Here is a 44,835-nt window from a genome sequence, read left to right as displayed (position 1 = left end):
GATCATGTGCGGCCACCTGCTGGTGCCCGCCCTGGACCCCGAACTGCCCGCCTCGCTGAGCCGCCGGGTGCTCACCGGCCTGCTGCGCGAGCGGCTCGGCTTCACCGGTCTGGCCGTCACCGACGCCATCGAGATGGGGGCGGTCGCCGCGATGCTCCCCCAGCCGGAGATCGCGGTGCGGGCACTGGCCGCCGGCGCGGACGCGGTGTGCGTGGGCATCACCTCTCCCGGCGGGGAGAACGTCGCGGCGCTGCGCGCGGCGATCGTCCGGGCGGTGCACGAGGGTGCCCTGGCCGAGGAGCGGCTGGCCGAGGCGACCGGGCGGGTGGACGCGCTGGCGGACTGGCATGCCGCGGCCGCGGGCCGGCGGGCGGCCGCCGCGGCGGCACCGGTCCCGCTGGACCCGGCCCATCGGGTGTCCCGGCTCGGGCTGGCGGCGGCGCGCCGGGCGCTGCGCGTCACCTGCCCCGCGGCACCGCGCCGCCCGGTGATCGCCGAGCCGCCCGTGGTCGTCGAGATGAGCGCCCGGCCGCACCGGGCGATCGAGAGCGGCGCGCCCTTCGGGCCGGGGACGGCGCTGGCGGCCCGGCTGCCCGGTACCCGGCGGGTGGCGCTGCGCCCGGACCGGCCCGCGCCGCCGGGCGCGGCCGAGCTCGCCGGGCGACCGGTGGTGGTGGTCACCCACGACGCGCACCGGCACGCCTGGATGGCGCGGGCGCTGGCCGAGATCGTCCGCGTCCGCCCGGACGCGGTGGTCGTGGAGACCGGGCTGCCCGGCCCGGCGGCGGGGGCGGTGCACCTGGCCACCGGCGGCGACTCGCGGGTCTCCGCGCTGGCCGCCGCCGAGTGGCTCACCGAGCCCTGATCCCGGCGCCGTCCGCCCTGCTGCGCCCGGCCGGACCACCGGCCTCCCCTGCCCGCGCCGGGCGGCCCCTACCAGGGAGAGCGAAGGTCCACCGAGCACCAGGAATGAGTAATCTGTCGGTAACAGATAAGGAATCGCATGACCGACCCCCAACGCCCGACCCCGGAGAACCTGGTCGCCCGGGTGCGGGGCGTCCTCCCCTCCCTCACCCCCTCGGCGCAGATCGTCGCCCGGCTCATCCTCGACGATCCCGCGACGGTGGCCCGCAGCACGATCACCGAGCTGAGCGCCGCCTCCGGCACCAGCGAGGCCACCATCGTGCGCACCGCCCGGGTGCTCGGCTTCTCCGGCTACTCGCAGCTGCGGCTGGCGCTGGCCGCCGCGGCGGCGACCGGCCGGGGCGGCACCGACCGGCTGGTCCCCGGTGACCTGGCGCCGGACGACCCGCTGTCGGATGTGATCGCCAAGGTCACCCGGGCCGAGGCGCAGGCCATCTCCGACACCGCCGCCCAGCTGTCCCCCGAGCAACTGGGCGAGGTGGTCGGCGCGATCACCGGCGCCCGGCGGGTCGACGTCTACGGCGTGGCCGCCTCCGGGCTGGTCGCGATGGACATGGCGCAGAAACTGCTGCGCATCGGCCTGTCGGCGCACGCATTCACCGACGCGCACCTGGCGCTCACCAGCGCGGTGCTGCTGAAGCCGGGTGACGTGGCGGTCGGGGTGAGCTGCACCGGCGAGACCCCCGACGTGCTGGAGCCGATGCGCCAGGCGGGCCTGGCCGGGGCGACCACCGTGGCGATCACCAACAACCCGCGGTCGGCGCTGGCCGAGGTGTGCGGGCACGTGCTGATCTCCGCCGGGCGGGAGACCACGTTCCGGCCGGGCGCGCTGGCCAGCCGGATCAGCCAGCTGCTGATCGTGGACTACGTCTTCGTGGGGGTGGCGCAGCGCACCTCGGAGGTGTCCAACGGCGCGCTGCACGCCACCCGGGCGGCCATCGGCCGGTTCAAGGCCGACTTCCGCCCCCGCGCCCGCCGCCCGTCCTGACCGCACGGCTAGGACGGGCGGCGGGCCGGACCTCACGAGCCGGTGGAGCGGAGGATGCGGCCCAGCGCCATGACGGCGAGCACCACGATCCCGATGATCAGTGCCCACTTGAGCGCGCCGACGACGAAGCCGATCACGCTGCCCAGCAGCAGAAAGGCGACCACGACACCGGCGGCGAGGAGAAGTATGCGTCCCATGCCCCCCACGCTAGGCCGCCGCGGCGCCCGGCGGTACGGGCGCGGCGCGACTTCAGGGTCGAGTCAGGGACGGCCCTGAGCCGGTGCCGGGGTCCGGCGGTCCTGGTTCCGCCCGGGGTTCGGCCGCCAGGTCACCGGCCCGCCGGCGGGCGCCGCCGCGGCGGCGGTTCAGGCCGGGACGGCGAACAGCGCCCGGCGGCCGCGGAACTCGGTGACGCTCCAGATCCGCCCGCCGGCCCAGTGGGTCAGGTCCTCCGGCCCCACCGGGAAGCCGCGCCGTTGGACCGCCTTGCCGGGCCGGGCGACCAGCAGCGCGCCGTTGCGGGACGCCGAGGCGGCCTGGCTGAGGTACCAGGTGCCGTCCAGGCACAGCGCGCCCTGGATTTTGGCGGCCGGCATGGCCAGCGTCTCGGTGGCCGGCGCCTCCCCGCCGGCCCCGGCGAGCAGCGTCCCGCCGGCGGACAGCGGCCAGCGCGCCACCCGCCCGGTGCGGCCCGGGTCGGCGGCCGGGTCGACGTACTCCCCGGACACCAGGCTGTGCGGGGTGGTGGTCCGGTCGATCGACAGGAAGGAGAACCGGGCGTCCCCCGAGGACGTCCAGGCGTCCATCTGGGGCAGCACGTACCGGTAGCCGAAGGCGTGGTGCTTCCCGCCCTGCCGGCCGATCCGGTCGTCATCCCCGTCGACCTCCAGGATGGCGCGCAGGTCGAAGACCCGCAGGCCCCGGGCGGTGTCGGCGACGTACAGCAGGTCGCCGTACCAGGCGATGCCGCCGGCGTGCACGTTGACCGGCCGGTACGATCCCCCGGCCTCGGGGTGGACGAGCAGCACGTGCCGGTACCGGCCGCCGGCCAGGTCGACCAGGGAGATCCGCACGCCGCGCTCGCCGGCCGCGCCGACCGGCTTCCAGTACCAGCTGACCGCGAGCGCCCGCACGTCGGTCCGGCCCGCCTCGGAGCTGCCGGCGACACCCTGGGGGTACCAGTCGGCGGTGTCGTCGTCGCCGGGCTGGAAGCGGTACCAGTCGGCCGGCGGCGGGCTCATGGTGCCGAAGGCGGTGGTCTTGCCCTTGCGGGTGGTCTGCCGGTTGGCCTTGGCCAGCACCTCGGCCAGCGGGCGGGCGGGCAGCTCTCCGGTCAGCGCCGCGGCCGCGGTGGCCAGGTCGCCGGTGCCGTGCCGCAGCCGGAACGGTCCCGGATCGGCCGGGGTCATGCGGGTCGGGCTCACGGCGGCGCCCCCTCGGTCGCTGCTCGGCGGCGGCATCGGCCGGGCCCGCGGCTCGGCCGTCGATCGGCGCCGCCAGTTTTCCGTAAAGCCGACATGTCCGTCTATGTAATGACGATATTCGGCGGGGGCGAACGGCCCGGCGCGGGCGGGCCGTCCGCCCCTTCCGCCGGCCGCCGCGCGGCGCTGCCATGGAGGGTGAGACCGTACGGCGGATAGGGGGCCGGGCATGCACACCAAGGTGCGGGACGTGATGACCAGGGACGTGGTGACGGTCAACGGCGCCACCCCGTTCCGGGACGTGGCCGGCCTGCTGATGGCGCACGGCGTCAGCGCGGTGCCGGTGGTGGACGGCGAGGGCCACGTCGTCGGGGTGGTCTCCGAGGCGGACCTGCTGCGCAAGGAGGAGTTCCGCGAGCAGTACTACGGCGAGGGATACCGGCCGCCCGCCCGGGTGCGGCTGCGCCGCCTGCTGCAGCGGCAGGCCGGCACAGGCGCCGCCAAGGCGCGCGGCGAGACCGCCGCCCAGGTGATGACCGCGCCGGCGATCACCGTCCGCGAGTACTCCAGCGCCGTCAACGCCGCCCGGCTGATGGACGAGCACGGCATCCGCCGGCTGCCGGTGGTCGACGACGACGGCACGCTGGCCGGGATCGTCAGCCGGCACGACCTGATCAAGGTGTTCGTGCGCGAGGACGAGGACATCGCCCGGGAGATCCGCCAGGACATCGTCGAGGGCGCGCTGTGGCCGCAGCCCCCGGAGGTGGAGGTCTCGGTGACCGGTGGCGTGGTCACGCTGGCCGGGCGCACCGGCCGGCAGGCGGACGCTCGGACCATGGTCCGGATGACCGAGCGGGTCAACGGCGTGCTCGGCGTGGTCGACCGGCTGGAATGGCGGGTGACGACCCCGGCCGGCGGCTGACCGCCCCGCCCGGGAACGCCCGGACCGCCGGGAACGGCGGCAACGGCGGCGCCGGGCGGCGCTCGGCCTTCGCATCGCCGCCGGTGGCCCGCGGTGCCCTGCGGGTCGCCGCCGGCTCCGCGGGCCGGCCGATGCCGCCTCACCGCCCGTCTCACCGCCCGGCCCGGCGCACCCGGACCGGGGTGACCTTGTACTCCGGGCAGGAGGTGGCGGTGTCCCCGCGGGTCGCGGTCAGCCGGTTCACCCCGCTGCCGGGGAAATGGAAGGCGCAGAACACCTGGCCGGGCGCCACCTGATCGCCGACCGCGGCCCGCAGCCGGGCCCGGCCGTGCCGGCTCTCCACGGCGACCTCGTCACCGTCGCGCAGGCCGAGCCGGGCGGCGTCGTCGGGATGCACGTCCAGCTGGTCGCGCGGGTCCAGCCGGAGATTCGGGGTGCGGCGGGTCATGGTCCCGGAGTTGTAGTGCGCCCAGCGCCGCCCGGTGATCAGGATCAGCGGGTAGTCGGCGTCCGGCTCCTCGCCCGGCGGCAGGTAGGGCGCGGCGGCCAGGTGCGCCCGCCCGTCGGGGGTGGCGAACCGCTCCCGGTACAGCGACGCCGTACCGGGCCGGTCCGCCGCCGGGGCCGGCCAGCGGACGGCGCCCTCCCGGTCCAGCCGCTCGTGGCTCAGGCCCGCGAACAGCGGGGTGAGGCGGGCGCACTCGGCCAGCGCCTCGGCGGGCGTCCGGCAGCCGAGGTCGGCGCCCAGCGCCGCCGCCAGCGCGTGCACGATCGCGAAGTCGGCGCGGGCCTCGCCGGGCGCCGGCAGCGCGGGCCGCACCCGCTGCACCCGCCGGTCGAAGTTGACGAACGTGCCGTCCTTCTCCGGCCAGGCCGCCGCCGGCAGCACGACGTCCGCCCGGCGCGCGGTCTCCGACAGGAACAGCTCCTGGCAGACCACCAGCGGGCAGGCCGCCAGCGCCGCGACGACCCGGCCGGTCTCCGGGTCGGTCTGGCAGACGTCCTCGCCGATGATCCACAGCACCCGCAGCCGGCCGCCGCGCGCCGCCGCGAACATGTCCGGGATGCGCAGCCCGGGGCGGTCCGGCAGCGGGACGCCCCACACCCGCTCGGCGCGCCCGCGCGCCGCCGGGTCGGTGACCTTGCCGTAGCCGGGCAGCGCGTCCGGCAGCGCGCCCATGTCCGAGGCGCCCTGCACGTTGTTCTGCCCGCGCAGCGCGGTGACGCCGGCGCCGCGCCCGGTGCCCACCGCGCCGCGCAGGATCGCCAGGTTGGCCAGCGCGCGCACCCCGTCGGTGCCGTGCAGATGCTCGGTGACGCCCAGCCCGTAGACGATGGCCGGCCGGCGGGCCCGGCCGTAGTGGCGGGCCGCGGCCACCAGGTCCGCGGCCGGAACCCCGGTGATCTCCTGCACGGCCCGCGGCGGGTACCCGGCCAGCAGCTCCCGCAGTTCGGCCAGGCCGGTGGTCCGGTCGCGCAGGAAGTCCTCGTCGGCCAGCCCTTCGGCCAGGATCACGTGGGCGAGCCCGTGGAACAGCGCCACGTTGGTGCCCGGCCGGGGCCGCAGGTGCACGTCGGCGTACCGGGCCAGCCCCACCGCCCGCGGGTCGGCCACCACCAGCCGCGCGCCGCGCAGCGCCGCGGCCAGCAGCCGCGCGCCGGCCACCGGATGCGCCTCGGCAGGGTTGGCCCCCACCACCAGCAGGCAGTCGGCCCGCTCGACGTCCTCGAACGCGTCGGTGCCGCCGGCCAGCCCGAACGACGCGGTCAGCCCGGCCGCCGACGGCGAGTGGCACAGCCGCGAGCAGTTGTCGACGTTGTTGGTGCCGATCACCACCCGCATGAACTTCTGCACCAGGTAGTTCTCCTCGTTGGTGGCCCGGGCGGAGGAGATCGCCGCCACGGTGTCCGGCCCGGCGGCCGCGACCGCCTCGCGCATCGCGCGGGCCACGTGGCCGATCGCCTCGTCCCAGCCCACCGGCTCCAGCCGGCCGCCGCGGCGCAGCAGCGGCCGGGTGAGCCGGTCCGGCGCCCGCAGGAACCCATAGGCGAACCGGCCCTTGACGCAGGCGTGCCCGGAGTTGACCGGGCCGTCCCGGGCGGGCAGCACCGCCGCCACCTCCCCGCCGGTGACCCGGACCTGAAGGGTGCAGCCCACGCCGCAGTAGCCGCAGGTCGTCCGGGTGACGGTGCCGGCGGCGGCGGAACCGGGCGGCGCGCCGGGCTCCCACAGCGCCCCGGTCGGGCAGGTGTCCACGCAGCCGCCGCAGGCCACGCAGTCGGAGTCCACCCAGGCCCCGCCGGTGCCCGGCGCGACCACGGTGCGCGCGCCGCGGCCGGTCAGCGTCAGCGCGAAGGTGCCCTGCACGTCGGCGCACATGCGCACGCACCGGCCGCAGGCGATGCACAGGTCCGGGTCCAGCCGCACGTAGGGATGGCTGTCGTCGCGCGGCGCGCCGCCGGCCCCCCGGGCCGCCGCCGGGCCGATGTCCAGCGACCGGCAGGTCCGGGCCAGCTCCCGATCGCCGGACAGCGCGCGCGGCGGCAGCGGCGTCACGATGGTGACCACCGCGTCCCGGCGCAGCTGGCGCAGGTCGGCGGCGGCCACCTCCACGGGGGCGTCGCCGGCCGGCGTCACGCAGGCCGCCACCAGCCGCCCGCCGGCCCGGACCAGGCAGGTCCGGCAGGATCCCGCGGCGGCGAGCCGGTCGTCATGGCACAGCGCGGGGACGTCGGCGCCGGCGGCGCGCACCGCGTCCAGCACGGTGGCCCCGGCCGCCACCTCGACCGCCACCCCGTCGACCGTGACCCGCCGCCGGCCCTCCCCCGGCCCGGCCGGACCCCCGCCGTCCATCATCCGGCCATCCCCCATCTCACCCGTCCCGCCGGGCGCCCGTTCGTCCGCCCGTCGCCGTTCCCGACCGCCCGTTCCGCTCGTCGCCCGTTCCGCCCCACCTGTCCGCCCGTCCCGGCTCCCGCCCGGCGCCCGTTCGCGCCGGTTCCGCCGGCCCTCAGCCGTCCCCGCCCTGCCAGCCGGCCAGCCGGTCGCCGTACGCGCGGGCCAGCGAGCGGACGGCGGCCGGGACCCGGCGGCCGAACGCGCACAGCCCGCCGGCGGCCATCACCCGCAGCAGCCGGCCGTACTCGGCGCCGGCCGCGACCGGATCACCCGCCTGGACCAGCTCCCTCCCGCGGTGGGAGCCGACCCGGCACGGCGAGCACGCCCCGCAGCTCTCGGCGTCGGCGAACTCCCACAGGTGGCGCAGCACCGCCTCCGGGTCGGCGTCGTGGCCGAACGCCACCAGGCCGGCGTGGCCGAGGGCGGCGCCGCGCGCGGACAGCGCCGCCTCGGTGAGCGGCACGTCCAGGGCGTGCCCGGGCAGGAACCCGCCGAGCGGCCCGCCCACCTGCAGCACGGCGATCCCGCCGCCGCGCGGCCCGCCGCCGGGACCGGTGACGATGTCCAGCACCGAGGTGCCGAGCTCCACCTCGTAGCACCCCGGGCGGGCGAACCCCGCGGACAGGCAGACCAGCTTGGTCCCGGTCTCGCCGGGGGTGCCGCGCGCGGCGTACGCGGCGCCGCCGCGCCGGACGATCCACGGGACGGCGGCCAGGGTCTCCACGTTGTTGACCACGGTCGGGGCGTCCCACAGCCCCCGCTCCGCCGGGTACGGCGGCCGGGGGGCGGCCACGCCGCGGCGGCCCTCCAGCCCGGCGATGAGCGCGGTCTCCTCCCCCGCGACGTAGGACCCGGCGCCCTCGACGACCGCCACCTCCACCCCGGCCGGGCCGCCCAGGTGCCCGGCGGCGCGGGCCGCCGCGACGGCGGCCCGCATGCGGGCCAGCGCCCGCGGATACTCCGAGCGGACCAGCACCACGCCGTGCCGGGCGCCGCAGGCGTACGCCGCCAGGGCCAGGCCTTCCAGGACGCGGGCCGGGTCCTCCTCCATCAGCAGCCGGTCGGCGAAGGACCCGGGGTCGCCCTCGTCGCCGTTGGCCACCACGACGGTGCCGGGACGCCCGCCGGCCGCGGCCCACTTGGCGGCGACCGGGTACCCCGCGCCGCCGCGGCCGCGCAGCCCGCTCGCGGCCACCTGCCGGTGCACCTCCTCGGGGGTGCGCTCGCCCCGGACCGCCGGCCACGCCTGCCAGGGGGCGGCGCCGCCGGCCAGGCCGGCCAGCACGACCGGGTCGCCGGTGGTGTCCGCCATCGGGATCTCCGGCGCCGGGCGCGGCGGCCCGGCGAGCCGGCCGGCCAGATCCGCGCCGGTGAGCGGGGTCTCGCCGTCCAGACAGGCCGGTGCGGCGTAGCAGTAGCCCAGGCAGCGGACCACCTGCAGCGACACCGCGCCGCCCGGCGCCACCGCGCCGGCCGCGACGCCGAGGGCCGCCTCGACCTCGGCGAGGTGCCGGCCGCCGGTGGCGGCGAAGCAGGCGGTGCCTGCGCACACCCGGACGTGCCGCCGGCCGCGCGGTGCGGCCAGGTCGGCGTAGTAGGTGGCCGGGCCGAGCCCGGCGGCGGCGGGCAGGCCGAACCCGCGCGCCACCCCGGGCGCCCGGTCCGGTGGCCCGCCCGGCGCGGCCCGGCCGGCCGCCGCCAGCGCGGCGATCAGCCGCGGGCCGGCCCGGCCCCGCCGCGCGGCGAGCGCGCGCAGCGCGTCGAACCGCTGGTCCATTCCCTCATCATCACCGGCCACCACCCCGCCGACCGGCCACGACGCGCCCGGCCGGTCAGCCGGACGGAACCGCCGGACCGGCCCGGGCGAGCACTCCCTCGGTGGCGAGCGGGCCGGGCGGAGGCGCGACGGGCCACGGTCGCCGCGCGACGACGGGCCGGGCCGGCGGCCCGGCCCGTCGCGGCGTGTCAGGCGAGCGTCAGCCGAGCGAGCAGGCGGTGCCGTTCAGGGTGAACGAGCCAGGGTTGTTGTTCGTCGAGCCGAACGTGCCCTGGAAGCCGAACGACGCGGTGCCGCCGGGCGGTATCGACCCGTTGTGGTCGACGTTCCGCGCGGTCACCGCCGAGCCGTTCTGGCTGACGGTGGCGTTCCAGGCGTTGGTGATCCGCTGGTCGTTGGGGAAGGAGAAGCCCAGCGTCCAGCCGTTGATCGAGCCGGATCCGGTGTTGGTGATGGCCAGGTCGGCGGTGAAGCCACCGCTCCACTGGCTCTTGGTGTACTTCACCCGGCAGGCCGACGACCCGCCCGGGTTGCCGGGGTTGCTCGGGCTCGGGCTGGGGCCCGGGTTACCGCCGCCGCCGACGTTGTAGGAGAAGTTGTCCACCGCCAGGCCGGCGCCGCCCACCCACGGCTCGAACCCGGCCTGCACGCTGGTGATGTACCAGGAGTTCTGCGCGTACCCGCGGTTCACCATGTCGGAGTAGAAGGTGCCGACGTTGAAGCTGATCGAGTTGGTCGCCGAGGTGCGCACGTAGGAGACGACGTTCCAGCCGACGTTGCCGAACCACACGTCCCAGGTGCCGCCGGCCAGGTTGACCGTGGCGACCCGGGAGCCGATCGGCTGGATCGAGCCGACCCGGTTCAGCCAGATCATCAGCTCGGCGCCGGTGTTCTGCCCGTCGGTGCGCGGCGTCGGGTCGAACCAGATGTCATAGGCCGCGTCGTAGACGCCCGACGAGGGGTAGGACATGCTCACGCTGGTCTGGATGGAGGAGAACCTGCTGTCGCTCACCCGCATGGGCAGGCTGCTGCCGCTGGTGCAGGTGGCGTAGTGGCACCCGGCGTAGATGGCCGGGTAGGAGGCCGGCGCGCCGTTGGTGGCCTTGTTGTGCCCGGCCTGGGTGACCCGGAAGCCGGTGGAGGTCACGTTGATGCACTGCTGGGCGTCCGAGCCCCAGACATTGTTGATCACGTGGTACTTGCCGCCGGCGATGCTCACGCCACCGTACTTCTCGCAGATCGTGGTGTCCGCGCCCGCCGTGCCGGTGACCACCACCGACAGCAGGATCGAGCCGATGACGGCGAGGAGTGCCGTCAGCGCTCGCGATGCCCGACGTTTCATCTCGACTCCGGGGGGATGATTGATGGGAGCGCTCCCATCGACTGCGGCCGACCATAGGACGGCCGGGCGGCGCCGCCCAGCGACCGCCGGCGCGCGGCCGACGGCCGGTGCGGTGACCAGCGCGTCAGCCCGCCCACCTGCTGAAATTTTCAGCTCGGCCCGGCACCGGCCCGCCGCGCCCGCGCCCGGGCGGCCGCGGTGACGTTGCGCGGCATCCGCCCGAAGATCAGCCCGTGGAACGGGTAGACACCCCACCAATACAGGTGACCGAACAGGCCACGCGGATGGAAGATCGCCCGTTGGCCGTACACCGCGCGGCCGTCCCGCTCCCGGCAGGTGAGCTCCAGCCAGGCCAGCCCGGGCAGCCGCATCTCGGCGCGCAGCCGCAGCAGCCGGCCCGGCTCGATCTCCTCCACCCGCCAGAAGTCCACCGCGTCGCCCACCCGGAGCCTGCTCGGGTCCCGCCGGCCCCGGCGCAGCCCCACCCCGCCGACGGCCCGGTCGAACAGGCCGCGCAGCCGCCAGGCGAACGGCAGGGAGTACCAGCCCGCCTCCCCGCCGATCGCCTCGATGACCCGCCAGAGCGCCTCGGGCGGCGCGTCCGCCACCGCGGTGCGCTGGTCGACGTACAGGCTGCCGCCGGCCCAGTCCGGGTCGGTGGGCAGCGGGTCACTGGGCGCGCCCGGGGTCGAGGCCGACGACCAGCGGGTCGCCACGTCCGCCTCCTTGATCTTCTGCAGCGCGAGCCGCACCGCTTCGCGGAAGCCGACCAGCCCGCCGGGCGGATCGGCGATGTACCGGGCGATGTCGTGCTCGCGGCAGACCGCCTCGTTGCGCAGCGACTCCACCAGCGGCCGGGCCACTCCGGCCGGCACCGGGGTGACCAGGCCGACCCAGTGGCTGGACAGGCCCGGGGTGAGCAGCGGGACCTGGATGATCAGCCGCGGCGGCAGCCCGGCCACCGCGGCGTAGCCCTGCATCATCTGGGCGTAGGTGAGCACGTCCGGCCCGCCGATGTCGAAGGCCCGGTTCACCTCCCCGGGGATGGCCGCCGCCTCGACCAGGTAGCGCAGCACGTCCCTGATCGCGATCGGCTGGGTGCGGGTGCGCACCCAGCGCGGCGTGGTCATCACCGGCAGCCGCTCGGTCAGGTGGCGCAGCATCTCGAACGAGACCGACCCCGAACCGATGATCACCGAGGCGCGGAACGCGATCGTCGGGACCGCGCCGTCCAGCAGGATCCGCTCCACCTCCGCCCGGGAGCGCATGTGCGGCGAGGGCCGCTCCTTCGGGGCCAGGCCGCCGAGGTAGACGACGCGCCGTACCCCGGCCCGCTCGGCGGCGGCGGCGAAGGTGGCCGCGGCGACCCGGTCGCGTTCGGTGAAGTCGTGGCCGGACCCCATGGTGTGGATCAGGTAGTAGGCGACCTCGACGTCCCGCAGCGCCTCCCCCGTCTCCTCGGCCCGGGTGGCGTCCGCCTCGGCGACCTCCACCTCGCCGGCCCAGGTCTGGTCGCGCAGCCGGCCGGGCGAGCGGGCCATGCACCGCACCTGGTGGCCCGCCTTCAGCAGCTCGGGCACCAGCCTGCCTCCGATGTACCCCGTGGCCCCGGTCACCAGGCACCGCGCCATGCCATCACCCCCGCCGCTCCTTTCGTACCCCGCGCCCGGCCGGTTGCGCCGATCGGCCACCCATCCGCCGGTGCCTGGCCCGGGCCGGGCCGTGACATGCCGGAAAGCTGGGATCATGACCCGTGACCTGGGTAGGGCTTGGGCCAACGGGAGTGAGGAGCGTCATGCTGTACGGAAAAGAGCATGTGGACAGGTACCGGGCCACCGATGGCGCGGAGGGGCACGACTGGAACAACACCACCGTCCTGCTGCTGACCACCACCGGACGGCGGAGCGGCCAGAAGCGCACCACCCCGCTGATCTACCAGCGGCACGGCGACGACCACGTCGTGGTCGCGTCCAAGGGCGGCGACCCGGCCCACCCGGAGTGGTACCTGAACCTGGAGGCCGACCCGGAGGTGGAGGTGCAGGTCAAGGCGGACCGGTTCCGGGCCAGGGCCCGCACCGCGACCCCGCAGGAGAAGCCGGAGCTGTGGCGGCTGATGGCCGCCACCTGGCCGCAGTACGACGAGTACCAGACCAAGACCGACCGGGAGATCCCGGTGGTCGTGCTGGAACGCCTGGCGGACTGACCCGCCGGGTCAGCCGGCCCCGCACACGCCCGCCGCGGCCGCGGCGCGGGCGAGGAACGCGCCCGCCTCCTCGATCGCCTGGACCGGCCGGCCGGGCGCCGTGGCCAGGATCTCGTCCACCCGGCGCAGGCCGGCCCGGTCCAGCAGGGTCTTGTCGTTGGTGGCCCAGACCCCGCGCGCGGCCAGCACCGCGTGCGCGGTCTGGCAGGCGGCCGTGGCGATCGACCCGGCGGTCTCGGCCAGCCGGCCCGCCCGGGCGTGGGCCGCGGCGTAGTCCAGGGTGGCCCGAGCGTCGCCCCACCAGCGGGGCGGCGCCGCCGCGCGCAGCGCGGGCGGGTAGTCCGGCCGGGGCAGCTCGCCGGCGACCGCCCGCCCGAGGGCCAGCTCGGCCACCACGATGTAGGTCGGAATGCCCGCCAGGTGGAACATCAGCCGCTCGACACCGAACCGGCCGGCCCGCGCCTCGGCCAGATGATGCTCGACCTCGTCCAGGTCGCGATAGTGCACGTCGACGGCCCGGCCGGCCACCTGTAGCCAGGCGCCGCCGTTGAACACCCCGCCGCCCCAGCCGCCGATCTCCGACACCTCGCCCGGCCAGCCGAGCGCGCGCAGGTCGCCGGGCCGGAACGCGCCCCGGTAGTAGACGGCGAAGTCCCAGTCGCTGTCCGGCCGGTGGGCGCCGGACGCCCGCGAGCCGCCGAGGGTGACGGCATGCACGCCGGGCAGGGCGGCCAGCGTCCGGGTCACGTGGTCCAGCAGATCGGCGTCGCTCATGGTCATCCGGACACTCTACGAGCGCCGGGACGGTGGCCGGTCCGCGCGGGATTTGGGAGGATACCCGGGCGAGCGTCGCGGGCCTCTCCCCCGGCGCGGCGGGCGGCGCGGAGGGCGGCGCGGCAGGCGAGGGGGCAGCGGTGAGCGGACGGACGGCCGAGATCATGGTCGCGGAGGCCCGGAAGGCCTTCTGGGTGATGGTGGGGTTCCTGGCGCTGATCTGGACGGTCCAGCTGGTCAACGCGGTCTCCGGCTATGCCCTCAGCCAGTCCTTCGGCATCGTGCCGCGCGAGCCGTCCCGGCTGCCGGCGATCGTCACCTCCCCCTTCCTGCACTGGGACTGGGCGCACATCGAGGGCAACTCCGGGCCGCTGTTCGTCTTCGGCTTCCTGGCCGCCTACCGCGGGGTGTCGAGGTTCCTCGGGGTCACCGCGCTGATCGCCGTGGTGAGCGGCCTCGGCATCTGGTTCGTGTCCGGCCCGGGCAGCGTCACCGCGGGGGCGAGCGGGGTGGTGTTCGGCTACTTCGGCTACATCCTGGTGCGCGGCCTGTTCGACCGGCACGCCATCGACATCGTGGTCGGCCTGGTCATGGCCCTGTGCTTCGCCTACCAGTTCACCGGGCTGCTGCCCTCCGACGCGTTCAGCTGGCAGGGTCACCTGGCCGGGTTCGTCGGCGGCATCCTGGGCGGCTGGCTGTTCCGCGACCGCCGCGCCGCCGGCCGCCCGGACCGGGTCGCCCCGCACACCCCGCCCGCCGTGCCGGGCATGCCCGCGGTCCGGCCGCCGCACCCGGGAACGGCCGCGCCGGCGAGCGCCGACCCCTCCCGCGCCGCGCTGTACCGGGAACTGGACGATCTCGGCCTGTGATCCCCGGCGATCCGGCGGGTGGATGATGGCCCGACCACGTCCGGTCCTTCGGCAGTATTGAGGGGTGAGCCTCCTCCAGCACCTTCCCGCCCAGACCGACCCGGACGCGCTGTTCGAGGCGTTCGCCGAGTGGAACGCCGGGCGCGGGCTGACGCTCTACCCGGCGCAGGAGGAGGCGCTGATCGAGGTCGTCTCCGGCAACAACGTCATCCTCGCCACGCCGACCGGGTCGGGCAAGAGCCTGGTGGCCGCGGGCGCGCACTTCGCCGCGCTGGCCGCCGGCGAGCGCACCTTCTACACCGCGCCCATCAAGGCGCTGGTGTCGGAGAAGTTCTTCGACCTGTGCGCCGTCTTCGGCACCGACAACGTCGGCATGATGACCGGCGACGCCGCGGTGAACCCGTCGGCGCCGATCATCTGCTGCACCGCGGAGATCCTCGCCAACATCGCGCTGCGCGACGGCACCCGGGCCGACGTCGGGCAGGTCGTGATGGACGAGTTCCACTTCTACGCCGAGCCGGACCGCGGGTGGGCGTGGCAGGTGCCACTGCTGGAGCTGCCGCAGGCGCAGTTCCTGCTGATGTCGGCCACCCTGGGGGACGTCGCCCGGTTCGAGACCGACCTGACCCGGCGCACCGGGCGGCAGACCGCGGTGGTGCGCTCGGCCACCCGCCCCGTCCCGCTCTACTACAGCTACCGGGCCACCCCGCTGCACGAGACGCTGGAGGAGTTGCTGGCCACCCAGCAGGCCCCGGTCTACGTCGTGCACTTCACCCAGGCCGCCGCGATGGAACGCGCGCAGGCCCTGATGAGCGTCAACATGTCCACCAAGGCGGAGAAGGAGGCCATCGCCGCGCTCATCGGGAGCTTCCGGTTCACCACCCGGTTCGGCCGGGCGCTGTCGCGGCTGGTGCGGCACGGCATCGGCGTGCACCACGCCGGCATGCTGCCCAAGTACCGCCGGCTGGTCGAGCGGCTGGCCCAGGCCGGGCTGCTGAAGGTGATCTGCGGCACCGACACGCTCGGCGTCGGGGTCAACGTGCCGATCCGCACCGTGCTGTTCACCGCGCTCAGCAAGTACGACGGCAACCGGGTCCGGCTGCTGCGCGCCCGCGAGTTCCACCAGATCGCCGGCCGGGCCGGCCGGGCCGGGTTCGACACCCTCGGCTACGTCGTCTGCCAGGCCCCCGACCACGTGGTGGAGAACGAGAAGGCGCTGGCCAAGGCGGGCGACGACCCGAAGAAGCGCCGCAAGGTGGTGCGCAAGAAGGCCCCCGACGGCTTCGTCGGCTGGAGCGAGGAGACGTTCGAGCGGCTGCAGAAGGCCGAACCCGAGCCGCTGGCCTCCCGCTTCAAGGTCAGCAACGCCATGCTGCTCGCCGTGATCAACCGGCCGGGCGACTGCTTCGCCGCGATGAAACACCTGCTCACCGACAACCATGAGGAGCGCAAGGCGCAGCGCCGGCACATCAGCCACGCCATCGCCATCTACCGCTCGCTGCTGGCCGGCGGCGTGGTGGAGACGCTGCGCGAGCCGGACGAGCAGGGCCGGATGGCCCGGCTGACCGTGGATCTGCAGGAGGACTTCGCGCTCAACCAGGCGCTGTCCACCTTCGCGCTCGCCGCGTTCGAGCTGCTGGACACCGGGTCGCCGGCCTACCCGCTGGACGTGGTGTCCATCGTGGAGTCGACGCTGGACGACCCCCGGCAGATCCTGCACGCCCAGCTCAACAAGGCGCGCGGCGAGGCGGTGGCCCAGATGAAGGCCGACGGCGTCGAGTACGAGGAGCGGATGGAGCTGCTCACCGACGTCACCTACCCGATGCCGCTGGCCGACCTGCTGTTCGGCGCCTACGAGACCTACCGGCGCGGCCACCCGTGGGTGGGCGACTACGCGGTCAGCCCCAAGACCGTGGTGCGCGACATGTACGAGCGGGCGATGACCTTCACCGAGTACGTCCAGTTCTACGAGCTGGCCAGGTCGGAGGGCACCGTGCTGCGCTACCTGGCCGACGCCTACCGCACCCTCAGCCGCACCGTGCCCGACCACCTGAAGACCGAGGAGCTGCAGGATCTCATCGAGTGGCTCGGCGAGCTGGTCCGCCAGGTCGACTCCAGCCTGCTGGACGAGTGGGAGCAGCTGCAGAACCCCACCGGCGAGATCGAGCGGCCCGGCCTGGAGGAGAACACCCGCCCGGTCACCGGCAACCGCCGCGCCTTCCGCGTCCTGGTGCGCAACGCCATGTTCCGCATGGTGGAGCTGGCCGCGCTGGAGCGGTACGAGGAGCTGCGCGAGCTGGCCGACGTGGACTGGGAGGACGCGCTGGAGGAGTACTTCGCCGAACACGACGAGATCGGCACCGGCCCGGACGCCCGCGGGCCCTCGCTGCTGCTCATCGAGGAGGAGAAGGAGCTGTGGCGGGTCCGGCAGGTCTTCGACGACCCGGCCGGCGACCACGACTGGGGCATCACCGCCCAGGTCGACCTGGCCGCCTCCGACGAGGAGGGCCGCGCCGTCGTGCACGTCGTCTCCGTCGACCGCCTTTGACGCGCGCGGCCGATCAGCCGCCGGAGGTGGCGAGCTCGGCGTCGGCGGGGACGGCCGCGTCCCGCGGATCGTCCAGCCAGCCGTCGGGCAGCAGGACGCGCTCGCGCGCGGTGGACTTGCCGCGCGGCCCGTCGGCGGCCTCCCCCGGCCAGGGCAGGCCGGCCGGCAGCGCGGCCAGGCGTTCGCGCAGCCCGGCCAGCGTGGTGGCGGTGGCCAGCTCGCGGCGCGTCTCGGCGCCCAGCGGGAAGCCCTTGAGGTACCAGCCGACGTGCTTGCGGAAGTCCAGCACCCCGTGGGTCTCGCTGCCGAAGCACTCCACCAGCAGCCCGGCGTGCCGGGCCATGGTGGCGGCCACCTCGCCGAGCGCCGGGCGGGCCCGCTCGGCCGAGCCGCGGAAGGCGTGGTCCAGGTCGCGGAACAGCCACGGGCGGCCCAGGCAGCCGCGGCCGACCACGACGCCGTCGCAGCCGGTGCGGGCCATCATCCGCAGCGCGTCCTCGGCGGTCCAGATGTCGCCGTTGCCGAGCACCGGGATCTCCGGGACGGCGTCCTTCAGCCGGGCGATGGCGTCCCAGTCGGCGGTGCCGCCGTAGTGCTGCACCGCGGTGCGGCCGTGCAGCGCGACCGCGCTCAGCCCCTCCTCGGCGGCGATGCGCCCGGCGTCCAGGTAGGTCAGGTGGTCGTCGTCGATGCCCTTGCGCATCTTCATGGTGACCGGCAGCGCGCCGGCGCCGGCCACCGCGGCTCGCACGATGCGCCGCAGCAGGTCGCGCTTGTAGGGCAGCGCCGAGCCGCCGCCCCGGCGGGTGACCTTGGGCACCGGGCAGCCGAAGTTCAGGTCGATGTGGTCGGCCAGGCCCTCGCCCGCGACGATCTCGGCGGCCCGGCCCACCACGCCGGGGTCGACGCCGTACAGCTGCACGCTGCGCGGCCGCTCGGCCGGCCCGAAGCGGATCATCGCCATCGTCTTGGCGTTCCGCTCGACCAGCGCCCGGGTGGTGATCATCTCCGAGACGTACAGGCCGCCGCCCTGCTCGCGGCAGAGCGTGCGGAAGGGGGCGTTGGTGATGCCGGCCATCGGCGCCAGCACCACCGGCGGCCACACCTCGATCGGGCCTATCTTCACCCGCCCTTTCTACCCGAACTCCAGAGCCGCCGGACCGGCGCCCTGGCTTGGGCCCGAGGGTGCGGATCTCGGTGGCCGCGGCCGCCGGCGGGGCGGTCGGGGGGCGGCAGTGGGGTGGCCGGTAGATTTGGAGCAGGTGCACCACCCGGACGCCGGAGGTTCCGCATGCTTTTGAGACTGCGCATCTCGCTGCCGGACCGCCCGGGTTCCTTGGGGCAGGTCACCCGGGTCCTCGGGGTCGCCGGCGCCGACATCATCCAGCTCGTCGTGCTGGAGCGCGGCGAGGGGCGGGCGGTGGACGACCTGACGGTGTTCTGGCCGGACGCGGCGCCGCGCGGCACGCTGACCGAGGCGCTGGAAAGCGTCGACGGGGTGACCGTCGAGGGGGTGTGGGGCACCCGCGAGGCACCGGGCACCTACCCGGAGCTGGAGATCCTCAAGTACATCACCACGGCCGGCGACCGGGCGCTCGCCACCCTGATCGATTCGGTGCCGGTGCTGTTCAGCGCCGACTGGGCGTCGGCGGCGACCGAGACCATGCCGCGCACCGTGGTGCATTCCAGCTGGCGCGCCCCGGACGAGGTGCCGTTCCCGCCGATCACGCCGCCGCGGCCGGAGGCGCACACGCTGCCGTCCGGGCTGCACGTCATCGTCGCGCCGCTGCCGCCGCTGGCGCTGGCGTTCATGCTGGCCCGGGTGGAGGGCCCGCCGTTCCACCGCATCGAGGTGCACCGGCTCACCCGGATCCTGGAGATCTTCCTGACCCTGCCGGCGGTCGAGCGCAGCGTGGCCCGCACCTTCCGCGGATCCCCCGCCCGCTGACCGGCCTGCCCGGCGCCCGGCCCGCGAACCGGTTAGGCACCGGGCGGAAAACCCGCTAGAGTTCCGTGTCGTCGCCGCGGACGGGAAACCGGCCCGGTGGCACGCGGACGTGGCTCAGCTGGTAGAGCATCACCTTGCCAAGGTGAGGGTCGCGGGTTCGAATCCCGTCGTCCGCTCGGTTTCATCGAGGGCGATTAGCTCAGTGGGAGAGCGCTACCTTGACACGGTAGAGGCCACTGGTTCAATCCCAGTATCGCCCACCAGAACGACGCGATCCGCGTGCATTGCCGATCCGTGGCCCCACGCCACTCGGGGTGGCCTCTCCCTCCTCTCACCGCGCGGAGTCGGCGTGACTCCGTGACTCCTACCGTCCGGCCTCCGGCCGGCATGAACCCATGGCCTCTGCCGCGGGACCCGCCACCTAGAGCGATCGCCGTGCGACGAGCGGGCCCCATCAGGGGCCGAGGCTCAGGTCGTGTTGTTGGAGCGCGCTCTGGATGATCTCCAGTGCTTTGGGGCCCATGCCGTGCAGCCGGGCCAGTTCGGCGCGCGGGACCCCGGCCAGGTCGCGCAGGGTCGGGTAACCGGCGTCGCGCAGGGCCCGGGTCGCCGGTGCGCCGATCTTCGGCAGCGCGTCGAGAGGAGAGCTCACAATCCTCATCATCGCGCATCCGTCCCCGGGCTCACCGCGGGATCGCGGCGCCCGCCGCCACCGGACGGCGAACCTGAGCGCGCGGCGCGGTGCGGCACGCCGCGGTGGGAGCCGGCGTACAGCCGCGGCTCCGCGCCGCTCGGCAGGTAGACGAGCTCGCCGGCCCGGTCGCGGGTGAAACGCCCGCCGCGGCCGGTGGTGAGGCGGCCGACGAGGTCGACGAAGGCGAGCCCGGCGCCGCGGACGATCACCGGTTCCGCCGAGGGGATGCGGCCGGCCCGGGCGGCGGCGCGGTGCCCGTCGGCCAGGTGGGTGAGGCCGTGCGCCGCGGCGAAGGCGGCGTCGTCCCAGGTCTGCGCGGTGTTCCCGGTGTTCCCGGTGTTCCCGGTGTTCCCGGTGTTCCCGGTGTTCCCGGTGTTCCCGGTGTTCCCGGTGTTCCCGGCGCCTTGGCCGTTCCCAGTGTCCCAGGGGCCCGCGCCGGCCCGGCCGGGCGCCAGCACGACGGCGCCGACGTCCAGGCGGCGCCCGTCCGCCAGGGTCAGCCGCTGGCCGGCCGGCAGATCGGTGAGGTCGGCGGCCTCGATCCGGTGCACGTGCACCCGGCCGGCCGGCCCGCCCGGCTCCCCGGCGGGTTCGCCGGGATGGCAGGGGTCGATCAGGTGCACGTGCAGCATGCCGCCGGCCGGGCCGGCCGGCCAGCCCGGAACCGGCCGGGCCGCCGCCGATCACGGCGACGGTCGCTTCGATGGGCGGCTGGCGGCGGCTCATGACGTTCTCCAACGGTCGGGTGGTGGGCGGGACGTGACCGGCCCGGCGGACGGGCGGCGGCTCGCGGCGGGAGTGATCGGCGACCCCGATCAATGAAACCGATATTAACGGTAGGTATTACCGGATGCAGCGTCAACGTGCCGGGAGGGCACCGGGTGACGATCGCCGGTGACGTCCCGGTGGGTGTGGACGGCCGGCCGAGCGTCGCGCTCGCCGGGGACGCCTCGGCCTACTCCCCGGTCGCCGCCGCGGCCTGACGGCCGCCCGGCGCGACCGCGGCCCCGGGGCAGGTGCCCGCCTGCGGGGCCGCGGTCATCCGGCCTCCCCGGCGCCAGGCGATGGCGCCGGGGGGTCCGTGGCCCGCGCGGCGGCGGTGAACTCGGCCAGCGTCCGGGCCAGCGCCTCGGCGCTGGCCGCCGGCAGCCGGGACAGGACCTCGGCGATGTGCCGGCGCCGTCCGGCGCGCAGCCGCTCCAGAGAGAGCAGCCCGAGCGGGGTGACCTCGATGCTGACCTCGCGGCGGCTGCGCGGCGACAGCGCCCGGGTGAGCAGCCCGGCGCCGTCCAGCCGGGACACCACTCGCCCGGCGGCCGAGACCGATCCGCCCAGGTGCGCGGCGAGCGCGCTCAGGTTCAGCGGGCCGTGCCGCTCGACCGCGAGCAGCGTGCGCAGCTGGGTGACCGACAGGTCGCCGTGCTCCACCACGGCGTCCAGCGTCAGCTCCACCAGGACGAGCGACGCCTCCTCCACACGCCACGCGGTGTCGCGCGGGTCCCCGTCCTCCGCCGCCACGGCGTGCCCGTTCTCGCCGGTCCGCACCGGCCCTCCTTCCGTGTGGCCGCCGGCCGGCCGGTCACCGGCGTCCCGGCGGATCGGCCGGCCGGGCGGGCACCGCGCCGAGGGCCCGCGCCGGGGCCGACCGCCGCCGGATCAGCCGCTCGGGACGGGCGCCGAACGCCACCGCGCCGTCCGCGGCCGCCTCCGGCGTGCCGCGCCCGGCGGCGGCCAGCAGCTCGGCCAGGTGCACCGCCTGCCGGCCGGTGCCGGCGTGCTCGATCTGGGTGCGGCAGCTGAAGCCGTCCGCGAGCACGATCGTATCGTCGGCGGCGTCCCGGATCGCGGGCAGCAGCTCGTGCTCGGCGCAGGCCATGGACACCTCCAGGTGCCCGGCGGTGAACCCGAAGTCGCCGGCCAGGCCGCAGCAGCCGCCGACCACCCGTGCCGGCCCGACGCCCATCCGCTCCAGCAGGGCCCGGTCGGCGTCGAAGCCGAGGACCGCGTGCTGGTGGCAGTGCGGCTGCACCAGCGCGGTGCCGGCGACCCGCGGCGGCCGCCAGCCCTCGGCCGCGCCGAGCAGCTCGGCCAGGGTGCGGGTCTGCTCGCCGAGCCGCCGCACGTCCTGGTCCTCGGGGAACAGCTCGCCGGCGTCGTGGCGCAGCACGGCGGTGCAGCTGGGCTCCAGCCCGACGATCGGCGTGCCGCTCCGCAGCAGCGGGGCCAGCGTGCGCACCGTGCGGCGCAGCACCCGGCGGGCGACGCCGAGCTGCCCGGTGGACAGCCAGGTGAGCCCGCAGCACAGCGTACGCGGCGGCACCACCACCCGGTGACCGGCCGACTCCAGCACCTCCACGGCCGCCCGGCCCACCTCCGGGTGGAAGTTCTCGGTGAAGGTGTCCGGCCACAGCAGCACCGGGCCGCGCTCGCCGCCGCCGCGCGGGCCGCGGCGCCGGTACCAGGTGGTGAACCGGGTGCGCGCGAAGTACGGCAGCGGGCGGGCGGGCTCGACGCCGCCGAGCCGCTTCACGGCCCGCCCGAGGCCGGGCGCGTGGGCGAGCGCGTTGGCCAGGCCGGACACCGGGGCGGCCAGCCGGGCCAGCAGCGGCAGCCAGCCCATCGAGTAGTGCGCCGCCGGGCGCGGGCGGCCCGCGTAGTGGTGGGCGAGGAACTCGGCCTTGTAGGTGGCCATGTCCACCCCCATCGGGCAGTCGCTGTGGCAGCCCTTGCAGGACAGGCACAGGTCCAGCGCGTCCCGGACGGCGGTGGACCGCCACCCGTCGCGCACCGGGGAGTCGGCGTGGCCGTCGAGCATCTCGAACAGCAGCCGGGCCCGGCCCCGGGTGGAGTGCTCCTCCTCGCCGGTGGCGCGGTAGGAGGGGCACATGACGCCGTCCTGGTGGCCACGGCACTTGCCGACGCCGACGCAGCGCATGACGGCGCGCTGGAAGCTGCCCTGGTCGGCGGGGTAGCCGAAGTGGACGTCCGGGTCGGCCGGCGTCCAGCCGCTGCCCAGCCGCAAATTCTCGTCCACCCGGTACGGCGCCACCACCTTGCCGGGGTTCATTCGGTCGCCGGGATCGAAGACCGCCTTCACCTGCTGGAAGGCGCGCACCACCTCGGGGCCGAACATCCTCGGCAGCAGCTCGCCGCGCGCCTGACCGTCGCCGTGCTCCCCCGACAGCGAGCCGCCGTAGGAGACCACCAGGTCGGCGGCGCGGCCGAGGAAGGCGCGGAACGCGGCCACCCCGTCCGCGGTGACCAGGTCGAACGGGATGCGGGTGTGCACGCAGCCCTGGCCGAAGTGCCCGTACAGCGCGGCGCCGTCGTAGCCGGATTCGGCCAGCAGCCGCCGCAGGTCGCGCAGGTAGTCGCCGAGCCGGTCCGGGGGCACCGCCGAGTCCTCGAAGCCCTCCCAGGTCTCCGGCATGCCGGGGACCCGGGCGGTGGCGCCGAGTCCGGATTCGCGCAGCTCCCACAGTTCCTTCTCGGCCTTCTCCCGATCGAAGAAGGCGACGTGCGGCCGGTGCTCGGTACCGGCCAGCTCGTCCAGCAGCCGCTGGGCGCGCGCGTCGGCCTCCCGCCGGGAGTCGCCGGTGAACGACACCATCAGCCAGCCGCCGCCCTCGGGCAGCTCGCCCAGCGCCGCCGGGTGCATGCCCTTGCGCCGCTCGTAGCCGACCAGCCGGTCGTCGACGCCCTCGAGTTGCAGCGGGTGGTGCGCGGCGACCCGGGGCACCGCGTCGGCGGCGGCGCAGATGTCGTGGTAGCCGAGCACGACCAGGGCCTCGGCGGCGGGCACCGGGACCAGGCTCAGCTCGGCGCGCAGCACGGTGACGAGCGTGCCCTCCGAGCCGACCAGCGCCCGGGCCAGGTCGAACGGGCCACCGGGCAGCAGCGCGTCCAGGTTGTAGCCCGACACCCGGCGCGGGATCGCGGGGTAGCGCTCCCGGATCTGACCGGCGTGCCGGGCGGCGATCTCGCGGAGCTCGCGGTGGATCTCCGCCGGCCGCCCGCCGGCGGCCAGCACCGCGGCGTACTCCTCCTCGGAGGTGGGGCCGGCCCACATCCGGGTGCCGTCGTAGGCGAGGATCTCCAGCCGGCGCACGTTGTCGGCGGTCTTGCCGAAAGCCTGCGCGGTGGAGCCGCAGGAGTTGTTGCCGATCATCCCGCCCAGGGTGCACTGGGCGTGCGTGGACGGGCGCGGCCCGAACATCAGGCCGGTGGGCGCCAGCCGGCGGTTCAGCTCGTCCAGCACGATGCCCGGCTCCACCACGCAGGTCCGGGCGCCGGCGTCGACCGAGACCAGCCGGTGGCAGTACTTGGACCAGTCGATGACCACGGCGGTGTTGCAGGTCTGCCCGGCCAGGCTGGTGCCGCCGCCGCGCGAGGTGATCGGCGCCCGGTGGGCGCGGCACACCTCGACCGCCGCGACCGCCGCCTCGATCGTGCGGGGCACCACCACGCCGATCGGCACCTGCCGGTAGTTGGATCCGTCGGTGGCATAGGCGCCCCGGGTGCCCGGATCGAACCGCACCTCCCCGTCCACCCGGGCGGCCAGGTCCCGTTCCAGATCGCGGACCCGGATGTACGGCTCGCCGGGACGGGTGCGCACCGGCGGCGGCAGGAGGTGTCCGGCCATGGGGTCACCGTCCGAACTGCGAGAGCTTGTCCTTGAAGAGGGTGGTGGCGATGGACGCCTTGCGCGGCTGGCCCTTCAGGAAGGCCTGGGCGAACTTCTTGGCCTGCTCGTAGGACACCTTGCCCGGCATAGGGGGTTCGTCGGGATTGACGGCCACATCCAGCAGGGCGGGCCCGTCGTAGGCCAGCGCCTCGCGCACCGCCGCGTCCACCTCGCCCGGGTCGGTGATCTTGCGACCGTAGGCGCCGCAGGACCGGGCCCAGCCGGAGAAGTCGGAGGCCGGCTCGCCGAAGCGCACGCCGTGCTCGGGGTAGCCGAGGACCATCTGCTCCCAGAGGATCTGGCCCAGCGAGTCGTTGTTGTTGATCACGACCTTGACCGGCAGCCGGTGGCGGGCCGCGGTGAGGAACTCGGCCATCAGCATGGCGAAGCCCCCGTCACCGATGTAGGCGATCACCTGCCGGCCGGGGAAGGCGTGCTGCACGGCGATGGCGTACGGCAGGCCGGGCGCCATGCTGGCGAGGTTGCCCGACAGGTAGAAGCGCCGGTCGCCGCGGATGGTCCAGTGCCGGGCCGCCCAGGTGGCGATGGTGCCGGAGTCGCAGGTGAGGATGGCGTCGTCGGCCGCCGCCCGGTCCACCACGCTCATCAGGTACTGCGGGGCGATCGGGTGGCGGCCGGCGGACTCCAGCGCGGCCATGTCCTCGCGCCAGCCGGCCATGGCCTTCTGGTACTTGGCCAGGTGGCCGCGGTCCTCGTGCCGGGTGAGCAGCGGCAGCAGCGCGGCCAGCGCCTCCCGGGCGTCACCGATCATGGGCACCTGGGTGGGCATCCGGACGCCGGCCCGGGCCGGGTCGGCCTCGATCTGCACCACCCGCGTCTTCCCGGGCTCGGGCAGGTGCTTGGTGTAGGGGAAGTTGGTGCCCACCATGAGCAGCGTGTCGCAGTCCTCGACGAGCTCCTCCCCCGGCCGGGTGCCGAGCAGCCCGATGCCGCCGACCGCGTACGGGGAGTCGTCCGGGATGACCGCCTTGCCGGGCAGCGTCTTGATCACCGGCGCGCCGAGTTTCTCGGCCACCGCCAGCACCTCCTCCCGGGCGTGCAGCGCGCCGGCGCCGGCCAGGATGGCGATCCGCGTTCCGGCGTCGAGCACCTCGGCCGCCGCCCGCAGGTCCTCCTCGCGCGGCCGGCCCGGCGCGGGCAGGTAGATCGGCGCGGTGGCCGGCGGCCGGGCCGGGGCGACGTGCTGGAAGGGATCGGCGTCGGCGTCGGCGACCTGGACGTCGTTCGGCAGGCACAGGTGGGCGACCCCGCGGCGGGCATAGGCGGTGCGGATCGCGATGTCGACCACGCCGGGGAGCTGGGCGGGGTTGGTGACCGTCAGGTTGTACTCGGCGACGTCGGCGTACAGCTGCTCCAGGTTCACCTCCTGCTGGTAGCCGGTGCCGAGCACGCTGGTCTCCTGCTGGCCGGTGATGGCGAGCACCGGCTGGTGGTCCAGCTTGGCGTCGTACAGCCCGTTCAGCAGGTGGATGCCGCCGGGGCCTGAGGTGGCGAGGCAGACCCCGATCCGGCCGGTCGCCTTGGCGTGCGCGGCCGCCATGAAGGCCGCCGCCTCCTCGTGGTGCACCAGGACGAACCGCACCCGGTCGGCGTGCCGGCGCAGCCCTTCCATGATCCCGTTGATGCCGTCCCCGGGGAGGCCGTAGACCGTGTCGACCCCCCAGGCCGCCAGCCGCTCGATCAGTTCTTCGGAAGCGATTCGCGTCATATCGGCGGGCATGCCCGCATCTCCCCGGCTAAACATTTTCCACAGGTAAACATTCGACAAGGGGTGACTATCACTCTTAGCCGAAGGCCGGCCGGGTACGGGCCCACGGTGACCACCATCCGCACGGTTCGAGCCCTGGCCCGCCAGGTGCCCACCGACCGGCCGGAAGGCGACGGCACCCTCGCCTGGGACCGGACCACCCTGGTCGTGGCCCTGGCCGAGGCCGGCGGCCGCACCGGCACCGGCTGGACCTACGCCCCGGCGGCGGCGGCCGGGTTCATCGAGGAGACGCTGGCCGCCGTGGTGACCGGGCTGCCGGCGATGGACGTGCCGCGCGCCTGGACGGCGATGGTCCGCCAGGTGCGCAACGCCGGACGGCCCGGGATGGCGGGATACGCGCTGTCGGCGGTGGACGTGGCGCTGTGGGACCTGAAGGCGCGGCTGCTCGGCGTGCCGCTGGCCGACCTGTTCGGCACGGTGCGCGACGAGGTCCCGGTGTACGGGTCCGGCGGCTTCACCACCTATCCCGACGAGGTGACCGCCGAGCGGCTACGCCACTGGGTGCACCACCAGGGCATCCCCCGGGTAAAGATCAAGATCGGCGAGTCGGCCGGCACCGCCGAGGAGCGCGACCTGCACCGGGTCGCGCTGGCCCGCCGGGTGATCGGGCCGCTCGCCGAGCTGTACGTGGACGCCAACGGCGGCTACACCGCCAAGCAGGCGGTGCGGGTGGCGGCCCGGATGCGCGAGCACGACGTCCGGTGGTTCGAGGAGCCGGTGTCCTCCGACGACCTGGCCGGCCTGCGGCTGGTGCGCGGCATGGTGGAGGCCGACGTGGCCGCGGGCGAGTACGGCTGCGACCTGGCGTACTTCACCCGGATGTGCGCGGCGGGCGCGGTGGACTGCCTCCAGATCGACGCCACCCGCTGTGGCGGCTACACCGGGTGGCTGGGCGCCGCGGCCGTCGCGGCCGGGCACGGGATCGAGGTGTCGGCGCACTGCGCGCCGAACCTGCACGTCCCGGTGGCCGCGGCCACCGCCGGGCTGCGGCACGTGGAGTGGTTCCACGACCACGCGCGCGTGGAGTCCGCGCTGTTCGACGGGACCGGCGAGCCGGACGGCGGTGCGGTGCCGGCCCGGCCGGCGGGCCTCGGTCACGGGCTCACCTTCCGCGAGACGGCCGGCTGACCGGCGCGGGGCGCGGGCGGACCCGGCAGGCCGGCGCAGGCCGGCGGGTCAGCGCGGGTCAGCGCGGGTCGTCGGGGCCGGCGGCCAGGGTCTGGCAGGCGCGCAGCCGCCAGTGGCTGATCGCCGGGTCGGTGAGGGCCTCGGTGACGGTGGCCTCGATCTGGGCGGGGGTGGTGCCGTCCGCGGTCTCCACCCGGATGACGATCTCGCCGTTCGCCTGGCGGAGGTCCTTGCGCCACTGATCGGGCAGCAGGGCGAGAATGCGGATGCCGTCCACCGGGGAGCCGGCCGACGCGCCGGGCTCAACGGTTGGGCACATCGTCAGCTCGACCAGCATCGTCACGCGTCCTCGTTCAGTCCCAGGTGGTGCCGGGAGTCCTCCCGCCGTCCCCGCCTACGCCGATCGTACCCGAGCGGGAACCGGCACCGATCGGATTCCGGTTCGCAGCGCCATTCATGGCTTTATTCCGGTTTGCCGACTGAATTGGCTGCTTGCCCATTTCTCTGCTCTATTTCAGATGAAGTGATTATTTGTCGGAATCATTCTGGCGGGCGGGCGGCGGCACACCGTCCCCGGCGACCGGAGCGGCGGCGTCCGGACCGGCCGGAACCGGCCGGTCCGCCGCCCTCCTGCAGGTACGGGCCCGGCGAGGGCCGCCGTGCCACCGGGGTCATGGTCGGCGCCTTCCGCCGCACCCGGTCAGAGGAACAGCTTGGTCAGCCAGTTCTGCCATGCCTGCTCGACCTCCTTGGGGTCGACCTTGTCGGCGAAGATGTGGTGGCCGACCACCAGCGTGTTGTTCATCCCTTCGATGAAGCGGTACAGCCCGTCGCCGGTGCGCACCCCGAGGAAGCCCTTGGCCACGTAGTCGGCCACGCCCTCGATCGGCTTGAACCCCTCCGGGGTGAGCCGCACCCTGTCTCCCTGCACCACCTCGCCGCGCAGGCCCAGCCCGCGCTCCAGCGCCCGCCACACCGACTCGTCCCCCGCCTGCCCGGGGCGCGCGGCGAAGACCACCAGCGCGAACTGCCCCGGGAAGTGCTTGAGGTACTGGTCCAAGGTGTGGAGGTACATGTCCCAGCCTCGGTTCAACGCATCCACCTCCGCCTGCCCGCCATCACCGAGGACGCCGTGCTGCCGGAAGCGCAGTACGCACTCCTGCCGCCCGCGCTCCTCGATGTCGAATTCGAACGCCATGTAGGTACCGTCATCGCCCTCGCCACCCCGGTAGCCGAAGCGCCTGCCCGGCTCCCAGGCGGTCACGGTGGCCTCCACCGGGAAGTCACCGAAGAACTGCCGCGCCTTACCTCCCTCCCGTGGCTCGACCTCGTTGCGGCCCATGAACCAGGAGTTCAGGCCGGCACCGGTGGCGATGGCCTCGAAGATCCGGCCGGCGTCGGCGGCCAGCGGGACGTCCTTGCGGATCTCGAACGGGTGCGTCATGTCGTCCTCCTCCGGTGGCGGGGATCCGGCGGATCCCTCCCTGCGTGCCTCCACGTTCTCACCGAACACTTTTATTGTCAAGACTAAACGAGTTGTCGGATAGAAGGCGTGTCGCGGCCGGGATCCGGCGCCGCGCACCGGTCAGGCCGTGGAGGTCAGCGGGCGGCGCCGGCCAGATCGGCGAGCACCGCGTCCGCCGCGCGCCGCCCGGACACCAGCGCGCCCTGGATGGACCCGGTGTCGCGGTGATCCCCGCACACGTAGCGGCCGTCGCCCAGCCGGACCGGCCGGCGCAGCGGCATCGGCGGCCGCATCACCGGCAGCGCCGCCCGGATCGGGTAGGTCGCGATGTGCTCCCAGCCGGAGGTGTCGCCGTACATCTCGGCCAGCCGTGCCCGGACCGCCGGCTCGTCGCGGTCGCCGGCCCGGCCGAGCACCGAGGTGGACACCAGCGCCCGGCCGTCGGCCGAGTACTCCGGCGCCGCGTCGGTCAGCACCAGGGTGTCGGCGATCACCCCGGTGGGGTCGACCAGCTGCGTCGCCTCACCGAGTGGCGAGCGGGGCACGGCGTGGTAGAAGGTGGTCACCGACCGCATCTCCGGCACCGGCAGGCCGGGCAGCAGCCGGGCCGCCGCCGCCGGGTCGGTCGCCACCACCACCGCCGCGGCCGGCACCTGCGCGCCGTCCGCCGTGGTCACCCCGTCCGCGGTCAGCGCGGCGACCGGCGTCTCCAACGCCACGGTGCCGGCCGGCAGCCGCGCGGCGAGTTGCTCGGGCACCCGTCCCATGCCGAGCGACGGCACGCCGATCGTGCCGCGCGCGAAGGACCGCCAGAACAGGTGGAAGATCCGGCTGGAGGTCTCCAGCTCCCGTTCCAGCAGCACGCCGGACAGGAACGGCCGCAGCAGCGTCTCCACCATCCGCGGCGAGACACCCCAGCGCCGCAGCTCCTCGACCGTGGTCCGCTCGGTGCCACCGCGCGCCATCGAACCGCGCACCACCGAACCCGGCAGCGCCAGATCCCGGGCGGTCAGCGCGGCCAGCGCCGCCTTGTCCACCGGCGAGCCGACCCGGGCCAGCACCGCGCTGAACGCGTCCCGTGGATGCCGCCAGGGCAGCATCACCCGCTCGCGCCGCCCGTCCAGGACCACCAGCAGGCCCGAGTTGAACGGCCGCAGGCCGAGCGCCCGGACGTCCAGCACCCGCGGGACCTCCGGATAGCCGGTGTTGAAGACCTGGAAGCCGCGGTCCAGCCGGAAGCCGTCCACCAGGTCGGTGCGCACCCGGCCGCCCACCCCGTCGGACGCCTCCAGCACCCGGACCGGCACCCCCGCCCCGGCCAGCCGCAGCGCGCAGGCCAGCCCGGCCAGCCCGGCCCCCACGACCACCACGGTGTCCCGCCCGCCGTCCCGCCCGCCGTCCCGCGCGCCGTCCCCCATGTCGTGCCCCTTCCCCCGGGCCGGACCCGCGAGGAGCCGGCCGCCGCGTGGATCCGCCGTACGGATCTTTCTTCGGCCGGGAGGGCGCGTCCGGATGCCTCCGGCGCCGTCCGGCCCGACGTGCGCGCGGGGACGGCGGATAAGATCCTTGTGACCGGCAGGTAACTTTCGCTGGCTAACGTCCTCGCCATGCGTCCCCCGATCGGCAGGCTGATCGCCGCCGGCGCCGTCGTGGCCACCACCCTCGGTCTCACGGCACCGGCCGCCCTGGCCTCATCCCCCGCCGCCCACACGGTGCAGGTCACCGTGATGGCCAGTTCCGACATCCACGGCAATGCCCTGAACTGGGATTACTACAAGAACGCCGAGTACGACGACAGCGCGCACAACGACGTCGGCCTGGCGAAGATCTCGACCCTGGTCGACAAGGTGCGCGCCGAGCGCGGCGCCGGCCGCACCCTGCTGTTCGACTCCGGCGACACCATCCAGGGCACGCCGCTCGACTACTACTACGCCAAGGTCGAGCCGGTCACCGAGACCGGGCAGACCCACCCGATGGCCCGCGCGATGAACGCCATCGGCTACGACGCGGTCACCCTGGGCAATCACGAGTTCAACTACGGCCTGCCGCTGCTGGCCACCTGGGTGAAGCAGATGAAGGCCCCGGTCCTCGGGGCCAACGCGGTGTCGGCCCGGACCGGCCTACCCGCCTACCTGCCGTTCGTCATCAAGACGATGAAGGTCCCCGGCGAGCGGCCCGTCCGGGTCGGCGTGCTCGGGCTCACCAACCCGGGCGTGGCCATCTGGGACAAGGCCAACGTCGAGGGCCGGTTGAAGTTCCTCGACCTGGTGGCCACCGCGAAGAAGTGGGTGCCGGTCATCCGCGGCCTGGGCGCCGACGTCGTCGTGGTCACCGCGCACGCCGGCGACAACGGCATGTCGTCCTACGGGACGGACCTGCCGGTGGAGAACGCCTCGGCGATGGTCGCCGAACAGGTGCCCGGCATCGACGCGGTGCTGTTCGGCCACGCCCACAACGACGTGCCGCAGCGGTTCGTCACCAACAAGCGGACCGGGGCGCAGGTGCTGCTCACCGAGCCCGGCAAGTGGGGGCAGCGGCTGTCGGTCGTGGACTTCACCCTCACCCGGCAGCGCGGCCGATGGACCGTCACCGGCAAGTCCTCCGCCACGCTGAACGCCAACACCGCCGCCGAGGACCCGAAGATCGTCTCGCTGATGAAGGACCAGCACGACACGACCGTCGGCTACGTCAACAAGGTGATCGCCGAGTCCCGGCAGGAGCTGTCCGCCGCCGAGTCGCCGTACAAGGACACCGCCATCCTGGACTACATCCAGAAGGTGCAGACCGGCCTGGTCGCCGCCGCCGTCGCCGGCACCCCGGACGCGTCGCTGCCGGTGCTGTCCATCGCCGCGCCGTTCAGCCGCACCGCCGTCTTCCCGGCCGGACCGGTGAGCGTGCGCGACATGGCCGGGCTGTACGTGTACGACAACACGCTGCTCGGCGTGAAGATGACCGGCGCCCAGATCAAGGACTATCTGGAGTACTCCGCCCGGTACTTCAACCAGCTCGCGCCGGGTGCCCCGGCCGACCCGGCGGCGCTGACCAACGCCGGCGGCATCCCCGACTACAACTACGACCAGCTGTCGGGCGTCTCCTACGACATCGACGTGGCCAGGCCGGCCGGGCAGCGGATCACCGGCCTGTCCTACCAGGGCGAGCCGGTCGCCGCCGGCCAGGAGTTCCTGGTGGCCGTGAACAACTACCGGCAGTCCGGCGGCGGCGGCTTCCCGCACATCGCCGCCGCCCCCGTCGTCTACAACGCCCAGGTGGAGATCCGCCAGGCGCTGATCGACGCGGCGGCCGCGGCCGGCACCATCGACCCGGCCACGTTCGCCGAGACCAACTGGCGGCTGGTCCGCGACGGCGTCCCGCTGTTCTGACCGTCCGGCCGGCGCCCGCGGGGCACCCGCGGGCGCCGGCCCCAGGCCGCTCCGGTGCCGGTCACGGTGTTTCCTGGCCGATGCCCTTGTGTTGTCGCACGTCGCGGGACAAGACTGGGGGCAAGCCCAGCCCGGAGGTCGACATGCCGCTGACCGCGCCCCGGTACGCCGGGAGGCCGACATGCCCCTGACCGTACGGCGGGAGAACCGCCACCAGTTCACCGTCATCACGCTGATCGGCGAGATCGACCGCAACGAGTCGTCCCGGCTCGGCGCCAGCATCGACGAGGCGCTGCGCGAGGGCCCGCCGCGGCTGCTGTTCGACCTGTCCCGGCTGAGCTTCATCGACTCGGCCGGGCTGCGGCTGCTGGTGATGGCCTGCTCGCACGCCCGCAGGGGCGGCGGCTCGTGCGCCCTGTGCTCGCTGTGCCCGGCACCGCGGAAGATCATGGACCTGACCGGGCTGAAAGCCGCCTTCGACATCTACCCCGACCTCGGTACCGCCCTGGACGGCGGCCCGCTGGAGAGCACCGCCTCGCTGCGGGTCTACTGACCCGGCGCGCCAGGGGGCACGCTAGGGGGGCGCGGCACCGCGGCCGGCCTCCCGGGCACAGACCTCGTCGATGTCGGCGAGCCGGCGCAGCCCGGCCACCCCGCGGGCGGTGCGCGGGTTGCGGGCCAGCCGCTCGCGGTTGCGGGCGACGAACCACCAGTAGCCGGCGGTGAACGGGCAGGCGTCCGCGCCGGTCCGCCGGTCCGGCCGGTAGCGGCACTCGCCGCAGAAATCGCTCATCCGGTCGATGTAGGCGCCGCCCGCCGCGTACGGCTTGGTGGCCAGCATCCCGCCGTCGGCGTGCTGGGACATGCCGATGACGTTCGGCACCATGACCCACTCGTACCCGTCGGCGAAGCACCGGTGGAACCAGCCGGTGAGCGCCGCCGGGTCGTAGCCGCGCTGCAGGGCGTGGTTGCCGAGCACCATCAGCCGGACGATGTGGTGGGTGAAGCCGGTGTCGCGCACCTGGCGCAGCGCCCACGACAGGCAGCGCGCCGTCACCGCCTCGGCGTCCAGCGTCTCGAACCACCCGGGCAGCGGCGCGTGGGCCGCCAGCCGGTTCAGCGAGACGTACCCCGCGCCGAAGTGCCAGTACAGGTGCCACACGTAGTCGCGCCAGCCGATGAGCTGCCGGACGTACCCCTCGGCACTGGCCAGCGGCACCCGGCCGGACCGGTAGGCGGCCTCGGCCGCGCGCACGCACTCCATCGGGTCGAGCAGGCCGAGGTTGAGCGCCGGGGAGAGCATGCTGTGCGCCATGTCCGGATCGCCGGCCAGCATCGCGTCCTGGGCGGGGCCGAACGCGGGCAGCCGGTGCTCGACGAAATGGCGCAGCGCCCGGCGCGCCTCGCCGGTGGTGGCCGGGAACACCCGCGGGCCGTCCCGGCCGGTGAACGCCACCTCGCCGGCCCGCTCCCAGCGGTCCAGATCGTCGCGGACCTGCTGGTCGATCTCGTCCTCCTCGGCCCGCCACGGGCCGGGGACGCCGAGCCCGCCGGCCGGCGGCGGGCGGCGGTTCTCCGCGTCCAGGTTCCACCGGCCGCCGGCCGGCCGGTCGCCGTCCATCAGCACGTCCAGCCGGCGCCGGGCGTCCCGGTAGAAGTCCTCCATCAGCAACCGGCGGTGGCCGCGCCGGCCGGCCCAGGCGGCGAACTCCTCGGCGGTGGTGGTGAAGCCCCGGGCCGGCAGGACGGTCACCCGGTCGCGGCGCCGGACGAACGCGTCGGCGGCCCGGCTGGTGGGATGGCAGACCGACAGCCGGCCGGGCACCTGGTCCAGCGCCGCGCCGTAGGTCTCGGCCCGCACATGCAGGGCCTGCTCGCCGAGCTCGGCGGCCCGGTGCCGCAGCGCGGAGAGCACCAGGTGGGCCTTCTGCCGGTGGAACCTGCGGCGGCGCAGCACCGACCGCGCCTCGATCAGCAGCACCGGCTGGCCGGGCGAGTCGAGAAAGTGCCCGCCGAGCTGGTCGGCGAAGAGCCAGCGCCTGTCCCCCACCCCGCCATGCTCTCCCGCCCGCCCGGGCCGCCTGGTACACCGCGCCGGGCCGCCCGGCAAAGATCGTCCCGCCCGGCGCGCGGCGCCCCGCCGGGCGAAGACCGGCGGCCCGGTAGATCTCGGCCCTCCAGGCCCCGGCGGCCCCGAAGAGCCCGGCCCCGGCGGTCCCGGCGATCCGGCGGCGGCCCGGCCGGGCGTCGCCCGGACCGCCGGGCCGTTCGTCAGGAGACCGGCTGGACCTCGCCCTGGACGCTGCGGCGGCCGTCTCGGTGGGGCAGACCGCCGGGCCGTTCCTCAGGAGACCGGCTGGACGGGGGTCTGGTCGAACTGGGTGCGGTGCAGCTGCTCGTAGCGGCCGCCGGCGGCGAGCAGCTGCTCGTGGGTGCCCCGCTCCACCACCCGGCCGTTCTCGATGACCAGGATGAGGTCGGCCTGGCGCACGGTGGACAACCGGTGGGCGATCACCACCGCGGTGCGGCCGGCCAGCGCCTCGCCGAGGGCCTCCTGCACGGCGGCCTCGGAGGTGGAGTCCAGGTGCGCGGTGGCCTCGTCCAGGATGACCACCCGGGGCCGGGCGAGCAGCAGCCGGGCGATGGTCAGCCGCTGGCGCTCCCCGCCGGAGAGCCGGTAGCCGCGCTCGCCGACCACGGTGTCCAGCCCGTCGGGCAGCCCGGCGATCAGCTCGGCCAGCCGGGCCCGCCGCAGCGCGTCCCAGATCTCCTCCTCGTCCGCCTCGGGCCGGGCGAGCAGCAGGTTGGCCCGGACGGACTCGTGGAACAGGTGGCCGTCCTGCGTCACCATGCCGAGGGTCTCGCGCACCGAGTCGGCGGTCAGGTCACGGACGTCCACCCCGCCGAGCCGGACCGCCCCGGCGTCGACGTCGTACAGCCGGGCGGCGAGCTGGGCGATCGTGGACTTGCCCGCGCCGGACGACCCGACCAGCGCGACCATCTGCCCGGGCTCGGCGCGGAAGGAGACGTCGTGCAGCACCTGGACGCCGCCCCGGTTGTCGAGGGCGGCGACCTCTTCCAGCGAGGCCAGCGAGACCTTGTCGGCCGCGGGATAGGCGAACCGGACGTTGTCGAACTCGACCGCCACCGGGCCCTCCGGCACCGCGACGGCCCCCGGCCGCTCGATGATCAGCGGCTTGAGGTCGAGCACCTCGAAGACCCGTTCGAAGCTCACCAGGGCGCTCATCACCTCGACCCGGGCGCTGGCCAGCGCGGTCAGCGGAGCGTACAGCCGGGTGAGCAGCAGCGCCAGCGCCACCACCGCGCCCGGCTCCAGCCGGCCGGCCAGCGAGTAGTAACCGCCCAGGGCGTAGACGACGGCCAGGGCCAGCGCGGAGACCAGGGTGAGGGCGGTCACGAAGATCATCTGCAGCATGGCGGTGCGCACCCCGATGTCGCGCACCCGCCGGGCGCGCAGCGCGAACTCGGCCGACTCGTTGGCCGGCCGGCCGAAGAGCTTGATCAGGGTCGCCCCGGGCGCGGAGAACCGTTCGGTCATCTGGGTGCTCATGTGGGCGTTGTGGTCGGCGGCCTCCAGCTCAAGGCGGGCCAGCCGGGAGCCCATCCGGCGGGCGGGGAGCACGAAGACCGGCAGCAGCACCAGCGCCAGCAGGGTCACCTGCCAGGAGAGCCCGAGCATGACCAACAGGGTGAGCACCAGCGTCACCAGGTTGCCCGCCACGCCGGACAGGGTGTCGCTGAACGCGCGCTGCGCGCCGATCACGTCGTTGTTCAGCCGGCTCACCAGCGCGCCGGTCCTGGTGCGGGTGAAGAAGGCGACCGGCATGCGCTGCACGTGGTCGAACACCGCCCGCCGCAGATCCAGGATCAGCCCTTCGCCGATGCTCGCCGACAGCCAGCGGGTGAGCAGGCCGAGGCCGGCGTCCAGCAGCGCGATCACGGCGATCAGCGCGGCGAGCGTGGCGACGACGCCGAACTCGGCGCGCTGCACGATCGCGTCCACCACCCGGCCGGCCAACACCGGCGAGGCCACCGCCAGCACCGCGGTCACCACGCTCAGCACCAGGAACGCCGCGAGCGCGCGGCGGTGCGGCCGGGCGAAGACGCCGATGCGCCGCAGCGTGGCCATGGAGAACGGCCGCCGGTCCTGCTGGGCGTGCATGGCGTTGTACAGCGAATGCCATGCGGTCATTTCCATGCTCATCGCGAGAGTCCTTAGCTGTCTTGAGCACCGGTGAGCGGGCAGGTGCCGATCGCGCCCGATCGAACGCGTGTACGAATCTTAGCGGGACCGGCGCGGGGCGGCGCCCACGTTTCGCAGGACGCGCCGCAGTGATCGGCTGGATCCAGGCTAAAAGCTCAACAATGGTTCAGGTCAACTGGTTTATCGGCCGGCCGCCGCACGGCGGCGGTGCCGGACACCGCCCCCCGGGACCGCCGGGCGAGATGTCCGTTTTGCCGGAACCCATGCTGCGGATTTGCCTCCGCCCGGGTGACCGTGCGGCGGGCTCTGGTTACCGTGAGAGCTGTACCGCGCCGTATTGGCGTATCCCGGGAAACCCCATCACGACGCCCCGTCGGCCCGGCGCGACCCGCGCGGGGTCACCCAACCATCGGGTTACGGAGTGATCTCATGTTCAGACGACTCATCTCCACCGGCGCCCTGCTCACCCTCACCATGGTCGCCACCGCGACCCCCGGCCGCCTCGGCCGCGGCGGCTGCGACGACGACTGGTACGACGACTGGGACGACTGCGACGACTGGGACGACGACTGGTACTTCTAGCCGTCCCGCGCGCGCCCGATCCCCGGGCGCGTCTCGGCACGCACCGTGGTGCCCGGCCGCCGCGACCCCGCGGCCGGCCGGACACGCGGCGAGGCCGCCCCGCGAACCTCTTCGCGGGGCGGCCTCGTCATGTCCGGGCGGCCCGCCGGGCCGCCGCGTCCGCGCCGTCGCTCAGCAGCGCCGGCCGGTGTTGATGCAGTCCACCGCCCGCTTCATCAGCGCCTCGGGCATCACGTTGATGAAGTCGCCGTGGTCGGTCACCGGCTTGTGCAGCTGCTCGGGAAAGCTGTCGACCGCGAAGCCCGGGCCCGGCGGCACGTTGTAGGTGATCCGCTGCTGCAGGGCGGGAATGGCCTGGAACCCGGCCGGGCACGCGCCGTCCGGCGCGGCGAAGGCCACGTGCGTGCGGTGGTTCGCGCTGTCGATGTTCTGGCCGTCCCAGCAGCTCTGGAAGTTGAAGGTCCGTACCACCTGGCTGCCGCGCGGGCAGATCGGGTACTTGTCCTTCAGCTGGCGGTTCTCGAAGCCGGTGCAGGACCAGCTCGCGTTGGCGTTGGTCGTGCCGTTGGTGAACGACTTGGCGTCACCGGTGATGATGCGCAGCAGTTCCGGCATCGCCACGACCTTGCTCTGCGGGTTGCCGCCGAACTTGAGGGTGACCGAGGCCGGCCGCACGATCCGGCCGATGTTGCCGTCCAGGCCACCGCCGGCCTTGTCGGCGTCGTTGCCCCGCTGGTTCTGCAGGCGCAGCACCGGCCAGAAGTGCGAGGACTTGTCGCCGTTGCGGCAGGTGGTGCCGGCCGCCTTGAGGCTGTCGTTGGTGGAGAAGCCGTTGTTGTCCAGGTTGCCGACGTAGTCGTGCACGTGGTGGGCGCCGTTGGTCACGCCGGGGGCCACGATGACGTTGTCGGAGTTGAAGTGCCCGTTCTCGTTGCGACCGCACTGGGTGATGAACGAGCCCCGGGAGCCGTTCGCACCGACCTGCGGCCGGTTGACGTTCGGCTGGACGCGGCGGATGTCGACGAAGTCCTCCGGCGACGGGCCGGTGGCCCCGCCGGCGCCGCCGGTGGGCGAGGCGCTGGGCGACGCGGACGCCGACGGCGCCGGTGTCGCACCACCGTTGTTCCCACCGTTGTTCCCGCCGTTGTCGCCCCCGTTGTTCCCGCCACCGTTGTTCAGGGTGCACCGGACCAGGTTCAGCAGGCCCTGGGGACGGGCGGCACCGGTCCGGGCGATCGCGGTGGAGATCCGGTTCAGCGTCGCCAGGCGCTTGCCGGCCAGCGGGCCGAGGATCGCGTTCTGGATGAAGTTCCGCCCACCCTGGCCCACGGTCGCGGCGAGCCGCCGGTTGGCCTCCTGGATCTGGGTGTCGAGCAGGTCGAGGTTGCGCTGCACCTCCGCCTGCGCCGCGGCGGGGATCTGGCCGAGCCGGTCGGCCACCGGCGGGCAGTTCACCGTGGGGGCGGCGCCGTTCTGGCCGCCGTTCTGGTTTCCGCCGTTCTGGCCGCCGGCGTTCCCGCCGTTCTGGCCGTTACCGGCCTGGCCGCCGTTCTGGCCGCCGTTCTGGCCGCCGGCGTTCCCGCCGTTCTGGCCGTTGCCCGCCTGGCCGCCGTTCTGGTTGCCGCCGTTCTGGTTGCCGCCGTTCTGGCCGCCGGCGTTCCCACCGTTCTGCCCGGCGTTGTTCAGGGCGCACTTGGCGAGTCCCTGCAGGTTGTCCGGGCGCGCCGCGCCGGTCCTGGCGATCGCGGTGGCGATCCGGTTCAACGAGGCCAGGCGCTTGTCCGCCAGCGGGCCGAGGATCGCGTTCTGGATGAAGTTGGGCCCGCCCTGTCCCTCCGTGGTGACGATCCGGCGGTTCGCCTCGTCGATCTGGGTCTTCAGCAGGTTCAGGTTCTGCTGGACCTCCGCGTTGGCGGCGGCGGGGATCTGCGGCAGCTTGTCGGCGACCGAGGGGCAGTTGACGGTCGGCGCCGCGGCCGAGCTCACTAGGGCGGGGGCCGCGGCGAGAACCGACCGCGCCAGTGCAGTGGTCGTCGTCGCCGGCCCAGCCGGGGTCACGCTCGCCACGACGAGCCCGACCCCTGCCCCACCCAGGGCAAGGACGCTCAGGACGGGCCTGAACCGCCGTCTGTGCTGGTTTCGGATCATTCGAACTCCTCTGGGAGTCAGTACTCATGCGGCATTGGTCAGTGCCCCATCGCGAGGAGGTACGGGGGGAGCGCCGGAACAGTTCGAACCATCTTGGAAGTTCGCCGAAATTCTTATCCGGACCTGACGGCCCGGCGGCTACCGGCCCGGATGCGACTCGCGCGGCACGCGGATGAACCATCGGCGGCCGGCACGCGTATCCGCTGGCGGTGACATCCGCTGGACAGTGATGGGAGATCAGCCATGGGACGACGCACCGCCACGCGGGTGACCGCACTCGCCGGCTCCGTGCTCGCCCTCACCCTCGCCACGGCGTGCGGTGGCGGCGAGGACCAGCCGGCCCAGGCCGGCCTGGCCGCGGCGGGCGCGGCGGTACCCGCCGCCGACCCCGGCCCGCCGGCCACGATCAAGCAGCTGGCCACCAAGACGGGCTGCAAGAAGCCGCAGATCCAGACCGAGGCCGAGGAACTGCGCCAGGCGGCCTGCCAGACCGACCAGGGACAGTACGTCCTGGTGACCTTCTCCACCGACCAAGGCAAGACGGACTGGCTGACGGAGGCCAAGAAGTGGGGCGGCAACTACCTGGTCGGCACCCGCTGGGTGATCTCGGGCAACGACGCGGCCCTGCTGCAGTCGTTCAGCGCCACGCTCGGCGGCACCGTGGAGACCACGTCCTGACCCGCCGCGACGCTGAACCGGGGCGCGGGGAGCGCCGTATCTGGGAGCGTGCCGCAGGAACCCGGGCCGGCACGCCGGATGGGAGTGAAGAGATGGAACGTCCCCGCCACGCCGGGCCCGCCCGCCGCACCGCCGCGTCGCTCGGCGCCGTACTGGCGCTCGGCCTGCTCGGCGGGTGCGGGACCGCGCGCGGCGCCGCCGCCGCCCCCTCGACCGTCGAGCAGATCGCCGGGCGCATCGGGTGCGCCAAGCCGTCGATCCTGGTGAACGCGGCCGAGCTGCGGCAAGGCATGTGCCGCACGGCGAACGGCGGCGGCTTCTCGGTCACGACGTTCGCCACCGAGACCGGCAGGGATCAGTGGCTGGCGGACGCGGTGGACTACGGCGGGGCCTACCTGATCGGTCCCCGGTGGATCGTCGTCGGCAACACCCGCCAGATGCTGGAGCCGTTCCGGGCCGCGATCGGCGGCACGCTGCGCGACGGCGGCCACCAGATGCCCTCCGGCGCGCCGATGCCACCGGACCACCAGATGCCCTCCGGGCATCAGATGCCGCCCGGCCACCAGATGTCCTCCGGTACCCCGATGCCGGCGGACCACCAGATGCCCTCCGGCCACTCCATGCCGGCCGAGTCGGCCTACGACGCCTTCGTGCCGCCGCCGGCCTGACGGCGAGAGGCGTGGCGTTCCGGCCCCGACGCCCGGCCGGGGCGCCGCGAACGGCCGGGGCGGCGGGGCGGGCCCGCCGTCCCGGCCTTTCGTGCTCAGCCGGTCGCCGGCGCGCCGGCCAGGGACAGCGCCCCCGACGGGCACACCTGGACGGCCCGGCGGACGGCCGCCGCCCGCTCGGGGCCGGGCTCGGCGTCCAGGACCACGACGGTGCCGTCGTCCTCGCTCTGGTCGAACACCTCCGGGGCGGTGAGGGCGCACATGCCCGCGCCGATGCACCGCCCGGTGTCCGCGTTGATCAACATTGCCGGTGGACCTCCTACCAGGCGACCGGCAGCCGGTGAACGCCGTAGATCGCCATGTTGGACCGCATCTCGACCTGATCGGCGGGGACGGCGAGCCGCAGGCCCGGGAACCGCCGCAGCAGCGCCGGATAGGCGATGCGCATCTCGATGCGGGCCAGCTGCTGGCCGAGGCACTGGTGGACGCCGTGCCCGAAGGACAGGTGCCCCATGGCCTGCCGCCTGATGTCCAGCGTATCGGGCGACTCGAAGCGCCCGGGGTCGCGGTTGGCGGCGCCGAGGGCGATCGTGACGGACTGTCCCTTGCGCACCGTCTCGCCCGCCACCTCGACGTCCTCCAGCGCGGTGCGGATCGGGCCGAGGTGGATGACGGTGAGGTAGCGCATCAGCTCCTCCACCGTGCTCTCCGCCAGCGAGGGGTCCTCGCGCAGCGCGGCCAGCTGCGCCGGCGCGTTCAGCAGGGTGAACGTGCCGAGGGACAGCATGTTGGCCGTCGTCTCGTGCCCGGCGACCAGCAGCAGCACCGCGACGCCGGTGATCTCCTCCTCGGTCAGCTCGCCGGAGGCGACCAGCCCGCTGATCAGGTCGTCCCCCGGCTCCGCCCGCTTGCGGCGCACCAGCTCGGCCAGGTAGTCGGTCAGCCCGTCGATGGCGGCGGTGATCTCTTCGATGGAGGATTCGAGGCTGAGCAGGATGGAGGAGTCGCGCTGGAACCGCTCATGGTCGTCGTAGGGCACGCCGAGCAGCTCGCAGATGACCAGGGACGGGATCGGCAGGGCGAACGCCTGCACCAGGTCGGCCGGCGGGCCGAGCCGTTCCATCTCGTCCAGCCGGTCCTCGGTGATCTTCGCGATCCGCGGTTCGAGCAGCTTCATCCGCCGGACGGTGAACTGCCCGGTGAGCAGCCGGCGGAAGCGGGTGTGCTCGGGCGGGTCCTCGCGCAGGAAGAACCCGGGGCGCGGCTTGATCTGCGCCTGGCGCAGCCGCTGCGGGAACGGCGGGTGCATCAGCTCCACCCGGGTGCTGAAGCGCGGGTCGGCGAGCACCGCGCGGGCGGCCGCGTATCCGGTGACCAGCCAGCCCACATGCCCGTCGGCGTACAGCAGCGGCCGGATCGGCCCCTCCTCGCGCCATCTGCCGAGATCCTCGGGGGGATCGAGCGGCCTCTCCCTCGTCATCGGCAGGGTCACCGGTTGGGGCATGGCCTGGGTCATGACGCGCTCCTTGGACTTGACAGCCTTCGAAACCGAACGTCTTCCTGCTGCTTACTAAAACAGTACCCTCTCCGATTTTGCAACGGGTGAAATTAAGGAGCCGATGTCGTAAACTCATGGCATGCCCGACCCCGGCCTTCGCGAGCGCAAGAAGCGGCGCACCCGGCACGCCCTGATCGAGGCGGCGGTGCGGCTGTTCGAGAGCAAGGGCTACGCCGAGACGACGCTGGCCGAGATCGCCGCGGCGGCCGAGGTGTCGACCCGCACCTTCTTCAGCTACTTCGCGGGCAAGGAGGACGTGGTCTTCTTCGACGTCCGCTCCCGCGTCGAGCGGGCGCTGGCGGTGATGGCGACCCGGCGCCCCGGCGAGCCGGTGGCCGACCTGCTGTTGCGGGTCGGCGAGGCGACGCTCGCCCACGCCGGCGACAGCCCGGCGGAGGAGGACACCCGGCTGGCCATGGAGTTGCTGGAGGCGCGCGGCCGGCTGGTGATGTCCGAGCCCGCGCTGCAGGCCCGGCTGGTCCAGGTGATGTTCGGCGTCCAGCACGAGCTGGCCGCCGCCCTGCTGCGCGCCTGCCCCGACGAGCTCGACCACATCGACGCCGCCGCGGCGGTCGGGGCCTTCGTCGGCGCCGCCAAGCTGGCCGCGATGTCGTGCCGCGACCGCGGCGAACCCCCCGAGGCCATGTGGGCGGCGGCCCGCCGGGGGTGCGAGGTGGCCGTGCTCGGCCTGCGCGCCCTGCCCGCCCGCACCCCGGCCGGAACTCCCCCGGCGAGGGCCGCGAACCCCGGCCGCGCCGGGGAAGCGGTCGGTCACAATCCTCGTACAGAGCCGGCACGGAGCTAGCCAGGAGCGGCCGGCGCTGCGTAACTTTGGCGGAACGCGGCCGATCGGGCCGATCGGCTCCCGCCACCGCCCGGTGCCCGGGACGGATCGGCCGCCGGCCGGCGGCGGCCCCGGCGCGTGCACCGCGACTCCTCGCGAGCCGGTGCGGGCCTCGCGGAAACCAGGTTGCGGCGCCGCCGTCCGTGGTGTTCCGTCGCGCTGTGGGGTTACGAGATGAAGAGTCGTGAGACGCTGCGACCCGGGAACGGGGTCACGGCGGCGCCCGGCACCCTGGTCGGCCGCCGGGACGCCCTCGACGCCTTCGCCGCGACGGTGGGCGCCACCCGCGAGCACGGGTTCCGGCTGCTGACGGTGGCCGGCGAGCCCGGGGCGGGCAAGACCCGGCTGCTCGCCGAGCTGGCCACGATCGCCCGCGAGCACGGGCTCACCCCGCTGTGGGGGCGGGCCGCGGAGTTCGAGCAGCTCATGCCGTTCAGCGCGCTGGTCGACGCGCTGGACGACCATCTGGAGGCACGGTGCGACGAGCTGGCCGGGCGGCTGGATCCGGCGCAGGCCCGCCGGCTGGCGACGGTCTTCCCCGCGCTGGCCGCCAAGGCACCCCATCCCGAGCCGGACGCCGGCCCCGGCGACCGGAGCGGGATGGTGCGTTACCGCCTCTACCGGGCGCTGCGCCAGCTCATCGACGAGCTGGCCGCCCCTGGCGGGCTGGCGCTGATCCTCGACGACGTGCACTGGGCCGACGACGGCTCCGCCGAGTTCCTCGACCACCTGGTGCGCCACCCGCCGCGCGGCCCGGTCCTGGTCACCCTGGCCTACCGGCCCGCGCAGGTGACCCCCCGGGTGGCGGCGCTGGCGCACATCGCGGGCGGGTACGGGAACCAGGTCACCGTGGGGCCGCTGGACCTGGCCGAGGTCGAGGCGTTCCTCGGCCCCGGGGTCAACCGGGCCCGGGCCCGCGCGCTGTACGAGGCGAGCGGCGGCAACCCGTTCTACCTGGAGGCCCTGGCCCGGATGAGCCGGCTGGAGGTGGACGACCTGCCGGCGACGGTCCGCGCCGCGCTGCGGGTCGAGCTGGGCGACCTGTCGCCCGCCTCGCTGCTGGTCGCCCAGGCCGCGGCGGTCACCGCCGACGAGTTCGAACCCGCGCTCGCCGCGGTGGCCGCGCAGGTCGAGCCGGCGGCGGCGCTGGATGCGCTCAACGAGCTGGTCGCCCGGGACATCGTCCGCGCGGCGGCGGGCGGACGGTTCCGGTTCCGCCACCCGCTGGTCCGCCAGGCCGTCTACGAGTCGGCGGCGGCGGGCTGGCGGCTCGCCGCGCACGGCCGGCTGGCGGCCCGGCTGGCCGAGCTCGGCGCGCCGGCCACGGTACGGGCCCGGCACTACGAGCGGGCCGGTTCCTTCGGTGACCGGCGGGCGGCGGCCACGCTGGTCGAGGCGGCCCGGGCCGTGGCCCCGCAGGCCCCGGTCACCGCGGCGCACTGGCTGCGCAAGGCGCTGGACCTGATGCCCGACGAGCCGGCCACGCTGGAGGAGCGGCTGGAGCTGCTCATGGAGCTGAGCCGGGCGCAGGGCGTGAGCGGCCGGCTGGTCGAGGGCCGCGACACCGCGCGCGAGCTGCTGCGGCTGCTGCCCCCTGGCGACCACGCCCGCCGGGCGCGGGCCGCGCGCATCTGCGCGCTGATGGAACGCCAGCTCGACCGCCCGCACGAGGCGCGGGCGCTGCTGCTGGACGAGCTGCGCCGGATGCCCGATCCGCGGGCCGCCGAGGCCGTCCCGCTGCGCATGCGGCTGGTCGCCGAGAGCATGATGCGGGTGGACTTCCGCGCCGCGCAGGCCGTGCTCGACCTGATGCCCGACTCCGCCGACGACTGGGAGCCGGGCATCGCGATGGCGGTGGCGGCGCTGCGCCCGATGCCGGCGTACGCGGCCGGACGGGTGGCCGAGGCGCTGCGCAGCGCGGACGCCGCCGACCGGCTGGTCGGCGTGGCGCTGGACGACCATCTGGCCGAGTGGCTGGACGCGGTCGCCTGGCTGTGCTGGGCCGAGACCTACCTTGGGCGCTGCTCGGCGGCGCTGCGGCACTTCGACCGGGCCGAGGCCGTCGCCCGCGCCACCGGGCAGACCTACATCCTCACCAACCTGCTCGCCGGCCGGGCCCGCACTCTGGTCGTGCTGGGCCGGCTGCCCGAGGCGCTGGAGACCGCCGAGGAGTCGGTGGAGGGCGCGCGGCTGCTGAACTCCGGGCAGCAGCTCGTCTTCGCGCTCACCCAGCTGTGCCTGGCCGCGGCGCTGTCGGGGGACTCAGGCGCCGCCGTCAGCGCCGGCGAGGAGGCCGTCCGGGCCGGTGTCGGCGGCGGCGAGGTCTGGGGCACCATGGCGCGCCAGGCGCTGGGGGTGGCGCTGGCCGCGGCGGGCC

Annotated in this window: 36 protein-coding genes and 2 tRNA genes (1 of these 38 cut by a window edge); 17 read left to right on the top strand and 21 right to left on the bottom strand. The window is 74.7% G+C overall.

Annotated features, from left to right (window positions below):
• Positions 1-865 (top strand): glycoside hydrolase family 3 N-terminal domain-containing protein (locus Sru01_RS26570; protein WP_275412213.1); only part of this gene is annotated, 865 nt, incomplete at its 5' end.
• Positions 866-1,003: 138 nt separating this feature from the next.
• Positions 1,004-1,912, top strand: coding sequence for a MurR/RpiR family transcriptional regulator (locus tag Sru01_RS26565; RefSeq protein ID WP_203990957.1), 909 nt, complete (start codon positions 1,004-1,006; stop codon positions 1,910-1,912).
• Positions 1,913-1,944: 32 nt separating this feature from the next.
• On the opposite strand, the gene Sru01_RS26560 is transcribed toward Sru01_RS26565, so the two are convergent.
• Positions 1,945-2,109, bottom strand: coding sequence for a hypothetical protein (locus Sru01_RS26560; protein ID WP_203990956.1), 165 nt, complete (start codon positions 2,107-2,109; stop codon positions 1,945-1,947).
• A gap of 168 nt (positions 2,110-2,277) precedes the next feature.
• Positions 2,278-3,336, bottom strand: a complete 1,059-nt coding sequence (locus Sru01_RS26555) for a hypothetical protein (protein ID WP_203990955.1) — start codon at positions 3,334-3,336, stop codon at positions 2,278-2,280.
• A gap of 226 nt (positions 3,337-3,562) precedes the next feature.
• On the opposite strand from Sru01_RS26555, the gene Sru01_RS26550 reads away from it, so the two are divergent.
• Positions 3,563-4,255 (top strand): CBS domain-containing protein, encoded by a 693-nt coding sequence (locus tag Sru01_RS26550; RefSeq protein WP_203990953.1) that lies wholly within the window; start codon positions 3,563-3,565, stop codon positions 4,253-4,255.
• Positions 4,256-4,406: 151 nt separating this feature from the next.
• On the opposite strand, the gene fdhF is transcribed toward Sru01_RS26550, so the two are convergent.
• The 4 genes from fdhF to Sru01_RS26530 form a co-directional block, all read right to left on the bottom strand.
• Positions 4,407-7,112 carry a formate dehydrogenase subunit alpha gene (fdhF, locus tag Sru01_RS26545; RefSeq protein WP_239137758.1) on the bottom strand — a complete coding sequence of 902 codons (2,706 nt, stop codon included), beginning with the start codon at positions 7,110-7,112 and terminating at the stop codon, positions 4,407-4,409.
• A 154-nt stretch (positions 7,113-7,266) separates the two neighbouring features.
• On the bottom strand, positions 7,267-8,931 hold the full coding sequence (locus tag Sru01_RS26540) for an NAD(P)H-dependent oxidoreductase subunit E (RefSeq protein ID WP_203990951.1): 1,665 nt from the start codon (positions 8,929-8,931) through the stop codon (positions 7,267-7,269).
• A 199-nt stretch (positions 8,932-9,130) separates the two neighbouring features.
• On the bottom strand, positions 9,131-10,273 hold the full coding sequence (locus tag Sru01_RS26535; RefSeq protein WP_203990948.1) for a glycoside hydrolase family 12 protein: 1,143 nt from the start codon (positions 10,271-10,273) through the stop codon (positions 9,131-9,133).
• A gap of 149 nt (positions 10,274-10,422) precedes the next feature.
• Positions 10,423-11,904 carry an SDR family oxidoreductase gene (locus Sru01_RS26530; protein ID WP_203990945.1) on the bottom strand — a complete coding sequence of 494 codons (1,482 nt, stop codon included), beginning with the start codon at positions 11,902-11,904 and terminating at the stop codon, positions 10,423-10,425.
• A gap of 164 nt (positions 11,905-12,068) precedes the next feature.
• Here Sru01_RS26530 and Sru01_RS26525 point away from each other — a divergent pair, with 164 nt between their 5' ends.
• On the top strand, positions 12,069-12,476 hold the full coding sequence (locus Sru01_RS26525; RefSeq protein ID WP_203990943.1) for a nitroreductase family deazaflavin-dependent oxidoreductase: 408 nt from the start codon (positions 12,069-12,071) through the stop codon (positions 12,474-12,476).
• A gap of 9 nt (positions 12,477-12,485) precedes the next feature.
• On the opposite strand, the gene Sru01_RS26520 is transcribed toward Sru01_RS26525, so the two are convergent.
• On the bottom strand, positions 12,486-13,256 hold the full coding sequence (locus Sru01_RS26520; RefSeq protein WP_203990941.1) for a nucleotidyltransferase domain-containing protein: 771 nt from the start codon (positions 13,254-13,256) through the stop codon (positions 12,486-12,488).
• Between the two features lie 134 nt (positions 13,257-13,390).
• Here Sru01_RS26520 and Sru01_RS26515 point away from each other — a divergent pair, with 134 nt between their 5' ends.
• Entirely contained in the window at positions 13,391-14,119 is a 729-nt protein-coding gene (locus Sru01_RS26515) for a rhomboid family intramembrane serine protease (RefSeq protein ID WP_203990939.1), read from the top strand.
• 64 nt (positions 14,120-14,183) lie between these two features.
• Positions 14,184-16,667 carry a DEAD/DEAH box helicase gene (locus Sru01_RS26510; protein ID WP_203990937.1) on the top strand — a complete coding sequence of 828 codons (2,484 nt, stop codon included), beginning with the start codon at positions 14,184-14,186 and terminating at the stop codon, positions 16,665-16,667.
• Positions 16,668-16,680: 13 nt separating this feature from the next.
• On the opposite strand, the gene dusB is transcribed toward Sru01_RS26510, so the two are convergent.
• Entirely contained in the window at positions 16,681-17,793 is a 1,113-nt protein-coding gene (dusB, locus tag Sru01_RS26505) for a tRNA dihydrouridine synthase DusB (RefSeq protein ID WP_239137757.1), read from the bottom strand.
• A gap of 165 nt (positions 17,794-17,958) precedes the next feature.
• Between dusB and Sru01_RS26500 the strand changes: the two genes are divergently transcribed.
• The 3 genes from Sru01_RS26500 (at position 17,959) to Sru01_RS26490 (ending at position 18,878) form a co-directional block, all read left to right on the top strand.
• Positions 17,959-18,615: an ACT domain-containing protein gene (locus Sru01_RS26500; RefSeq protein WP_203990935.1), complete on the top strand. Its 657-nt coding sequence runs from the start codon at positions 17,959-17,961 to the stop codon at positions 18,613-18,615.
• Positions 18,616-18,718: 103 nt separating this feature from the next.
• Positions 18,719-18,791, top strand: a tRNA-Gly gene (locus tag Sru01_RS26495).
• Positions 18,792-18,803: 12 nt separating this feature from the next.
• Positions 18,804-18,878 (top strand) — tRNA-Val (locus tag Sru01_RS26490).
• A gap of 191 nt (positions 18,879-19,069) precedes the next feature.
• Here the strand turns inward: Sru01_RS26490 and Sru01_RS26485 are convergent.
• The 5 genes from Sru01_RS26485 to Sru01_RS26465 form a co-directional block, all read right to left on the bottom strand.
• Positions 19,070-19,267, bottom strand: a complete 198-nt coding sequence (locus Sru01_RS26485) for a helix-hairpin-helix domain-containing protein (RefSeq protein ID WP_239137756.1) — start codon at positions 19,265-19,267, stop codon at positions 19,070-19,072.
• An 8-nt stretch (positions 19,268-19,275) separates the two neighbouring features.
• Positions 19,276-19,941 carry an FAD/NAD(P)-binding protein gene (locus tag Sru01_RS26480; protein WP_203990933.1) on the bottom strand — a complete coding sequence of 222 codons (666 nt, stop codon included), beginning with the start codon at positions 19,939-19,941 and terminating at the stop codon, positions 19,276-19,278.
• Between the two features lie 406 nt (positions 19,942-20,347).
• Positions 20,348-20,854: a MarR family winged helix-turn-helix transcriptional regulator gene (locus Sru01_RS26475; protein WP_203990931.1), complete on the bottom strand. Its 507-nt coding sequence runs from the start codon at positions 20,852-20,854 to the stop codon at positions 20,348-20,350.
• A 34-nt stretch (positions 20,855-20,888) separates the two neighbouring features.
• Positions 20,889-23,951, bottom strand: a complete 3,063-nt coding sequence (locus Sru01_RS26470) for an FAD-binding and (Fe-S)-binding domain-containing protein (protein WP_203990929.1) — start codon at positions 23,949-23,951, stop codon at positions 20,889-20,891.
• A gap of 4 nt (positions 23,952-23,955) precedes the next feature.
• Positions 23,956-25,722, bottom strand: a complete 1,767-nt coding sequence (locus Sru01_RS26465) for a thiamine pyrophosphate-dependent enzyme (RefSeq protein WP_203990926.1) — start codon at positions 25,720-25,722, stop codon at positions 23,956-23,958.
• Positions 25,723-25,830: 108 nt separating this feature from the next.
• Between Sru01_RS26465 and Sru01_RS26460 the strand changes: the two genes are divergently transcribed.
• On the top strand, positions 25,831-26,910 hold the full coding sequence (locus tag Sru01_RS26460; protein ID WP_203990923.1) for an enolase C-terminal domain-like protein: 1,080 nt from the start codon (positions 25,831-25,833) through the stop codon (positions 26,908-26,910).
• Positions 26,911-26,968: 58 nt separating this feature from the next.
• Here Sru01_RS26460 and Sru01_RS26455 read toward each other — a convergent pair whose 3' ends face one another.
• The 3 genes from Sru01_RS26455 to Sru01_RS26445 all read right to left on the bottom strand — a co-directional run bounded on the left by Sru01_RS26455 (position 26,969) and on the right by Sru01_RS26445 (position 29,793).
• On the bottom strand, positions 26,969-27,247 hold the full coding sequence (locus tag Sru01_RS26455; protein ID WP_203990968.1) for a hypothetical protein: 279 nt from the start codon (positions 27,245-27,247) through the stop codon (positions 26,969-26,971).
• A 363-nt stretch (positions 27,248-27,610) separates the two neighbouring features.
• Positions 27,611-28,354: an SRPBCC family protein gene (locus Sru01_RS26450; protein WP_203990920.1), complete on the bottom strand. Its 744-nt coding sequence runs from the start codon at positions 28,352-28,354 to the stop codon at positions 27,611-27,613.
• A 155-nt stretch (positions 28,355-28,509) separates the two neighbouring features.
• Positions 28,510-29,793: an NAD(P)/FAD-dependent oxidoreductase gene (locus Sru01_RS26445; RefSeq protein ID WP_203990917.1), complete on the bottom strand. Its 1,284-nt coding sequence runs from the start codon at positions 29,791-29,793 to the stop codon at positions 28,510-28,512.
• 189 nt (positions 29,794-29,982) lie between these two features.
• On the opposite strand from Sru01_RS26445, the gene Sru01_RS26440 reads away from it, so the two are divergent.
• Entirely contained in the window at positions 29,983-31,755 is a 1,773-nt protein-coding gene (locus tag Sru01_RS26440; RefSeq protein ID WP_203990915.1) for a bifunctional metallophosphatase/5'-nucleotidase, read from the top strand.
• Between the two features lie 181 nt (positions 31,756-31,936).
• Positions 31,937-32,308, top strand: coding sequence for an STAS domain-containing protein (locus Sru01_RS26435; protein ID WP_203990912.1), 372 nt, complete (start codon positions 31,937-31,939; stop codon positions 32,306-32,308).
• 21 nt (positions 32,309-32,329) lie between these two features.
• Here the strand turns inward: Sru01_RS26435 and Sru01_RS26430 are convergent, their stop codons facing one another.
• Positions 32,330-33,805 carry a cryptochrome/photolyase family protein gene (locus Sru01_RS26430; RefSeq protein WP_203990909.1) on the bottom strand — a complete coding sequence of 492 codons (1,476 nt, stop codon included), beginning with the start codon at positions 33,803-33,805 and terminating at the stop codon, positions 32,330-32,332.
• 294 nt (positions 33,806-34,099) lie between these two features.
• Positions 34,100-35,980, bottom strand: coding sequence for an ABC transporter ATP-binding protein (locus tag Sru01_RS26425; protein ID WP_203990906.1), 1,881 nt, complete (start codon positions 35,978-35,980; stop codon positions 34,100-34,102).
• Positions 35,981-36,409: 429 nt separating this feature from the next.
• On the opposite strand from Sru01_RS26425, the gene Sru01_RS26420 reads away from it, so the two are divergent.
• Positions 36,410-36,562, top strand: a complete 153-nt coding sequence (locus Sru01_RS26420) for a hypothetical protein (protein WP_203990904.1) — start codon at positions 36,410-36,412, stop codon at positions 36,560-36,562.
• Positions 36,563-36,733: 171 nt separating this feature from the next.
• On the opposite strand, the gene Sru01_RS26415 is transcribed toward Sru01_RS26420, so the two are convergent.
• Positions 36,734-38,620, bottom strand: coding sequence for a DUF1996 domain-containing protein (locus Sru01_RS26415; RefSeq protein ID WP_239137755.1), 1,887 nt, complete (start codon positions 38,618-38,620; stop codon positions 36,734-36,736).
• A gap of 333 nt (positions 38,621-38,953) precedes the next feature.
• On the opposite strand from Sru01_RS26415, the gene Sru01_RS26410 reads away from it, so the two are divergent.
• Positions 38,954-39,388 (top strand): hypothetical protein, encoded by a 435-nt coding sequence (locus tag Sru01_RS26410; protein ID WP_203990900.1) that lies wholly within the window; start codon positions 38,954-38,956, stop codon positions 39,386-39,388.
• Positions 39,389-39,480: 92 nt separating this feature from the next.
• The gene (locus Sru01_RS26405) at positions 39,481-40,056 is read left to right on the top strand and encodes a hypothetical protein (protein ID WP_203990897.1); all 576 of its coding nucleotides are present in this window, start codon (positions 39,481-39,483) and stop codon (positions 40,054-40,056) included.
• A gap of 95 nt (positions 40,057-40,151) precedes the next feature.
• Here the strand turns inward: Sru01_RS26405 and Sru01_RS26400 are convergent, their stop codons facing one another.
• Both Sru01_RS26400 and Sru01_RS26395 read right to left on the bottom strand, forming a co-directional pair.
• Positions 40,152-40,361 (bottom strand): ferredoxin, encoded by a 210-nt coding sequence (locus Sru01_RS26400; RefSeq protein ID WP_203990894.1) that lies wholly within the window; start codon positions 40,359-40,361, stop codon positions 40,152-40,154.
• Between the two features lie 14 nt (positions 40,362-40,375).
• Complete coding sequence (locus Sru01_RS26395; protein ID WP_203990891.1) at positions 40,376-41,572, bottom strand: cytochrome P450; 1,197 nt, start codon at positions 41,570-41,572, stop codon at positions 40,376-40,378.
• A 121-nt stretch (positions 41,573-41,693) separates the two neighbouring features.
• On the opposite strand from Sru01_RS26395, the gene Sru01_RS26390 reads away from it, so the two are divergent.
• Together Sru01_RS26390 and Sru01_RS26385 are read left to right on the top strand one after the other, a co-directional pair.
• The gene (locus Sru01_RS26390) at positions 41,694-42,419 is read left to right on the top strand and encodes a TetR/AcrR family transcriptional regulator (protein ID WP_203990887.1); all 726 of its coding nucleotides are present in this window, start codon (positions 41,694-41,696) and stop codon (positions 42,417-42,419) included.
• 213 nt (positions 42,420-42,632) lie between these two features.
• Positions 42,633-44,835, top strand: partial view of a helix-turn-helix transcriptional regulator gene (locus Sru01_RS26385; RefSeq protein ID WP_203990884.1) — the 5' portion only. 710 nt of this gene lie beyond the right edge of the window; the window shows 2,203 of its 2,913 coding nt (coding positions 1-2,203); the start codon lies at positions 42,633-42,635; the stop codon falls past the right edge of the window.

The organism is Sphaerisporangium rufum, from assembly GCF_016863395.1.
Taxonomy (GTDB): Bacteria; Actinomycetota; Actinomycetes; order Streptosporangiales; family Streptosporangiaceae; genus Sphaerisporangium; species Sphaerisporangium rufum.
Note: the sequence above shows the minus strand (reverse complement) of the source record. Positions and strands in the feature narration are given on the sequence as shown.

Excerpts from the sequence above, each read along its gene's own strand:
- Sru01_RS26565 (WP_203990957.1), top strand. The coding sequence starts at position 1,004 with ATGACCGACCCCCAACGCCCGACCCCGGAGAACCTGGTCGCCCGGGTG.
- Sru01_RS26560 (WP_203990956.1), bottom strand. The coding sequence starts at position 2,109 with ATGGGACGCATACTTCTCCTCGCCGCCGGTGTCGTGGTCGCCTTTCTG.
- Sru01_RS26550 (WP_203990953.1), top strand. The coding sequence starts at position 3,563 with ATGCACACCAAGGTGCGGGACGTGATGACCAGGGACGTGGTGACGGTC.
- fdhF (WP_239137758.1), bottom strand. The coding sequence starts at position 7,112 with ATGATGGACGGCGGGGGTCCGGCCGGGCCGGGGGAGGGCCGGCGGCGG.
- Sru01_RS26540 (WP_203990951.1), bottom strand. The coding sequence starts at position 8,931 with ATGGACCAGCGGTTCGACGCGCTGCGCGCGCTCGCCGCGCGGCGGGGC.
- Sru01_RS26535 (WP_203990948.1), bottom strand. The coding sequence starts at position 10,273 with ATGAAACGTCGGGCATCGCGAGCGCTGACGGCACTCCTCGCCGTCATC.
- Sru01_RS26530 (WP_203990945.1), bottom strand. The coding sequence starts at position 11,904 with ATGGCGCGGTGCCTGGTGACCGGGGCCACGGGGTACATCGGAGGCAGG.
- Sru01_RS26525 (WP_203990943.1), top strand. The coding sequence starts at position 12,069 with ATGCTGTACGGAAAAGAGCATGTGGACAGGTACCGGGCCACCGATGGC.
- Sru01_RS26520 (WP_203990941.1), bottom strand. The coding sequence starts at position 13,256 with ATGACCATGAGCGACGCCGATCTGCTGGACCACGTGACCCGGACGCTG.
- Sru01_RS26500 (WP_203990935.1), top strand. The coding sequence starts at position 17,959 with ATGCTTTTGAGACTGCGCATCTCGCTGCCGGACCGCCCGGGTTCCTTG.
- Sru01_RS26480 (WP_203990933.1), bottom strand. The coding sequence starts at position 19,941 with ATGCTGCACGTGCACCTGATCGACCCCTGCCATCCCGGCGAACCCGCC.
- Sru01_RS26470 (WP_203990929.1), bottom strand. The coding sequence starts at position 23,951 with ATGGCCGGACACCTCCTGCCGCCGCCGGTGCGCACCCGTCCCGGCGAG.
- Sru01_RS26465 (WP_203990926.1), bottom strand. The coding sequence starts at position 25,722 with ATGACGCGAATCGCTTCCGAAGAACTGATCGAGCGGCTGGCGGCCTGG.
- Sru01_RS26455 (WP_203990968.1), bottom strand. The coding sequence starts at position 27,247 with ATGCTGGTCGAGCTGACGATGTGCCCAACCGTTGAGCCCGGCGCGTCG.
- Sru01_RS26450 (WP_203990920.1), bottom strand. The coding sequence starts at position 28,354 with ATGACGCACCCGTTCGAGATCCGCAAGGACGTCCCGCTGGCCGCCGAC.
- Sru01_RS26445 (WP_203990917.1), bottom strand. The coding sequence starts at position 29,793 with ATGGGGGACGGCGCGCGGGACGGCGGGCGGGACGGCGGGCGGGACACC.
- Sru01_RS26440 (WP_203990915.1), top strand. The coding sequence starts at position 29,983 with ATGCGTCCCCCGATCGGCAGGCTGATCGCCGCCGGCGCCGTCGTGGCC.
- Sru01_RS26435 (WP_203990912.1), top strand. The coding sequence starts at position 31,937 with ATGCCCCTGACCGTACGGCGGGAGAACCGCCACCAGTTCACCGTCATC.
- Sru01_RS26425 (WP_203990906.1), bottom strand. The coding sequence starts at position 35,980 with ATGAGCATGGAAATGACCGCATGGCATTCGCTGTACAACGCCATGCAC.
- Sru01_RS26420 (WP_203990904.1), top strand. The coding sequence starts at position 36,410 with ATGTTCAGACGACTCATCTCCACCGGCGCCCTGCTCACCCTCACCATG.
- Sru01_RS26410 (WP_203990900.1), top strand. The coding sequence starts at position 38,954 with ATGGGACGACGCACCGCCACGCGGGTGACCGCACTCGCCGGCTCCGTG.
- Sru01_RS26405 (WP_203990897.1), top strand. The coding sequence starts at position 39,481 with ATGGAACGTCCCCGCCACGCCGGGCCCGCCCGCCGCACCGCCGCGTCG.
- Sru01_RS26400 (WP_203990894.1), bottom strand. The coding sequence starts at position 40,361 with ATGTTGATCAACGCGGACACCGGGCGGTGCATCGGCGCGGGCATGTGC.
- Sru01_RS26395 (WP_203990891.1), bottom strand. The coding sequence starts at position 41,572 with ATGACCCAGGCCATGCCCCAACCGGTGACCCTGCCGATGACGAGGGAG.
- Sru01_RS26390 (WP_203990887.1), top strand. The coding sequence starts at position 41,694 with ATGCCCGACCCCGGCCTTCGCGAGCGCAAGAAGCGGCGCACCCGGCAC.